Here is a 56,712-nt window from a genome sequence, read left to right on the forward strand (position 1 = left end):
TGATTGGAAACCAGCCGGAGAGTGCAAAGGCATAAGCGGGCTTGACTGCGAGACCCACAAGTCGAGCAGGGACGAAAGTCGGGCTTAGTGATCCGGCGGTCCCGTGTGGAAGGGCCGTCGCTCAACGGATAAAAGGTACGCCGGGGATAACAGGCTGATCCTGCCCAAGAGTTCACATCGACGGCGGGGTTTGGCACCTCGATGTCGGCTCATCGCATCCTGGGGCTGAAGCAGGTCCCAAGGGTTCGGCTGTTCGCCGATTAAAGCGGTACGTGAGCTGGGTTTAGAACGTCGCGAGACAGTTCGGTCCCTATCTGGTGCGGGCGGAGGACACTTGAGGAGAGCTGTCCTTAGTACGAGAGGACCAGGACGGACGGACCTCCAGTGTACCGGTTGTCGCGCCAGCGGCAGCGCCGGGTAGCTGTGTCCGGAAAGGATAACCGCTGAAAGCATCTAAGCGGGAAGCCAACTCCAAGATCAGGTGTCCCGGGCGTCATGCCCCTAAAGGCCCCTGGTAGATGACCAGGTTGATAGGCGGGAGGTGTAAGCGCGGTAACGCGTTGAGCTGACCCGTACTAATCGGCCGTGCGGCTTGACCATACTTCCTTCCCAAACGCTTGGTGTGCCAACCCAGTTGAGTTGTCCAAGTTTATGAGGTTTTTCCGGTGGCCATACCGAGGGGGAAACACCCGTTCCCATTCCGAACACGGAAGTTAAGCCCCTCAGGGCCGATGGTACTGCGCTGGAAACGGCGTGGGAGAGTAGGTCGCTGCCGGGAATTATGAAAGCCCTGGAGTCAAGTCCAGGGCTTTCGCTTTTATACTTGAGTTATTCCGCAGGTGTTCACGCGGGCAGCGACCGACTGGTTTCAGCGCAAGCTAGCTTTCCAGACAAAACGGCGTGCCCCAGGGCAAGGGCATGCGGGCTACTGGAAGCGCCCAGCCCGAAAACCTGTGGTTAGATTTTGCGTAAGAGTTCTCGATGATGGGTGCTTTGGTGCTGGTGGCGGCGGCGGTGGGGGTTCTGGACCTCACACCGGCACAGCTGCAGGAGGAGCTGCGGAAGGCCTCGGTGCCGGTGGTGGTGAACGTGTGGGCCACCTGGTGTCGGCCGTGCGTGGAGGAGTTTCCAGAAATCCTGGAGTTTGCCCGCAAAAATCAAGGTAACGTGAAGGTGATGCTGGTTTCTGCTGACTTTTCCAGCCGCCGGGAGCTGGTGGAGAAGTTCCTGCGGGAACGGGGCGTGGGGTTTGCGACCTACCTTAAGCAGGGCAGCGATGAGGCGTTTGTGGAGGTGCTTTCGCCGCAGTGGAGCGGAGCGCTCCCCGCCACCTTTGTTTTTGCGCCGGGGGGGAAGCTGGTTACCTGGTTTGAGCGGCAGATCACCAGGGCGGAGCTTGAGGACGCCGTGAAAAAGGCGAAAATGGAATCAAGAAAAGGGGGGAAGACATGAAAGCGAAGGTCTTGGCGGTGTTGTTGGTGGCCATGGCGTTGGGCCCGGCGTGGGCGCTGAAACCCGGGGATAGCCTCCCGGAATCGGTGGCCAACGTCAAGATGAAGGGCGTGGATGGCAAGGAAGTGACCCTTAAAGAGCTCATGGGTCCCAAAGGGCTCTTGGTGATCTTCTCCTGCAACCACTGCCCGTGGGTGAAAGCCTGGCAGGCGCGCATGGTGGCGCTGGGCAACGAGTACAGCCAAAAGGGCGTGGGCGTGGTGGCGGTGAACTCCAACGACGTGACGGCGTATCCCGACGACGATATGGAGCACATGATCGCGCAAGCAAAAGAGCACGGCTACCGCTTTCCCTACGTGATGGACGCCACCTCGGATGTGGCACGCGCTTTTGGCGCCACCCGGACGCCGGAGGCCTTCCTTTTCGATGCCCAGGGCAAACTCGTTTACCACGGGGCCATTGACGACAACGCCGAAAAACCCCAGGAGGTCAAGAAGACGTACCTGGCCGATGCGCTGGCGGCGGTGGTGGCGGGAAAGCCGGTGCCGGTGGCGGAAACCAAGGCTTTAGGGTGCTCCATCAAGTTCCGCCAGGCCAAATGAACCCTGACTGGGAGGAGCTTCTGCAGCTAGCCACCCAGTGGGTGGCAAAGTACCGCTCCCAGGTGGGCTCGCTCCCGGTTTTAGCGCAGGTGCAGCCCGGGTGGCTCACGGCGCAGCTGCCCGCGGCTCCGCCGGCAGAGGGGGAACCGCCGGAAGCGTGGTTTGCCGATTTAGACCGCCTTATCCTGCCGGCGGTAACCCACTGGAACCACCCGGGCTTTTTGGGTTACTTTGGCATTACGGGCTCGCCGCCGGGAGTTGCTGCTGACCTTGTTTCCTCGGCGCTCAACGTCAACGGCATGCTGTGGAAGACCTGCCCGGCGCTCACCGAGCTGGAGCAGGTGGTGCTTTCCTGGTACGCGCAAGCGCTGGGGCTGCCGGGCTCGTGGTTTGGGATGATCACCGACACCGCCTCCACCTCCACCCTGCTGGCGCTGGGTGCGGCGCGGGAGCGGGCCCTTCCCGGCACCCGGGATCGCGGTTTGCAGGGTGCGCCCAGGCTTCGCCTTTACTGCTCCCAGGAGGCCCACTCCTCGGTGGACAAGGCGGCGATGGTGCTTGGGCTTGGCCGGGACAACGTGGTCCGGGTGCCGGCAGACGCCCAGTTCCGCATGCAGCCCGAGCTCCTGGCGGCAGCGGTGCACCGGGATCGGCAGGAAGGCTACTTGCCCTTTGCCGTGGTGGCCACGGTGGGGACAACCTCCTCCACCTCGGTGGATCCGGTTCCCGAAATTGCCGAGGTTTGCCGGGAAAACAGGCTCTGGCTGCACGTGGACGCGGCTTACGCCGGCAGTGCGGCGGTGGCGCCGGAGTTTCGCTGGGCGCTTGCCGGATGCGAGCTGGCTGACTCCTTTGTGGCCAACCCCCACAAGTGGTTGTTCACGCCCATTGACTGCTCCTGCCTGTTTACCGCTCAGCCCGAGGCCTTTCGGCAAGCTTACTCGCTGGTGCCCACCTACCTCACCACCGATGTGGCCGGTGCCGTGGACCTCATGGACTACAGCTTCCAGCTGGGTCGCCGCTTTCGGGCTTTGAAGCTGTGGTTCGTGTTTCGCGCTTACGGCACCAAGGGGTTGGCGGAGATCATCCGCAAACACGTGGCGTTGGCCCAGGAGTTTGCCGGCTGGCTGGAGGCCAGCAAGGATTTTGAGCTTTTGGCCCCGGTGCCGTTTTCGGTGGTGAACTTCCGCTGGCATCCTCAGGGCTTGGACGACGAGAAAGCTTTAGCCGAGGCCAACCAGCGGCTCCTGCACGCGGTGAACGCCTCCGGCAGGGTGTTTTTGTCGCACACCACGCTGAAAGGCCGCTTTGCCTTGCACTTAGCGGTTGGCAACATGGAAACGGACCGCAAAACCGTGGAAAAAGCCTGGTGGGAGATCACCAACGCCGCGCAAACGTTGGGCTTTTCCTAAGCTACAATAGCGGGGCCCTTGGGGGCGAGGAGGGAAGAGTGGCAGAAAATCTCCAACCAGAGCCGGAGGATCCAAAGCTTTCCGATATTTTCGGGCCAGAGCACGTGCTGGACCAGCTTACCGCCAGCACCCGGGAAGAGGTCATCGCGGAAATCGTCAAGTTTGTGGCGGAAAAACGCATGGTGACCGACCCCCGCTGGCTGGAAACGGCGTTGATCCAGCGGGAACGGATGGTCCCCACCGCCATGCCCAACGGCGTGGCTTTTTTGCATGCCCGCCATCGGGCGGCGGACAAGTTCCCCCGTCAGTTTTTGGCGCTGGCCCGCTCCAAGGAGGGTGTCTCCTTTGGCTCCCCCGATGAGCGGCCCACGCACCTGTTTTTCCTCCTGGCCTTCCGCCGGGATCAGGCGCACCTGCGTTGGCTTGCCAGACTTTCGTGGATTTGCCGGCGCCGCACCACCGTTTCCAGCTTGCTGCAAGCCACCTCTGCCGAAGAAATCAGCCGGCAGTTGGCGCTGGCGGTGGAGGAGCTGCCCGGAAACTTGAAGATCCGCAGCTAGGCCGGACTGCCGGCATCGGCTAGGACGGTCGCCCCGGGCGGTAGGGCACGAAGCGCGGCTCCCACTGGGCCTGGGAGACCACCTCCTCAATTTCCTCATCCGCCAGCAGGCGACCAAGCCCCTGGTCGCGGGCTTTCTTGGCCACCGCCACGGCCACCTCCCGGGCCACCTGGCGCACCGATGTCAGCGGTGGCAAAAGCAAACCCCGTTCCTGCTCTTCTGCGGAAACCATGGCCGAAAGCGCCTCGCTGGCCGCCAGAAACATCTCGTCGGTGATCTTTGGGGCCTTGGCCACCAGGGTGCCCAAACCCACCCCGGGGAACACGTACAGGTTGTTGCACTGGGAGGTTTCCACCGTGCGGTCCTCCAGGGACACGGGAGGGAAGGGGCTGCCGGTGGCCACCAGGGCCCTCCCGCCGGTGGCGGCCAGGGCGTCCTCAGGGGTGCACTCCGATTTGCTGGTGGGGTTGGAAAGGGCCAGGATCACCGGGCGGGCTTCCTCTTTGGCCACCTGTTGCAGGAGCTTAGTGCTGAAAAGGCCGGGTTGGGCGGTGACACCCACGAGGATGGTGGGTTTGACGTTCACCACCACGTCTTCCAGGGTGATCTTTTGCGGGTCCTTGAGCTTCCATCCGGCAATTTCCTCCCGCTTGCGGGCAAAGGGGCGCTGCCAGGGCTCGAGGCTCGGGTCGTCCTGACATAAAAGCCCCTGCACATCCACCGGCCAAACTACCTTCCGGGCCTCTTCGGGGGGTAAACCCTGGCTTTGCAGGTAGGTGGCAATGGCTTTGGCGGTGCCCACCCCGGCTTGACCAAAACCCACGATGACCACCCGCTCGGCGGCCAACGGTTTTTGCTTGATGCGGCTGGCGGTGAGCAGGGCGGCGAGGGCGGTGGCGCCGGTGCCCTGGATGTCGTCGTTGAAGGAGGGGATGCGCTCGCGGTAGCGCTCCAGAAGCCTGAAGGCCTTGTGTTTGGCGAAGTCCTCCCACTGGATGAGGGCGTTGGGGAAGTTGCGCTTGACCCCTAAGACGAACCTCTCCACGAACCGGTCGTAGTCTTCGCCCTCCAACCGGCGACGGCGGAAGCCCAGGTAAAGGGGATCGGCCAGGAGGCGGTCGTTGTTGGTGCCCACATCCAGGCACACCGGCAGACAGCACGCGGGGTGGAGCCCCCCGGCTGCCACGTAAAGGCTGACCTTCCCCACGGGGATGCCCATGCCATCGGCGCCCAAATCCCCCAGGCCCAGGATGCGCTCACCGTCGGTCACCACGATGAGCTGCACCTCCGGCAACGGCACGTTGGCAAAGATGGTGTCAATGGCGGCGATGTTGTCGGGGTGGATGTACACGCCCCGCGCCCGCCGCATGATACGGGAAAGCAAAAGGCATGCTTGCCCCACGGTGGGGGTGTAAACGATGGGCAGCATCTCGATGAGGTTTTCGGTGAGCAGCTTGTAAAAGAGCGTTTCGTTGCGGTTGAGCAAGCCCAAAAGGAAGAGGTAGCGCTCCAAATCGTCGGGCTTGCGGCGGTAGCTTTCCAGCGAGCGCGCTGCTTCCTCTTCCAGCGAGGAAACCCCGTGGGGCAAAAGCCCGGTAAGCCCTAAAGAGGCGCGTTCTTCAATGGAAAAGTGGGAACCCTTGTTGAGCAACGGGTCGGTTAAAAGCTGCTGGCCGCGAAGGTAAACCTCGTAGTACTGCTCTCCGGTCAGGGGGTCCACCTTGAACGAAAACGTCTTCATCGTAAGCCTCCGGCGTCATTATGCCGTAGATTTTCGGGCGGCCGGGCTAGACTTAAGGCGTGGCGAAAAGGGGAAACCGCCTTCACGGCGACGTTGCAGAGCTTTCGGCGTTCCAGCTGGTTTACCGCCTGGTGCGCCAAATCCCCCCAGGAAGGGTCCTGACCTATGGGCAAATTTCCGCCCGGCTGGGGCACCTCCTTTCGCCGGCGGCGGTGGGATGGGCCCTGCACGTGTGTCCCGCGGACGTCCCGTGGCACCGGGTGGTCAACGCCCAGGGACGCTGTTCCACCGAGCGCCTGCCCGATTTCCCGCCGGGCCTTCAGCGCAGGCTTTTGGAAGCGGAAGGCGTGGTTTTTGATCCCCAGGGGCGCCTGGATTTGGCTTACTATGCCTGGGATGGAGGCGCGGGAGCGTCGTTTGATGACGGCAAAGAAAGGCAAGGACCCTGAAGGCTTCAACCGCTACCTGAGCCAGTACCTGGCCGAGCTCACGGTGGGGAGGGCCCTTTCGCCTTTTACTGTAGCCGCCTATTCAAGCGACCTGCTGCGCTTTGGCCAGTGGCTGCAGGACCGCGGGGTGGAGCTTTCCGCCTGTGAGCGGGCCGACGTACGGCTCTACCTTTCGCAGCTTCGGGGTACGGGGCTTTCGGCGCGCTCCACCGCCCGGGCGCTTTCCAGCTTGCGGGGCTTTTTCCGCTACCTCATGGAGCAAGGTGCCATCCAGCACGATCCCACCCTGGAGCTGGAAAACCCCAAGCTCATGCGGGCGCTCCCCCGTTATCTCACCCCCGAGGAGGTGGAGATGCTGCTTGCAGCCCCCGATCCACAAACCCCCCAGGGGCTGCGGGACAAGAGCATGCTGGAGCTTTTATACGCCACCGGCTTGCGGGTTTCCGAGCTGGTGGGCCTGAAAGTTTCCCAGGTGCGCTTGGACCCTGGGTTTGTGCGGGTGGTGGGCAAGGGGAACAAGGAACGGGTCGTCCCCATGGGCAGCGAGGCGCGCCTGTGGGTGGAGCGCTACCTCACCTTGGCCCGGGGGAAGCTGGTGCGGCAAGGCTCTCCCGAGGCGCTGTTTCTTACCGTGCGCGGGGAGGCCATGACCCGGCAGCGCTTCTGGCAAATCATCAAGGGGTACGGGAAAAAGGTGGGCATTACCTCCCAGCTTTCCCCCCATGTGCTGCGCCACTCCTTTGCCACTCACCTTTTGGCCAACGGTGCGGATTTGCGGGCGCTGCAGGTGATGCTGGGCCACGCCGACATTTCCACCACCGAAATCTACACCCACGTGACCCGGGAGCGCTTGCGCCAGCTTTACGACCGCTCCCACCCCCGGGCCTAGCATGCGTTTTTTCTTGCTTGTTTGCACGGGGCTTTTGGCTTTAGCTGCTCCCGGCTTTGCCGCGTACCTGGTGGTGTTGACCGACGGCGGTTTCTTCCAGGTGGAAAGCGCAAACCTGGCCGGTACTGACCGCCTTCGCTTGCACCTTCAGGAAGGGGCCTGGGTGGAGCTGCCGCTTGCCCGGGTGGAGAGGGTTTTGGAGGTGGCTGATTTCAACCCCCACCCGGAAAGCGAAAAACCGCAGGAGCAAGCCGCAGTTACCTGTGAACCGGTTTTTGCTTCCCAGAGCTTGCCGGCGGAGCTCCCGTACCGGGGGGAAATCGTGGCTGCCGCCCAGCGCCACAACCTGGACCCCAGGCTTTTGGCGGCGGTGGTAGCGGTGGAATCGGGGTTTAACCCCTTTGCGGTGTCCCGGGTGGGAGCCCGGGGCTTAATGCAGCTCATGCCGGGGGTGTGGCTGTCCTACGGCCTTCTGGACCCCCATCAGCCGGCGGCCAACCTGCAGGCTGGCGCGGCCCACCTGCGCAAGCTTCTGGATCGCTTTGCCCGGGTGGACTGGGCGCTGGCGGCTTACAACGCCGGGGCGGCGGTGGTGGAGGCTTACGGAGGCATCCCACCCTTTCGCGAAACCCAGAGCTACGTGAGCCGGGTCCTGGCCCGCTGGTGTCCCCAGGCGGCTGGGAAGGGCTTGTGAATGTGCGTATAATGCTCTTGGCTCTGGGAAGCTCGTCGCCCAGGTCCGGGTTCTTATTAAGGGGAGGGCGCGCAACATGAGGACACCGGATGGCAGCAGCGTGTTTTTAACCACGAAGCTGGAAAAGCTGCTGGATAAGGCCCGGGCCAACAGCCTTTGGCCTTACCCCTTTGGCACCGCCTGCTGCGGCATCGAGTTCATGTCGGTGATGATGGGGCACTACGACCTCTCCAGGTTCGGGGCGGAAGTGGTGCGTTTTTCTCCCAGGCAGTCCGATCTCTTGATCGTCGCGGGCACGATTACCGACAAGATGGCTCCTGTCCTGGTGCGGATTTACGAGCAAATGGCCGAGCCCAAGTACGTGATTTCCATGGGTGCCTGCGCCTGTACCGGTGGCTTTTACCGGGCTTATCACGTGGTGCAGGGCATTGACGAGTTCATCCCGGTGGACGTTTACGTGCCCGGGTGCCCCCCCACGCCCGAGGCGCTGTTTGCCGGGGTGGTGAAGCTGCAGGAAATGATCGAAAGGGGGGAGACGCACTATCAGCGCATGGTGGCTGCCCGGCGGGCAGCGGCGGGGGAGTGAGATGGCCACACGAGAGGCAAGGAGGGCGGCGGTTCGCCAAGCTTTCCCTGACGAAAACCTGGTGCGGGAGCTTCCCGGCGGCGACCAGCAGACCTTTGTGGTGGACCGCAAGGTGCTCTGGGACTTTGCCAAGCACCTCAAGGAGCACCCGGATTTAAGCTGCGATTTGCTCTTGGACGTGTGTGGGGTGGATTGGTGGGGCAAGCGCACGCCGCGCTTTGACGTGGTTTACCACCTCTACTCCTTGCGCCACGGGCACCGCATCCGTGTCAAGGTGCCGGTGGCCGAGGAGGACCCTGTGGTGCCCTCGGTGTATGGGTTGTGGAAGGCCGCCGATTGGTTCGAGCGGGAAGCCTACGACATGTTTGGCATCCGCTTTTCCGGCCACCCCAACCTGCGCCGCATCCTCACCCACGAGTCCTTCCAGGGTCACGCCCTGCGCAAGGACTACGATCCCGGTCAGCGCTGGCTTTTGAAAGAGGAAGAGCAGTACGTGCCCCAGTGGGCCAAAATCCCCCAGGAGGACGAGGACCACTTTGAAACGCAGGTCCTGAACCTGGGCCCGGCCCACCCGGCCACCCACGGCACCCTGCGCACGGTGGTGCGCCTGGACGGCGAAATCATCACCGAAGCGGAAACCGAAATTGGCTACCTGCACCGCTGCTTCGAGAAGATGTCCGAGCGGCACACCTGGAACCAGGTGATCCCCTACACCGATCGGCTGAACTACTGCTCGGCCATGATCAACGGCGTGGGGTACGCCTTTACCGTGGAAAACATGCTGGGCATTGAGGCCCCGCCCCGGGCCCAGGCGGTGCGGGTGATCCTCTCGGAGCTTTCCCGCATCATGGACCACATCGTGGACATCGGCGCCAACCTCACGGACCTGGGCGCCATGACGCCGTTTTTGTACCTCTACCAGGCGCGGGAGGAGATTTACTCGGTTCTGGAAGCCTGCGCCGGGGGCAGGCTCACGGTTTCCTACGTGCGCATTGGCGGTCTTGCCAACGACGTGCCCCACGACTTTGCCGATGCTGTGCGTTACCTCCTCAAGCGCATTCCGCCGCTCATTGACGACATGGAAAAGCTCATCACCGAAAACCGCATCTTCCGCGAGCGGACCGAGGGCATTGGCAAGATTTCCGCGGAAGAGGCCATCAACTGGGGCTGGACCGGGCCCTGCCTTCGTGCCTGTGGCGTGGCTTATGACGTGCGCAAGGCCCACCCTTACCTGGGCTACGACCAGTACGACTTCAAGGTGCCCATCGCCCACACCGGCGACACCTACGCCCGGTACCTGGTGCGGGTAGAGGAAATGCGGCAAAGCTTGCGTATTGTGGAGCAAGCGCTGGCCAACCTGCCGGACGGTCCCATCATCGTGGAAAACCACCACGTTGCCTTGCCCCCCAAGGCCCGGGTTTACACCGAAATGGAGTCGCTCATTTACCACTTCAAGCTGATCATGGAAGGCATGAAGGTGCCGGCGGGGGAGTACTACGGCTACGTGGAGGGCGCCAACGGCGAGCTGGGCTTTTACGCCATTTCCGACGGCGGCGGCAAGCCCTACCGCTTGAAGGTGCGGCCCCCCTGTTTTGCCATCTTCCAGGCCTACCCTCACATGCTCAAGGGGCATTTGGTCGCCGACAGCGTGGCGATCCTGGGAAGCCTTAACATCATCGCTGGGGAGCTGGACCGATGAACAACGACGTGATCGTTTGCAACCCCCGCCCGTTGCGCTTTTGGCAGCGCTTTTACCTCCTGGAGATCCTGAAGGGGCTGGGCGTTACCTTGCGGCACTTCTTGGGCAACCTGTTTTCCCGCAAGTACACGGTAACCGTGGAGTGGCCGGAGGTGAAGCGCGAGTACTCCGAAAGAATGCGGGGCCGGCACGTGCTCCTAACCCGGGAAGACGGCAGCCCCCGCTGCGTGGCGTGCTACATGTGCGAAACCGCCTGTCCCGCCGACTGCATCCACATCGAAGCGGACGAGGACCCCAACGCCCCGGTGGAGTGGGAAAAGCAACCCAAGGTTTTCACCATTGACCTTTTGCGCTGCGTGTTCTGCGGCTTTTGTGTGGACGCCTGCCCCAAGGAAGCTATCATCATGACCCGCACCCACGAAATGGCCTTCCGCACCCGGGAAGAAGCGGTGATTGGCTTGGACCAGCTCCTTTACCGTGGGCCCCTTTCGGAGCTGGATATGGGCTATCGTCCCTACTACGGCGAGCCGCGGACGCAAATCAAGCTCCCCATTCCCACGAAGAAGTAAAGACAAAACCGCACGGTTCGCCGCTGCAAAAGCCTTTGTTCTAGCGGAAAAAAAAAGCGGCGCCGAAGCGCCGCAGCAAAAGGCTTTTTTGTGCCGCTTAGATTTGCCGCACGTTCTTGGCCTGGAGCCCCTTGGGACCACGTTCCACGTCAAACTGCACGCGGGCGCCTTCCTTCAGGGTCCGGAAGCCCTCACCCACGATTGCGGAGTAGTGGACGAACACGTCCTCGCCGCTCTCCTGGGTGATGAAGCCAAAGCCCTTTGTTTCGTTAAACCACTTCACTGTACCTGTTGCCATGCTGCACTCCTCGTTTCGGTCCCGTGCTTCAGGACCATGTTCCTTGCTGGGGGCGTCCCAGCGGCCAACAGAAAAAGCCGCGAACTCGCCCTCTTTCGCGGCCGGTTTGATACTCGATTTTGGATAAATCCCAATGCACGTTACAACTCGCCCATGGGAATGCTCTCAAAGCTTTGCCGCAATGTCAACCCCCGGGGATCGCTGGCTCGAAACGCGAGGCCGCCGGCTGTTTGACGCGGGGGCACGGCCGCAACCTAGCCCTCTCCCGCGGGCGGCTTGGCCACCCGAGCTATTTGTCGCGGGGGGCTCGCGCGCAGCCCGCCCTTGCCGCCGCGCGCTCAGCCCCCCGAGCCCCCACGCGCGCGCCAGCAAAGCCGGATGCTCGCTTGTCTTGCCCACCCCCGCCGGCGCAGGAGCGCTGGCCCCACAAAGCAAACACAAAATGTGGGACCCGCGCTCCGTCGCGGGTCGCTTTTCTCTTAGCCGCCGCGGAGCGGCGGCCCCACAGAGGCGGAGCGGCGGGCCCACACGCAGGGGCAGGGGTCGCCTAGTGTGTGCTACCATAACGCCTGCCGCGAGGTTGTGCGGCCCTGTCGTCTAACGGTTAGGACACCGGTCTTTCAAGCCGGCAGCAGGGGTTCGACTCCCCTCAGGGCCGCCATTTGTCCCCTAGCCTCATGCATTTTCCCCCGAGCCCGCTTTACCACGTGCGCTGTTGCCGTTCTCTGGAAAAGGGCGTACACTTCACCTTGTGAAGCGGTTCACTTAATGGGCCGCCTCCAATGCGTCTTTGAACGCTTTAGGGGAAGGAGGAAAGAAATGGCACAACGCCGTATGATCACGGTAGATGGCAACGAAGCGGTGGCATCGGTTGCGCACCGCACCAACGAGGTCATTGCCATCTATCCGATTACACCTTCATCGCCCATGGGTGAGTTCGCAGACGAGTGGTCGGCCCAGGGGCGCAAAAACATTTGGGGAACCGTGCCCCAGGTGACAGAAATGCAGTCGGAGGCCGGAGCCATTGCTGCCGTTCACGGGGCCCTGCAAGCAGGTTCCCTGACCACCACCTTTACCGCCTCCCAGGGGCTTCTGCTCATGATCCCCAGCATGTACAAGATCGCTGGTGAGCTCACGTCTTTTGCCATGCACGTGTCGGCGCGTACGGTGGCCACCCACGCCCTGTCGATTTTTGGTGATCACTCCGACGTGATGGCCTGTCGGCAAACTGGCTTCGCTTTGCTGGCTTCGGGTTCGGTGCAGGAGGCCCACGATTTTGCTGCCATTGCCCAGGCGGCTACCCTGCGCAGCCGTGTCCCGTTCTTGCACTTTTTTGACGGCTTTCGCACTTCCCACGAAGTGGCAAAGATCGAGGAGCTCACCAACGAGGACCTTTTGGCGTTGTTGCCTGACGAGCTCATTAAAGCTCATCGCGATCGCGCTTTAAACCCCGATCGGCCGTTCATCCGCGGCACCGCCCAAAACCCCGATGTGTTTTTCCAAGCCAGGGAAGCCTGCAACCCGTTTTACCTGGCGTGCCCTCAAACTGTACAGGCCGTCATGGACCAGTTCGCCGAACTTACCGGCCGTCAGTACCACCTTTTTGATTACGTGGGCCACCCGGAAGCCGAACGGGTGATTGTCATCATGGGATCCGGTGCGGAGGTCACCCACGAGTACGTGGAGTGGGCCGTGGCTCGGGGCGAGAAGATCGGGGTGCTGAAGGTTCGTCTCTACCGGCCGTTCTCGGTAAAGGACTTCATTGCGGCCTTGCCGGCTACCACGAAAGCTATTGCGGTTTTGGACCGTACTAAGGAACCTGGAGCGCTAGGCGAGCCGCTGTACCTCGATGTCGTTTCAGCCCTGGTAGAGGACAGCACCGATGGCCGTCGTTTCTCCACCATCCCCCGGGTAGTGGGTGGCCGCTACGGGCTTTCCTCAAAAGAGTTCACCCCGGCCATGGTCAAGGCCGTCTATGACGAGCTGGCCAAACCCAACCCCAAGAACCACTTTACTGTAGGCATCGTGGACGACGTGATGCACACTTCTCTGCCGTTCGATTGGGACTTTGACATCGAGCCGGACGAGGTGAAGCGGGCGGTGTTCTTTGGCTTGGGTTCGGACGGAACGGTGGGCGCCAACAAGAACTCCATCAAGATCATTGCCGAGGAAACCGACAACTACGGCCAAGGCTACTTTGTCTACGACTCCAAGAAGGCTGGAGCAGTGACGATCTCCCACCTTCGGTTTGGCCCCAAGCCGATTCGCTCTTCATACCTCATCCGGCGCGCAAACTTCGTGGCTTGCCACCAGTTTGTTTTCGTGGATAAGTACGACATGCTGAGCTACGCGGTTCCCGGCGGCACGTTCCTGCTCAACGCGCCGTTTGGCCCTGATGAGGTGTGGGAGCACCTCCCCCGAGAAGTGCAAGAAGCAGTTTTAGACAAAAAGCTCAAGTTCTATGTGATCGACGCGTACAAGGTGGCCAAGGAAACGGGGATGGGGGTACGTATCAACACCATCATGCAGACCTGCTTTTTTGCCATTTCCGGGGTGCTCCCGCGGGAAGAAGCCATTGCCAAGATCAAAGATGCCATTAAAAAGACCTACGGCAAGAAGGGCGAGGAGGTAGTGCGCAAGAACTTCGCTGCCGTAGATACCACGTTGGCCAACCTTTTCGAGGTGAAAGTGCCCGACAAAATCACCGCCACCCGCACGCGTCCGCCGGTGGTTTCGGACAAGGCTCCCGATTTCGTCAAGCGGGTTACCGCGGTGATGATGGAAGGCAAAGGCGACTACCTGCCGGTGAGCGCCTTTCCGGTGGACGGCACGTGGCCTTCCGGCACCACCCAGTGGGAAAAGCGCAACATTGCTTTGGAAATCCCGGTGTGGGATGCTGCGTTATGTATTCAGTGCAACAAATGCGCGCTTGTGTGCCCCCACGCGGCCATCCGGGCCAAGGTTTACCCACCCGAGTACCTCAAGGATGCGCCGGCAACCTTCAAGTCCACCGATTACAAAGCACCGGAGTTCAAAGGCTGGAAGTACACCATCCAGGTGGCACCGGAGGACTGCACCGGCTGCACCCTGTGCGTGATGGTTTGCCCAGCCAAAGACAAAGCGAACCCCAAGCACAAGGCCATTGACATGCACCCGCAAATGCCCCTCCGCGAGCAGGAACGGGTCAACTACGAGTTTTTCTTGGGCCTTCCCGATCCCCCGCGGGAAGAGCTCAAGCTGGACGTGAAGGGTTCCCAGTTCCTGCAGCCGCTGTTCGAGTACTCCGGCGCCTGCGCGGGTTGCGGCGAAACACCGTACGTCAAGCTCCTCACCCAGCTCTTCGGCGACCGCGCGCTCATTGGCAACGCCACCGGTTGCTCCTCCATTTACGGCGGGAACTTGCCCACCACCCCCTACACCACCAACCGCGAAGGACGTGGACCGGCGTGGTCCAACTCGCTCTTTGAGGACGCCGCTGAGTTCGCCTTTGGCTTCCGCTTGGCGGTGGACAAACACACCGAACAGGCGCGGGAGCTGTTGGTGGAGCTTTCCGGGCAGATTGGCGACAACCTGGTGCACGAGCTTTTGACCGCCGACCAATACAGCGAGGCCGGCATTGCCGCTCAAAGGCAACGGGTACGCATCCTCCGGGAAAAACTGGCAAGCCTTTCCGATCCCCGGGCCCGCAGGTTGGAAGTGCTCGCCGATTACCTGGTACGCAAGTCCATCTGGGGCATCGGCGGCGACGGCTGGGCCTACGACATCGGCTACGGCGGTCTGGATCACGTCCTGGCCCAGGGCCGGGACATCAACCTCCTGGTGCTGGACACCGAGGTGTACTCCAACACCGGCGGCCAGCAGTCCAAAGCCACGCCCCTCGGGGCCGCCGCCAAGTTTGCTATGGCCGGTAAGGCTACGGCCAAGAAGGACTTGGGCCTACTGGCCATGACCTACGGCCACGTGTACGTGGCTAGAGTGGCCTTTGGAGCCAAGGATGCCCAAACCGTACGGGCCTTCATCGAGGCTGACTCCTACCCCGGGCCCTCGCTCATCATTGCCTACAGCCACTGCATCGCCCACGGCTACGACCTGGCCTACGGTGCCGAACAGCAACGCCTGGCGGTGGAGTCCGGTTACTGGCCGCTCCTGCGCTTCGATCCCCGTCGTGCAGCGGCCGGCGAACCGCCTCTCAAGCTGGATTCCAGTACGCCCAAAGTGCCGCTGTCCCAGTACGTGGGCAACGAAACCCGCTACCGCATGGTGCAGCAGATGGACCCCGAGCGCTTCCGGCAGCTTATGGAACGCGCCGAGCAGGTGGTGAAGGAGCGGTGGGCTATGCACGAGTGGCTCGCTCAGTTTAAGCCCCCGGTAGCGGAGAAAGCCGAACTCGAGCCGGCGGCCCAAAAGTAAAGGAGGCAACATGGATCTTTCGGTCAGCTATTTGGGTTTGAGGCTTCCCCACCCGTTCATGCCTGGGGCATCCCCCCTGGTGGATGACCTCGCCATGGTGGACAAGCTCGTGGAAGCGGGAGCGTCCGCCATCGTCATGCACTCGCTTTTCGAGGAACAGCTCACTTACGATCAGCTGCGCGCTTTCCGGGACACCGAGCTTTACGCCGAATCCTTTGCCGAGGCGGCCACCGTGCTCCCCTCCCCCCCTCAGTACGCCCTGGGTCCCGATGCCTACCTGGAGCAGATCCGCGCCATCAAGGCCCGGGTTGGCGTGCCGGTGATTGCCTCCCTCAACGGTTCGTCCCCTTCCGGCTGGCTGGAGTACGCCAAGCTCATGCAGCAAGCCGGTGCCGATGCACTGGAGCTCAACTACTACTACCTACCCATTGACTCCCGGGAAACCTCCGAGTCGGTGGAGCAGCGGCTTTTAGATGTGGTGAAGATCATCAAAGAAGAGGTCACGATTCCGGTGGCGGTGAAGCTCTCCCCGTTTTACACCTGCCTGCCTAACCTCGCCGCCAAGCTTGAAAAGGCCGGTGCTGACGGTTTGGTGCTCTTCAACCGCTTTTACCAGCCCGACATTGACGTGGAAAATCTGGAAGCCACCACCACCCTGCACCTTTCCGACTCTTCGGAGCTTTTACTCCGCTTGCGCTGGCTGGCCATTCTCTACGGGCGCTTCAGCAAGTCCCTGGCTTGCTCCGGCGGCGTGCACACCGGTTTGGACGCCCTCAAGGCCATCATGTGCGGCGCCAGCGCCGTGCAGGTGGTCTCCGCCCTGCTCATGCACGGACCCCAGCGCCTCAAGCAAATCAAGGACGAAGTGACCCTGTGGCTTGAGGAGCACGAGTACGAATCGCTGCAGCAAGCCCTGGGCTCCATGAGCTTGCGCCGCTGCCCCGACCCCGCCGCGTTTGAACGCACCAACTACATGCGCATCCTGCAATCGTTCCGGCTTTCGCCCTAGCAAGCCCCTGTCGCGGTTTTGAAGCAAAATCCAGGACCTGCGCCCCGCCGCAGGTCCTGCTTTTTTCTTTCCTGGAGGAGCGTGCACCCTTTTCAGCAATCGTGCTCTCCCCTGCTAGCATACGTGCGTTTGGCCGGCCACTGGGCCGGTGCCAGAGGGGGAGAAAATGAGGGTTCGCGGGTTACTGATGGCTTTGGCGGTTTGGTTTGGCGGTTGGCAGACGCTTTCGGCGTGCACCAACATCCTGGTGACCAAAGGGGCCAGCGCTGACGGCTCTACGTTCATTTCCTACGCCGCGGATTCCCACGAGCTTTACGGGGAGCTTTACTTCACGCCGGCAGCCAAACACCCGCCGGGAGCCTGGCGCGACATCATCGAGTGGGATACTGGCAAGTTCCTGGGCCGCATCCCGCAACCCCCGGAAACCTACCAGGTGGTGGGCAACATCAACGAGTTTCAGGTCGCCATTGGCGAAACCACCTTTGGTGGCCGCGAGGAGCTTGCGGAACCGGCGGGGATCATTGACTACGGTTCCCTCATGTACATTGCCTTGGAACGCGCCAAAACCGCCCGCGAGGCCATTCAAGTGATGACCAGCTTGGTGGCGGAGTACGGCTACGCTTCCACCGGGGAAAGCTTTTCCATTGCCGATCCCAACGAGGTGTGGCTTTTGGAAATGATTGGCAAAGGCAAGGGAGAAAAAGGAGCGGTATGGGTGGCGGTGAGATTGCCCGACGGGACGGTTTCCGCTCACGCCAACCAGGCGCGCATCCGCCGTTTTCCCCTCAACGACCCGCAAAACTGTCTCTACAGCCCCGATGTCATTGAGTTTGCCAGGAAAAAGGGGTGGTTTTCCGGCACGGATGAAGAGTTCAGCTTTGCCGATACCTACGCGCCTTACGACTTTGGTGCTGCTCGCTTTTGCGAATCGCGGGTTTGGAGCGTTTTTCGCCGGGTGGCCCCTTCCCTCAACCTGACTGTGGAGTATGTTGACGGGTACCATCTCGAAAAGCGCCTGCCGCTTTACGTCAAGCCCGATAAGAAGCTCGCAGTGGCCGACATGTTTGCCCTTATGCGTGACCATTTTGAAGGCACACCGCTGGACATGACCAGGGATGTGGGCGCCGGTCCCTTTGCCTGCCCTTACCGGTGGCGGCCTATGGAGTGGGAAGTGGACGGCAAAAAGTACGTGCACGAGCGGGCCATTTCCACCCAGCAAACTGGCTTTTCGTTCATTGCGCAAATGCGTTCCTTTTTGCCAAATCCCATCGGTGGGGTTTTGTGGTTTGGCCTGGATGACACCTACACCACCGTGTACGTCCCCATGTACTGTGGGATTCGCAGCGTTCCCAAACCCCACGCCGTGGGCACCGGGGATTTTTCCCGTTTTTCCTGGGATTCGGCCTTTTGGGTTTTCAACTTCGTGGCCAACTGGGCGTACAGCCGCTACGCCGACATGATTCAGGATATCCAGCCGGTCCAGCGGGAGCTGGAAGGCTCGTTTCTGGCCAGACAAAAGGACGTGGAAGAGGCAGCCCTAGCGCTTTACCGCCAATCCCCTGAGCTGGCCCGGGAGTTTCTCACCCGCTACAGTGTGGAAGAAGGCGAAAAGGTGGTGGCCCGCTGGAAAAAGCTTGGAGAGTTTCTGATCTGGAAGTACCTTGACGGCAACGTCCGGGACAGCCAAGGCAACGTCACCCACCCCCGCTACCCCGACGACTGGTACCGCCGCATTGTGAAGGAACGGGGGGAAAGCATAAAGGTCCCGGAAAAGCCCAAGGAGTAAGCGAATCTAAGCGCCCCGAGGCGTCGGGAACATTGAGAACTCGAGTGTTTTTACCTCCGGGCAAAATTACTCCCGAGTGAACTTGCCCGCGGGGATAACCTCCTTCGAGCGTCCAGATGGCGCCGGGGTTTTACCCCCTCCGCCAGCTGGTGAGGCCGTGGTACATTTCTGGGGTGGAACCAGAAACAAGGGAGCGTTGGCGGGAGGCGTTTTGGCAAAGCTTGGGCGCCGGTGACGACGCGGTTCGGCAGCTTTTGGCCCTTTGCACGCCTCTTCCGCCCCCCTGCGCGCCGCCTCCCCTTGCCGACGAGCCGCACGTGGCGTTTTACCGGGAGCTTCCTACCCAGGGCAGTGCCCTCGTCGCGCGCCTCGCTGAGGCTTTCCCGCAGCTTTCCTTTTCGCCAGCGGAAGGTTTGAGCCAAACGCCGGAGTGGGTGCAAGCGGTGCGCCGGGGGGAACCCCGCGAAGGTCGAAAAAACCCATCGCTTCAAGCCCCGGAAGCCCTCACCTTGCAGTTGCTCCCCACCCCTGCCGGAACTCTGCCGGTTTTAATTGCCGGTTTCCGGGAAGACTTCGTGCGGCTGGTGCAGCTCCTGGCCCATCGGGGGGAGCCGGTGCCCATTCCCGATTCCATGGGGGCCTGTTTGCTCCAGGGGCTCAACAACTGGCAGCGCTACCGGGCCTTGCGCCAGCAGTGGGAAGAAGATCCCAAAGCCTCACAATCGTGGGAGCAAATGCTGCAGCGCAAGGAGCTCTACCAGGACCGGCTTGTTCTTGCTTCCCGAGGACCTTACAGCGGGGTGCCGGTCCCGGAAAGCTCGCATAAGGAAGACAAAGCTCTGGTTATCCGCCTGAACCATGAAGCGGCCCACTACCTCACGCTTCGGGTTTTTGGCAAGTTGGGCCATACGGTGCTGGAGGAGCTGGTGGCGGATTGGTACGGATTGCAAGCCGCCTACGGCAACTACGATGCGGAGCTGGCCTTGCGGTTCCTGGGTTTGGAGGCCTTTCCCGTCATTCGCCTGAGCGGCCGCTTGAACAACTACCGGGGAATGCCCCCTCTTTCCGATGAGGCCTTTCAGTTCCTGGGATCCGCCTGCTGCCGAGCAGCCAACTTTTTAAGCAAGCTCGGCTCGCCCCAGGAGCAGGACAAAGCTTTTCTGCTCGTGTCCCTATTGCAGCTTTCTTTGGAAGAGCTGGCAGCAGGAGAATTCAAAGCGGTGCCTTCGGCGCACCAAAAGGGGGATGAACCTTGAGCCACCCACCTTGGCTTGCTCGCCTCCTCCGCGACCACCCCGATTTGGCGCCCACCGTGGCCCATTTTCGAGAGGTGGCGGCGGTGCTGCGGGCGGCAACCCGGCAAGCTTTCGTAGCACCAGCGGAACCACCCCATCCGCAGCAAGGGGAACTGCAGGAAAAGCTTTTGGCACTGGCAGAAAGAGCACAAAAGCTTTCGGAGCAACCCGATGCCCGAGCAGCCTGGGAGCTGCTTGCTGAGCTTTTCGTGCTACGTGCGGAAAGCTACTTCCTGGCCCCAACCCGGGCTACATCAGGACCGATAGCCCGGTGGGTTCTGGCGGAAAGCTTGCAGCAGTTTCGCCAGGCCTGGGCGGAGCTGGAACGGGCATGCCAGGAAGCCGGAGTTTCGGTGCCCCTGCGCTTGCTGTTGGCCAGCCACGTGGATGAAACCCTGCCCATGGAACAACTGGAGCTGGTGGGCAACGAGCTCCCCGGGGTGCCGTTAGCTTCGCTTCCTTGGGGAGAACGCTGCGCGCTCACGGGCATCTGGTTTCAAAAGGATGGGGACGGCCGTCCCCGCTTTCGCAGCGAGCAAAGCTTTTTCTCCTTGGCCCCCCAGGCCTACGACGCCTTCTCCCGCTGCCAAGAAGCGATTAGCAAGCTCCAAGCCTTCGCCCCGGAAGCTTTTGAAGCAGCGCTGGCCTCCTTCCCCGAGCTTGGCCACGCCTTTTACGAAGCACGCTCCGGGCCTACCTTTGCCGGCTTGGGCCTCACCGAGTTCCCCTCGCAAGCGGTAAGCCTCAACAACGCCTTGCTGCGCTTTTCAAATCGGACCTCGTTTGTGAAGGCTTGGGAAAAGGGAAGCCGCCTCAGCTACGGCGATGTTCGCCAAAAAGCCTTAGGCCTCGCCCATGCCCTGGAGGCGGCAGGCCTGGCCTCCGGGGACAAGGTGGCAGTGGCCTTCAAAAACCCAGGTTGGGAAAGCTACCTCGTGGACTTTGCCTGCGTTTTCGCGCACCTGTCCACCGTGGGCTTGGATCCCGCGGCTTCCCCCGAGCACTGGCAAAGCGTTGTGGCCCAAGCCGGCGTAGCGGCGGTGGTGGGCGATCGGGAAGGCCTTGAGCGCCTCACCGGTTTTTCCGGGCTCAAGCTTTGCCTCGACAGCTCCTGCCCCCCTGGGTGTGTGCCGCTCGAGCCCACCCCGCCACCTCCCGGCTGGCGCAGCCGCAGTGGGGTGAGCCTAGAAACTCCAGTGCTTTTCGATGACGAGCCTTCCTGGCAAAAGGCTAAGGAACTGGGGATTGCCGCGGATTCCCAGGAGGACCTTTACACAGTCGTGTTTACCTCCGGCTCCACTGGAAGACCTAAGCCCATCCCCATCACCCGTAATCGGATGCGGGCTGGCAGGGAGTACCGGGCGTTCCTCTACCCTCTGATTACCGCATCTTTCCAGCCCTTTGCGCTGCTTGCGGACCGCAAGGCCGTGTGGCAAACCCTGCTCAACGGCGGCACCGTGGGCTTTTGCCGCCGGGGCTTGGAGCTGTGGGAAGACCTGCAAGCTTTAGGCCCCACGTATCTCGAAGGTCCCCCCGCCCTCTTTCAGCCCCTGGTGCAGGCGTACCAACAGGCCCTGGAGCGGCAAGAACCGGTTTCGGAGCTGGCGCGGCTGCGTTTGGCCCTCCGCGCCCGTCTCGGCGGGCGTGTGGCCACCGCGGCGGTCGGCGGAGCGGCAGTGCCCGAAGGGTTCGCACAACTCCTGGAGACCATCCTCGGCGTCCCGGTCCACGAAGCTTACGGCGCCACCGAAGTGGGTACCATCGCGTACAACGGCAAGCTGCAAGCAAACGTGGCGGTGCGGCTTGTGGATCGCCCGGATTTGGGGTTTACCCAAGCCGACCGGCCCTACCCGCGAGGGGAGCTAGCCGTGAAGCTGCCACGCTACGCCTTGCCCGGCTATGAGCCTTCCCGGATCACCCAGGACGGCTATTTCCTCACCGGAGACTTGGTGGAGCTGCGGCCGGACGGCACGGTCAAGGTTTTAGGCCGGGCCAGCGCCGCCGTTAAGCTGGCCGACGGCTACTTCGTGCTGGCCGAAGAAATGGAACAAGCCCTTTTGGCCACAGGCTTCTGCCAGCAGGCGGCGGTGGTACCCTCCCCCACCGGACCGGTGGCGGTGGTAGTGGCCGGGCCTGAAGCTCCTAGGGAAAACCTGGAAGCCCGTCTAGCGAGCGCCCTGGCCCAACGCTTTCCGGGCCGGGCCTTACCTGCCATTGTGGTGGATCCGGAAAACACCCCCTGGACCCCGGAAAACCGGCTGCTGACCCCTTCCCTCAAACCCAACCGGGCGGCCATTGCCGCCTATTACCGGCACCTGCTGGTGGCTCCCAAAGCCACAACGGCCCTGCCGGAAGCCGAACCGTCCACGACCGGGAGTTTGCTGAACCTCGTAGCCCAAATCCTGCATCGTCCAGAGGAAGCTTTAGACCTCACCCTGCCCCTCGCCCAGCAAGGGCTGGACTCCCTGGCTTGCGCCGAGATCTTAAGCCTCGCCGATGCCCGGGCGGTGCCCTTAGGGGTGGAGGAGGTTCGTTTTTTGCCTCTGGGGGAGTTGCTTGAAAAGCTCCAGCAGCCTCCGGGAATAAGGTCAAGGCCTGCTTTTCCCCCTCAGGGGTCAGCAAAAGCCCCGGTAACCGCAAGCAGGGAAGACGAGGTTGCGCTCCAGGTGCTGCGCACGCCTTTGCCGCAAGCCATTCCGGAATTTTCCCCTCGTGGACTCACGGTTCTAACCGGAGCCACCGGATTCCTGGGCATCCACCTCTTGGCGGAACTCGCTGGAAGACCCCCGGGTGGGGGCCCGGTGGTGGCGCTGGTCCGCGCCCAAAGCCACGAACACGCCCGTCACCGTCTCAAGGAAGCAGCCGTCCGGGCCGCAGTCATTATCCCGGAACCCGGTTTGCCGGGCGACTCAGAAAAAAACCTTTGGGCCGTGGCCGCCGATCTTTCCCACCCGCAGCTTGGGCTGGCGAACGAGCTTTACACCCGCCTGGCCCGGGAAACCGCAGCGATCGTTCATGCCGCCGCCGCAGTGCAGCATGGAGCAAGCTTTGCCGAGCTTGTGGAGGACAACGTCACCCCCACTCGAAACCTTTTGGACTTTTCGGTCACCCAGCGCCTGAAGGCCTTTCATCTGGTTTCCAGCTTGGATGTCACCCGCCTGGCCTTGAGTTTGGGGTTAGGTGGCTCCGAGGAGGCGCCGCTGCCCCCCCGCTTGGGGGAAGCCGCAGCAAAAGCCGATGGCTACGTGCTGACCAAATGGGTGAGCGAACGAATGGTGGAGCTTTTGGCCCAGCACTGCCAGGGGCGCATGCCGGTGCTGGTGAGCCGCCCCGGGCTTTTGTCCTGGGCAACCACCAGCGGTTACGCTCCCACCAAGGAGTGGTTCCCTGCCCTTTTGGCAAGCTGCCTGCAGGTAGGAGCCCTGCCCCTTAAGCCGCCAGCGGTTTTCCCTTCAGAGCCGGTTTTAAGCGAAACCTCCGCCCGGGGCCTGGAGCTTTTACCGGTGGATTTTGCGGCCGAGCTTCTTGCCAGGCTCTCCGTGGCCTTGATGGGAGCAGCAGAAAAAGGCGAGGCGCGGTTTTCCCGGCTCAACCTGGTGAACACCAATCCGGGAACCGCCGGCTTGGCCCTCTGGCCGCAAATCTTTTGCTACCTGCAGGCAGCTTATCTGGCCGAATTTCCGCACAAAAAGCCGTTGAAAGCAGTGTCTTTGGCCGACTTTCGCGACTTGTGTTTGGCCGCCAACGCGCCCTTTGCTCCCCTGGTTCCCAGCTTCCGGGAGCTTCCAGCCGTACCCCGCACCCAAGCGGAAACCATGAAAGCATTCTGCGGCGATGAAAGTCCCCCTCCCATTAGCTGGCACCTGTTCTGCCCCTTCGTGCGACAGGTGGCGGGCAGCGCGCGCTAAGCCCGCAAAGGCGCAAGGGAGCAGCTCCCACGGCTCGACAAACGCTAGAACGATGCGGGCAACCCCCTCCCAAGCAACACAAAGGGACTAAACCTCCACTGATTTCGGCCGTAACTGCGCATGCAGGGCAAGGCCAATCGGAACGCCAATGGAAACTCATTTAAGCCCGAGCGACGTAAAAGACGTGCATTGGGTCGCCTTCCAGATGATGGGTTTGGATGTCGGAAAACCCAGCTTCTTTCAGGTATTCCCGTGCTACTTGTTCGCCCCACATGGCTCCCAAACCTTCGCCACCCTGCGCCAGTGACACCATCATGCAATGCATGACCGACGAGGCGTAAAGCCCCGGACCCAACGGGTGATCGAGGTTCTCCTCCAGGTGGCTAGAGGCCGCGATGTCCATCATGAGAAAAACGCCTCCCTGACGCAGGGCACGGTTGATGTGGGCAAGAACCGCCCTGGGCCTGGCGAGATCGTGAATGACGTCGAACGCGGTTACAAAATCGAATTCTCCGGGCAGCCCGGCCATAATGTCAGCAACCTCGAAGCGCGCGTTGGGAAGCTTCCAACGGGCCGCTTCGGCACGGGCCGCCTCAATGCCTTCGGACGAGAAATCCACGCCCAGAAAACGACTGTTGGGGAACGCCCGGGCCATTACATTGACGGCATGGCCTTGACCCGTACCCAAGTCAATCACGTCAATGCCAGAGCGCAGGCGTTCCACCACCCCGTCCGCCAAGGGCAAAATCGTCTCCACCAAGGCCGTGTCATAAAGCCTGGCACTCTCTTCGGCCTGAAGGCGTTGGAAGTCGGGGTACTTCTCATACCCAACTCCACCGCCTTCACGGAACGCCCGGATAACATCCTGCTCAACCGCACCCACACCCCGGATATACTGCGTGAAAAACGCGAGGTTGTTGGCGCCAGCGGACCGCGTGAGAAATGCGGCGTGTTCGCGCGGGAGCACGTACGTTTTGCTGGGCGGGTCGTACATGACAATCCGCGCCACCACCATGCCCCCTAGCCACTCCCGCACGTAGCGCTCCTGAAGCCCCGTGGCTTGGGCGATGGCCTCACTGGTGGCCGCTGGCATTTCCGCCATGGTATCGAAAAGGCTTGTCTGATGCCCAATGCTCACCAGGATCCCCACGAACGCGTCGTTCAGCAGCCCCATCATTCTGCTGGCGAACGCCTCAGCCTTTGCCTGATCCATCGTTTCGTTCATTTTTCACCTCCAAGAATTGGTTTTTCTCTTTGCATACCACACTTGCAACAGCCCATGCTGGCTCCGGTCGGCGGCGCTAGGGAAATGAGCGACGAAAGACTGCGCCCGGGGCCTTTGCGGCGCGGACCTTTCCAACCTGTGCCTCACCAACTCCGGGTTTTCATCGCGGCCTTCACACCGTCCTCGGGTGGCGCACCCACCGAAGGAGGCGATGGCATTTTTCTACTTGCGTAGATGCCCCGCCGGTGTTTTGGCTCTTCCGTGCTCGCCGAGAACGTTCGGAGTCGCTCACCAGCACCTCCATGAAGGTCGTCACCGCGTAGATGGTCGCACCTACCGGCCTCACCGCCACCCAGACGGCAAGCCCTACGCCCCAGCGAAACCACGGTGGGAGCGCGGTCGGGGCCCTCTCCTCGGCATGTGCAACCGACAGCCGGACCGTCCCATGTTGTTCCCTCCTTTCCGGCGAGAAATCCTCAACCCCGTAAAAGGTTCCCGCCCATTTTGGGGACAGCCCGACCTGTCGGTTTCAAAACGTTGGCCCCATTCCCTTGCCGGCATTGTCCGTAGCCGTCCCGTAGTTTTCCTATTTGTAGTATGAGTCGCAGTATGCTGTCAAGCCCCTGAAAACGCTCCGTTGTCCCTGAGGCTCCCGGAGGGCGCAAGATTGTGGAAAGACCACTCATCGCCAGCAAAAAATGGGCGACCGGCGGGCACACTCCAGGTTTTTCTTTTGTGCTGGCCCTTAGGCTACCGGCGTGCGGACCAGCAAAGACCAGCGACAAGCCTCTTACAAGCTGCTACGGGACCCACCCGGTACCTGGCAGTTCGTTGTCCTTTGCTGGAGCGGGTTGTGGGCACAGCAGCTCTTAAGTCTCTTGCTGAGGAGGAGCAAACAAGCCATGGGTTACGCCATCTGGCGTTGGGCCAGGAGGGCGAACTTGCCGCCCTTGGCCATGAGCTCCTGGAAGCTGCCCTCTTCAATGATTTTCCCGCCTTCCAGGTAGCAAATGCGGTCGGCGTTGATGATGGTGGAAAGCCGGTGGGCAATGACGATGCGTGTGGCTTGCAGTTTTTCGATGCTTTCCATGACCACCGCTTGCGAGCGGTTGTCCAGGGCCGAGGTTGCTTCGTCAAAAATCATGATCCTCGGCTTGCGCACCAAGGCCCGGGCAATGAGCACCTTTTGCCTCTGCCCGCCGGAAAACCCACCGCCGCCCTCAGAAATGTAGGTGTGCATGCCCATGGGCATTTGCGAAATATCCTCCGCAAGCCCAGCCAAGGCGGCGGCCTCCCACGCGGCCTGTACCGGCAGCCCCGAGGAGCCCACGATGTTGCGGTAGATGTCAGTGGGCAAGAGGGTGGAGTTCTGCAGTACCACGCCAATTTGCTGCCGCACTTCCCGCAAATCCAGGGTTGCCAAATCCTGCCCGTCGTAGTACACCGCGCCCCGGGTGGGTGTTTCAAAGCCCAAAAGGATGCGCATGAGCGTGGATTTCCCGCAACCCGAAGCGCCCACAAAGGCAATGAACTCGCCGGGCTTAATGTGAACCGAAAGGTCGTTGAGGATCCACGGGCCATCTTCGCTGTAGCGGAAGGAAACGTGGGACACTTGGATTTCACCGCGAAGCTTCCCTGGATAAGCCCGCGCTTCGTCCAGCTCTGGCGGCGTGGTCACAATGGGTTTCAAGCGCTCGTAAATCGGTACAATGCGCAGCATGTCCAAAGACGCATCGCCCAAACCCTGCAGCGCAGCCACAAAGGCAGAAAAGGCGGCGTTAAAGGCAATGAAATCACCGGTGGTAATAGAAGGGGGCTGGCCCTTAGCCAGGGCTGCTTCCTGAATTTTCCACAGCACGTAGAATATGCCCAATGATGAAAGCACTGGAAAGCCCGACGTCAGGACTTGAATGGCGTTTTTGATTTGGCCGATGCGGAACAAAAGCCGACGCTGCTGAGCGTACGCTTTAGCCCACGTTTTAAAAGCGTGGTTTTCGGCGCCAGCCACCCTGATTTTTGGCACACCAGTAATGAACTGCAGCACCATGCCGGTAATGGTTCCGCGCAACCCCATCTCCTGCCGTTCCTGGCGCAAGCGTAGGTAGTTGGCGGTGGTGGTGGCCGCAACGTACAAGAACGAAATGCCCATGCCGGCGGCGGCCAACAGCAAGCTGTATTTGGCCATCAAAAATACGTAAAAAATCGAGCTCAAAAAGCCCAGGATGGAGTTGATGCCGGCACCGGCCACCAGCGCACGGATCTTGTCCACCCCCTGGGCGCGATCTGCCAAGTCGCCGGCGGTGTACTGACGCAAAGCGTTGGAGGGCAAATTTAACAGGCGATCCCAAAGCGCCGCTTGGATGGAGTAATCCATCTTTCCCTGGATTCGCAAAATGGCAATGGCCTGACACACCTTAAAGGCGCTGGAAACCAACGCCCCCACCAAGAGGCCCACCACAAACTGCCACAAAAGCGCCCGGTCCGCTTGGGGAATGGCAGTGTCAAAAAGCCGGCCGGTGAAATAGGGAGGGATGGTGCCCAAGAGGCCCAGCCCCACCCCCATGGCCACCACCCATCGCACGTCCGGCTTCAAGCCCCGGAGGCCAAAGCGAATCAGGTCCCGGGCGGAAAGCGGGCCATCGGGGAAGGGACGGTAAAACACGTAGCCAAAGCCCGAAAGACGCTGAACCACAGCCTCGGTGACCAGGCCGCGCTCGCCGGTAGCCGGGTCCACGTACTCGTAAGCTTTGGCCCCCTTGGGCACCAGCGCCACCGGGCCTCCGCCCTCCTCCCACGCGCCCAAAATGGGGCCTTGGTCCCGGCGGTACCAGTCGTCCCTGAGAGCCACCTGCCGCACCTGAAAGCGGGAGGCCTTGGCCACGGCTTGTAAACGGGTGCGCAAATCGGCGCGTTTGTCCACCTCCGGGTGGTCGCGGACGCTCATCCCTAGGGCCTCGCCCACCAGCCGCACAGCGTCCAGCACCGGGTCGCGGCTGGGACCGGCCATGTGCCCCGCTTCTTCCTGCCCCTCGGCCATGACCCCGGCAATTTCCCGCTCCGCCTCTTCCCCAGCAGCGCGCGCGTGCTCGGCTTTCACCCGCAAGCGGTGCAGCTCATCCACAAGCCCCAAGCGCTTGTTGATGAACTCGCAGCGGCACACGATTTCGTGGAAGCTGGCCAGACCTGCCCAAAAAGCCGGCGTGGCTATGGCCTCAGCCGTGGCATGGACCCGCACCACCGTGGCCTGGTCGGCGGGGTTAGCGGCAATCATCCAGGTATCGGTGGCCAAAGGGAAAACCGCCCGCAATCGGCTCAGCTGCTCCAAAAGATCCCCGGCTTGGGCGCGCGCCTGCTGAAGCGGCTCCCACCCCACAAACAGCAGCTCGCCAGCTACAACTTCGAGCCAGCTCACCTCCCGCCCACCGCGCAGGCACCCACCGTTGGGCACCTCCACCGATGCCCCTGCGGTGGCCACCACCGTGGGCGGAGGTCCGCCACCAAGGGAAGCGGCAAAAGCCGAAGCAACAGTTTGAACCCATGCGTCCACCAAAGCCGCCAGCTCTTGCCGGAAGCGCTCCTGCTTGGCGAACACCTTCAGCTGGCTCAAGGCGACCTCGATAACCTTGGTCCCGCCCTTGCCCACCGCCAAGATGCCGGCTCCCAGGCCAAAGCGCTTGAAATCCATGCCGAAAATGAGGTTGCCGGGACCCAGCGTGCAAAAGTGCGCCCGCGCCCCCTGCGGTTCGCCGCGATCGTCCAAGGGCACGGTAAACAGCACCACTTGCCCCTCGCTCACGTACCAAGCGGTTGTTTCGTCGCCAATAACCCAGGGGGTGTTGCCGCTCACCTGCCGGGTTTGGCCCCATTGGGCCAGCGCTTCGCTTAAGGTCGCGGACAGCTCCACCGAAGGCTGGTACGCGGGGGGTGGGGGAGCCAGAGGAGCCGCAGAAGGCGGTGCCGGAGGCGCTGGCGCAGCCGTGGGCACCTCCAGCCTCACCGTGGCCTCCTGCTCCTCCTCGGCTCCCAAGTGAAAAACGAAAACCGTAGCCCCCAGGCGGAAGCTTTCGCCGTTCTGAAGCTGGTGTTCGGCGACCCTTCTTCCCCCCACCCAAACGCCGTTGGCCGAGCCTAAATCAGCCAAAAGCCAGGTCCCATCCACCAGCTTGAGCTCGGCGTGCCGCCGGGACATGGCTTTGTCCTGAACCGCCAATTGGCAATCCGGGGAACGCCCCAAAACGAAAGACACAGCCTCCAACGGGATGGCCTTTCCCACCAGTGCCGAATCCGGCGACTCGCTGATCTTCACGAAGGCGGGGCGGGGAGGTTTGCTGGCCATCAGTGCTTGATGAGCTCGGCGTACAAGCCGGGCTGGTCCTTAAGCTCGTCGTGGGTGCCGCGCTGAACGATCTTTCCTCGCTCCATGACGATGATTTCGTCGGCGTCGCGAATGGTGGAAAGCCGGTGAGCAATGATCACGCAGGTGCACCCCCGCCGCCGCACCGCTTCGTCCACCCACAGCTCGGTGGCCGGGTCCAAAGCTGACGTAGCCTCGTCCAAAACCAAAATCGTGGGGTCCCCGACCAGGGCCCGGGCAATTTCCAGCCGCTGCCTTTGCCCTCCGGAAAAGTTGCGGCCCCCCTCTTCCACCCGGGCGTCGTACTTGTCGTTGCGGGCTTGGATGTCGTCGTCAATGGCGGCGTCCCGACACGCTTTGGTTACCGCCGCCCGCGGTAGGGTGCTGTCCCACATGGTGACGTTTTCGTAAACCGTGCCGCCAAAAAGGAAGATGTCCTGATCCACGAAGGCCAAAGAGTTGCGCACCAGCTCCGGGGGGAGCTTTTCCACCGGCACCCCATCGAAGAGAATTTGCCCTGACCAAGGTTTGTAAAGCCCTGCCAATAGCTTCGAGATCGTGGACTTGCCGCTACCGCTGCGTCCCACGATGGCAACCCGTCTCCCTGGGCGAACTTTCAAATTGAAGTTTTCGATAAGCGGCGGGTCCAGGGGGCTGTAGCCAAAGGTGACGTCGCGAAGCTCCACCTCCCCAGCCAGCTTGGGAACTTCGGCAGCTTTCACTTCCCCCGAAGGCCGCCCAACCCGGCGGTACTGCTCGTCCTGGGGAAAGCGCAGCACGTCGTCCAGGCGGTTCATGTCGGCTTCCAGCTCCTGTACTGCCGCACCAAACCCCACCAGGGTGGATAGCGGCTTGTTAAAGGAAGCCATGAGGCTTTGGTACGCCACCAGCATGCCCACGGTCATGCCCCCGTCCATCACCTTCATGGAGCCCAAAAGGAGGATCATCGCGGTGGTGAGGTTAGAAACCAAAGGCGGAACCGCGTTCAAAAGCTGGGACAGCGTGTCCAGTTCCTGTTGGGAGCGGAGGGCCTTGGCCTGGTACCCGGCCCACCGCGCAAAAAACTCCGATTCGGCTCCTGTAGCCTTGATGGTTTCCATGAGCTGCAGGCCGTTCATGGCGGTCCCCATGAGCTTGCCGTAGTCCTGCTGCATGCGTCGAGAGGCATCCACCCGACGGCGGGCCACAAGTTTCATCCCGATTACGTTTGCAAGCCCCAAGAAAATGCAAAGCAACGTAAGGGGAACGTCGTAAAGCATCATGAGCACCGCGTAAAAAACCACCAAGATCGAATCAATGACCGTGGTGGTAAGCTTTCCCGAAATCATTTCCGCTACTTTGTCGTTAATTTGCAAACGGGAGCCGATTTCTCCAGCGTACCTTTGTGCAAAATAGGAAACCGGCAAACGCAAGATATGGTTGAAAAATCCTGTGGAGTTTGATAGGGCAATTTTGGTCTCAAGCCGCAAGAGGTAGTACTCCTGCAGGTAGGTAAGGCCCATGCGCAAAAGTGCAGTCAAAAGCATGCCGATTAAAAGCGGGGTGACGATGGACTGTCTGCCGCCTACCAGGTAGTCGTCAATAAACACTCGGGAAAACGTGGGTATCACCAAACCCGGAACCACCAAGAAAAGCCCACACAAAAGCACAAACAAAATGGCTTCTTCCGAGCCCTCCAAACGCCGGCGGAAAGCCGCTGCCATGCTGGGCTTTTCACCGGCTTCCCGAAATTCCGGTCCCTTTTCAAAGGTCAGCACCACGCCGGAAAACGAGGCGTCCAGCTCTTCCAGCGTCACCACCCGCGGTCCCGAAGCGGGATCGTTAAGGTACACCTTGCCGCCTTTGAACCCCTCCAGCACCAAGAAGTGGTTCATGTTCCAAAACAGGATCACCGGCAGCGGCAGGTCGTAAAGCTTGTCGATGTTCTCGTATTTAAAGCCCTTGGCCACCAGGCCGTACTTGCGGGCGGCGCGCAGGACGTTGGACGCTTTGGACCCATCCCGGGAAACCCCGCACTCCACCCGCAGCTCTTCCAGCGGCACGATCCGCCCGTGGTAGCCCAGGATGATGGCCAGAGCTGCCGCCCCGCACTCCACCGCCTCCATTTGCAGAACGGTGGGGGTCCTCACCCGCTTGTTGGGCGGCGGGGGCAGTGGCGCGCTTTGCGGTGTTTCCTGCGCTGCAGTAGCCATAGACAACCTACCCGGCACCGGTGGCCCGCTTGACCAGCGGGATGATGTAGGCAATGGGGCGTTTGGTTTCCACCACTACTGAGCCCTGGCACAGGGTTCCAGGGAAGACCTTCAGAGGCGGGCCCTTGCCCGAGGTCCAGCGGAAGCCGGAAGGGGCATCAGGTTGCGGGACGAGCTCCACGGTTACGCGAATAGGGGTGGCCCGACCCGCAAGCTCCTGGGCCAGCTGTTCGTTGCGGAGGATGCGCTTTAAGGCCTCGGGGGTCAGGGGAAACTCGGAAAGCTCTTCCACCTTCCCCACGATGTAGCCGTACTCCTCGGGGCGCACGGTGGAGGGGGAAACGTTGGCCGGCATCCCCGGGGCAATCTTCTTCCCTTCCGCCGCCGGCACGAAGAGCACAGCCTTCAAGGGTTGCGAGGGGTCTTCCAAAGTCACCAGCCGTGTCCCGGGCTGCACGAGATCCCCCACGTTGGTGGTCACCTCCAAAACCCGACCGTTGTAGGGGCTTTTCACCACCAGCTGGGCCAGCTGGGCTTCCAGCTCCTTGAGCCTGGCCCGCACCTGCTCAATTTGCACGCTGCGACCCGCGGAAGAGGCCCGCAAGTTGGCAATGCTTTCCTCGGTAGCGGTGAGCTCGGCTTGGGTTTGCAAAAGCTGCGAGCCAGTCAGAAGCCCCCGCTCCACCAGCTTGCGCTGGCTTTCGATTTTTTTTCGCAGCTCCGCAGCTCGCGTTTGGTAACGAGCTAACAGCTGCGATTGCGCCACCGCTTGCTCAGCTCCATGCCCGGAAATCGCGGCCAGCTCTTCCTTGGTGTTTTCGTAGCGCACCCGCAGTTCGGGCTGATCCAAACGCAGCACCACGTCCCCGGAGGCCACCATTTGCCCCGGTTCCACTTCCACCGCAAGCACGTGCCCAGCCAGCGTGGAGGTAATCTCGAAAACCGAGCCGCCGCGCATGAGGATGCCCTTGCCGTTTACCTTCACAGCAATGCTGCCGATGATGCCCCACACGATGGCCGCCACGATGGCAAACCCCAATCCCCCCAAGGCCAGCCACCCAGCCGGCGACGTGACCTGCATGAGCTCGTCCAGCCGTTCGGGAGACGAGAGCCTTTCGAGCGCTTTTTTGCGGAAGAGGTTGGAGGCCATAACCTAAAGCTCCCCCACCCGGACCTCTGTGCCTTGCACCTGGATCGGCAGGAGCTCACCCAGCTCGTACCGCAACTTCACCACGTCGGTGGCTAAGCTCAACTGGGCGTTCACCATGGCAATCTGCGCGGCAATCAGCGCTTCCTCGGTAACGATAAGGTCCACCATCCCCAGCTCACCGGCGCGGAAGAGCTCCTGCGCCGCTTCCAGGCTCTTGGCCGCCGCTTCCGCGCCCTGCACTCGTGCTAAAAACTCGGCCTTTCGCTCCCTCACCTTTGCTACCTGCTCGGTGGCCCGCAACCCAATGGTGCGCTCCAGGTCCCCCTGGCGGATGAGGGCTTGCCGTTCTAAAGCGCGAGCTGAGGCCAGACGTCCACGGGCAAAGCTGTTGGCAAAAGGCAAGGAAAAGTTTAAGGAAAGCACCGCCGAAGGTCCTGCAAAACCCTCACCAAAGGCCTTGGTAACCCCCGGCCACCAGCGGGTGGCGGCCATGGTTTTGGGGGTCTCGTGCAAACCGGTGTACCAAGCGGTGAAGGAGAGGTTCACCTCCCGGCGGAGGTCGGCCCGTGCTGCGTCTGCCAGGAAGCTAGCGGCTTTTGCGGCCAGCTTGGCGGCCGTTACTTCCGGCCGGGCTGCCGCCAGCTCTTGCCTCACAAGCTTGGCTGCCAAGGCCTCAAGCTCTTGTTCTCCCGGGGGCTCGGGGAGAGCATCGGAAAGCTCGGGAAGGTTGCTGGGGTCAAAAGCAGAAAAGCCCATCGTGGACAAAAGCTCCACCCTGGCCCGCTGGTAGGCTTCCCGCGCCTGGGCGGCTTGCGCTTGCGCCTGAGCCAGCCGTGCTTGCAGCAGCACCGTATCCGCAGGGGCTATCTCGTCAGCCTCCACCAAAGCATTGGCGAGCTCGAAAAGCTTTTCCTCGCGGGTCACCGTTTCCTGAAAGAGCCGAAGACGTTCCCGCGCCGCCACAGCGTTGTAGTAAGCCACCCAGGTACTGAGCGCGGTGCGCTGGAGGGTGGCTCCTTCGCTATAGGCGCTGGCTTCCGCCTGTGCCTGGGCTGCCCTTTCTGCACTTTGCGCGGAAATGTAACCCCCACCACGGCCGAGGGGGATGTCCAGTTGAAAGCCCATGCGGGAGGTGTAGGAAGCCAAAACCCCCTTGCCGCCAAAGGAAGGATCCAAAGGCTTGCCCCGCCAGGTGTCGCGCACAGCTTCGATCTGGACTTGTGGCGCCAACTGAATCCCGTTGCGGTACAACTTGGTAAGACCAAAGGAATACGCAAGCGTGTCGCGATCCTCAATGGTGGGGGCCACGCCCTGCTGGCGCAAGATTTGCCGGCTTACGTAAGCCACCAAGCGGGCGGTGGCGAGATAGGTTTCCAGCTGCCGGCGCCAGGCGTCCCGTACCGCTTGCACGGCCTCCGGAAGACCGGCGTCTTCATAGCCGCGGAGGAGGGCTTCCAGGTCAATAAACACCGTGTTGGGCACGCAGTGGACTTCGGTCACCGTTGTGCCAATGGTGATGGTGGTTTCAATGCACTCAGGAAGCGGCCCCAATTCTCCAGAATCCAGTTGCTGTTGGATCCCTTGCGCCAACGCTTCAAAGGCGTTGGCCACCCCCCGCAAAATCCTCCGCCGGACCAGCTCGTTCTTGTAAAGGCCGCTGGCAAGCGGTAACGTGTCCCGGGAAAAAGACCCGTCAAAGGTAAACACCTCATCAAAGGCCCCTTGCTGCAAGCGCCAGCTCCCAAGGTTGAACGCTTTAGTGGCCCGGGCTTGGGCCACTGCCGGATCGTGGGTCAAAGCCAGCGTCAGGGCTTGCTGCAATCCCAAAGACCCACCGCTGGCCGTAGGGGGCACCCAAGGTTGGCTGGAGGGAGAGGCAAAAAGCCAGGGGCTCGAAAGCCAACTCAGCATTGCAACGGCTAGGCCCAAAAAACCTGGTTGCCGCCTCATGGTCCACCTCACCGCTGGGTCCTGGGCAAAGCCCAAAGATCACCCACCACCAGGTACTCGCCTTCCGGCGTTTCTTCCACGAGGGTTCCGGTATCGAAGCGCAGCTTGGCCAGGGTCTGCGCCACCGCAAATTGCGCTTGAATCACGGTGAGATCGGCTTCCACCGCCCGCTGCTCGGTGAGGATCGTGTCAATAAGCGTGGAACGCCCGAAACGGAACTTTTCCAGTTCGTTTTCAAAAGCTTGCCGAGCTGCTTGCGCGGAAACTTTGGCTGCTTCCAGCTGCGTAAGGAGTTGTTCCAAGGTAATGCGGGTTTGCAAGACATCAAGGCGTACCCGACGCTCGGCATCGGCTGCAGAAATTTGCCTTTGCGCCCACAGGGCCTGGCGCTGTTCCAACTGTCCGCGCTGGGTGAGATTAGCCAGGGGCTTTTCATAAGCAAAACTGAGGCTCGCCGAGGGACCAGCCCAATTGCCAAAAAGCGCTCGGCCCAGGTTGTGCCCCATGTTGCCGCCAGCATCGGAAAGGCCGGCATAGGAAATCTTGAAGTCCAGGTCCTTCTTGGCAGCCAAATCAATGACCGCCGCCCGCCAAAGCACCCGCCCGGACCTCTCCAGGTCGCGGGCTGCGGCCACGTCCAAGCGGCGGCTGGCACCCATCTCGGCCAGAGCCTCTGCGGAAACCGCCGCCAGGTCAGAAGGCGAAGGCGGAGGCGGAAAGCCCTCCACGGCTTGGGGTAACGAGGAGGGCTCGGCGATGCTCACGCCCATGGCGGTGGCCAGCGCCACCTGCGCCTGAGCCAGGCTGCTCTTGGCTGCTTGCAGCTGGGAGGTGACCTCGGCTTGTCTCGCTTGCATGCGGGAGATCTCGGCACGGGGGATCTCGTCGGCTTCGGCCAACGCCTGCACCAGCTCCAAAAGACGCCCCTGGAGCTCGGAAGAACGCCCGTAGACCGCCACGGTTTCCTGGGCACGGTAGAGGTCGAGGTAGGCAAAAACCGTGGCGAGCACGCTTTGCGAGGCGGTAAACGCCAGGGTCTTGCGGCTGGCCTCCCAGTCAATCAAGCTCGATTGCTCGGCAGCTCCCGCCGATTCTACGCCCTTGCCACGCCCCAGTGGGATGTTCACGGAAAAACCCAAGGTGGCGTTGTACGTGTCCTCCCGTCCCGGACCGCCAAACTTGTCGCTCTTGGGTTTGCCCTGGTAGCGCAGGCTTTCACCGGAGAGGTTCATAAACGGCGTGAGGGTCAATCCGGTGCGGTAGTGCTTGGAAAGCTGCAGGTCAATGGTGCCCCTTTGGGTTTGCTCCACTTCCGCCACGGGCCCTAGCTGTCGCAGCTCCTGCCTTCCACCCACCGCCGTGGCCAGCTCTTCGTTTCTGGCAATGGTGAGCTCACCCAAACGCGATTCGATCCAGTTGATGATGTCCTGGCGGATTTGGGCTTGCTGGGCGGGGGAGGCATTGCGATACAGGACGAGCATCGCCTCCCACTGTGCCTGCAATTGGGGGTCCAAAAAACTTACACCAGCCGGAATCAAACCGCTCTGCAAATCCGAACGAGCTTGCAACAACTGTTGAATCATTTGATCGTATTGGGCCATTTTGGCTTCAGCCTTGGCGATCTCGTCCCGAATCTCGTCCCGCTTTTTTTTCTGATCCAGCTTTTCTGCAGCGGATAAGGGCCTCTGCGTGAACTCATAGGAAACGTTGCCAATAAGCGTAAGGTCAAAGGCTCCTGCCGCCTGCAGCGAAAGCCCTTCCTTTGCCTTCACATCTTCCCGGCTTAATGCCAAATTGGGCTCATGGGCCAAGGTTAATTTGAGAGCTTCCGAAAGCGTCAGCTCGCGTTTTTGAAGAGGGGGGAAACTCGGCGCTTCAACCCCCCGTCCCTGCGACCACGCCGTGCTCCCAAGCCCCAGAAGCCCGCAAACGGCCATAGCCACAGCTTTTCCCTTTCGCATATGACCTCCCCTTTCTCATCCAGCCCGCGTTACCCATTGCGGTTGGTGCTGCAGTTTTTTTGTGCTTCCTAAGGTCCACCGTGCCTGCTGCGCCCACGGGGCCATGTGCTTTTCTACAAACTGCACCATGGTGGGGTGGCGTACCGGAGCAACAAAGGAAGCCAGCGTAAATCCCGCTTCTACCATGCGATGGATGGACTCGGAAAAAAGCGGCAAAATTCTGCCCCGCCGCCCCCAGTCTTTGCGGATAAAGCTGCAGGTAAAACGCAACCACTGCGCATTTAATGCATGGTTAATCACCCAGCCCATAATGCCTTCCGGGGCGCGCAAGGCCACGCTGGTGCGCTCCTCGAACCCCTCCTCCACGTATCGCCAGGGAACGAGGTCGGGGGCAATCCATGGGCTTTTCTCCTGCGAGACCTTCAGGGCTTCCATTTCCTCGCGGGTTACGCTGACAAAGGGCACGATTTCGCACCCTTCCCGCACAGGAAAACGGTCCAGCCAGGGAAAACGCAGCGCCTCCTGGGCGGTGAACAACACCGAAAGGGTTCGTCGCTCGGGCGGGCCCCAGCCGAGCTCCTGGGACACCTTCGCCCACCACTGGCTCCCGCTGCCGCCCTCCGTCCACACCACCCCCAGGCTGGCAAAACTGGCGTTGGATGCCACGGTTTCCGCGGCCTGCACCAGCTTCTTGCCCCAACCCTTCCCTCGGTGCTCGCCGACCACGTATACCGAAAGCAGTTCCGCGGTTTCCCGCTCTCCTAAGGGCAGGGCTAAAAGAGCCAGGCCCACCGCTTCGCTTCCCAGGAAAGCCCCCAGGGCCACGGGCTGCACCGGCGGCGACCCCGCTTCACCTAAAAGCTTGGGGCCCACCTCAACGGTCAAGAGATGCCGATAGGCCGGGAACGTCATGGGCAGAAAGACCGGGTCAGCGGGCGGAGCAAGCAGCCTTATTTCCATGGCTTCGCTCCCTCCACTCCTCCGACCAAAACTGAACCCAACTCCCCCGGTAGCAACAGTCGAGAAAGGTGGAAAAGGAAGCCAGGCAAACCGTCGAAAAGGCCTCCTTTCGGATCCAGTTCCCGCCGCCAAAGCCCCGAGCTGAAGAGCAGCGCGGCCAGCTTCGTCGCCTCGTCCATGAGCCGCTCGTCGCCAGCGAGCTCGCCGATGATCAACGAGATTTCGCTACGACCAATGCTACCACAGCACAAGCTCAAGGGGCTGGAGAGCTTCAAGGGAACAAGTCGGGCGTAGGCCTCTGCGTTTTGGCGGGCAAGGTGTAGGGTCACCAATTCGGCAGGCACCAGCTTCCTGGCCGCCAGGGCCCCCGCCGGTCCATGGCACCAGCCGTTAAGGCCCACCGAAACGGTTTCACCGGCTGGAAGCTCGGCCTCCGCCCACCAGGTGCCCGCCCGGGGCTCCTGCTCCAAGAGCCACACCGCCTCCCGAGCCCACCGCAGGTTACCGGTCGCCTTACCTACCCGCAAAAGCGCTGCCGCCACCCCCGAAATGCCGTGGGCGAAGCCCGGCTTCCAAATGCTTTTGCCCCCGTTGGCCGCCGCCCCTGGAACTGCGACCAAGAGACTAGCCGCCCCGCTCTCTAATGCCTCATGCAACTCAGGCAGGCCCCGGACGCTTTCCGCAACCCCCAAAAGCAAGCCGGCAAGACCCGCCTCCACGTCCAGGTGTTCCGGGGGCTCGGATCTGCCCAAGGCCTCCTTTGCAAGACCACGGGCCAATTCGCAAAACGCTGGCTCTTCAAGCCAGCAACCGCAAGCAAAAAAGGCGTAAACCACGCCGCCGAAACCGGAGGCATAACCCGGAGGCCAGCTTCCCGGGATTCCACCTTGAAGCTCCCCTTGGAGCCGTTCTAGGTATTGCCGCGCCCGTTGCCTGGCCGTTGCATCGCCGCTGGCCCTAGCCCAGGCGGCCCAGGCCAGGGCCCAACCCGCCCATCCCCGGCGCAGGAAGGGCCCAACTTCCAGGCCGAGAGCGGCCTCGCCCTGGCGCAACGCGGCAGCTACCTCGCTGGCGGCTTGCCGCAACGCCGCCCTTGGGTCTTCCCTGAGGCTGTGGAGGCTCGCCGCTAAGACCGCCAGCTGGTGCTTGATGAACTTGTGATCCAACCGCCTCAGCCTGAGCAGGATTTGCTGTTGGCCGGAACGCCGCACCACGCCGCAGCGGCGGGCTGCCGGCAGCGTGAGGCGGGGAACCGCAAAGCTGTGAAGAGCCAGCGTTTCCGCACGCAGGAACGGGACGAGAGCGCGGATGTCCATACCCGCGGCCAAAGGCCCGCGCCATCGGGTTTCCGCTAACAGACTGAGCTGCCAGCACTCGCGAACTTTGGAGTTTTGCAAGGCCGAGCGAAAGAAGGAGGCATAGGCCTCGCTGGGACGGGCCACCCAGCGGACCTGGAGCCGCGAAAGCTCATTAAATGGCAAACGAAGCTGCCCACTTCGCCAGGCCCACAGCAGCTTATCCAAAGCATCGCGAGCACCCGCCACAATCTCCTCTCGGTATTGGCAGGGATCCACGGGTTGTCCGGCAAAAAGCGGTAGGGATCTCGCCCCCGGGCGGTGGCCACCGAGGAAAGCTCCATCGTCCCGCAGGCCGGAGGGACCATTCATGGGGAACGTCACCAGCCCTGAGGCCAAGATGTCGCCATCTTCTTTTGGGTCGAAGACCGTGAGCGGGCGGCACCAGGTTTCGCCGTCCACCACCACGGGTCCATCCTCTCCTGCCACCACGTTTTCCCAGTGCAAATCTGAAAGCCCCAAAAGCCAAGCCACAGCCGCCAGGTGGCCAGCCGTGAAGAACCACCGCTGCACCTGTTCGCGAGCAAGAAGGCTGGCCTGGGACACCTCTGCTACCCATCCGTATCGCGACCGAGCCACCATTTCCGGCAAGGGCGGCAGCGTAATCCCCACCGGGCGCAAGGCATCAAAAAAGACCGCCAGCACCCGCTCCGGCTCCAAAGAACGGGGCTTGTAGAAAAAGGCCAGGCCCGGGGCCGAGACCAAGCGAGCTACGGTTTCCCCCTCCTGGTGCCGGTCGGAAAGGCCGAAGGTTAGCTCGGTCACCTGCAGGCTTCGCCCGCCAAGCAGACTCTGCTCGATTTCGGACCGATCCCGCTGGAGTCTTTGGGCCAGGGTCCGACAGCTGCGCAACCATTGGCTAAAGCGGGTGGCCAGCAAGCGTGCCGAAAAGGGTCGCTCCTCAAAGGCTTCCCAGGCCCCAGCCGTTGGATTGACAGCCGCCGCTTCCAGGAGTTGCCGGCAATGGGTTTCCAGCTGCTGAGCAATAGCGGCGGGCACCCTTAGGGAAAAGAGCGGAGCCGCAAAAACTCGGCGGCACTTTGGGAGGACGACCTCCGCCAAAAGCCGCGGTACTTCACCAATAACTGCTCGCTCAGGTATTACCCGCTGCAAGAGCAAAAGCCACTGCGGTGTTTCTTCTAATAAACAGCAAAGGCCCCGCTGCAGGCGGGCCAAAGCCTCGGTTTCGGTCAGGCCCTCCGCCGTCAAGCGCCTGGAGAAAAGGTCACTGGCACCCCCGCTCACCGCCTGCCGCCAACCTTGGGCTACGGGTGTTGCTGCAGTTTCCTGAAGAGGGCGCGACCCAGTATTCTCCCCAAAAGCCAAAATCTCCTGTAGAAACGCCCCACCACGGATGAGCCTTGAGGCCATCGTCAGAAGAATCCCTCCGGAAAAGGCGGCCCACGGTCGCCCGGCGCGCAGAAGGCGACCGTGGGCCTGTTTTTCGTTTAAAAGAGGCTGGCGTTGATTTCCACCCGGGTGCCGAAGCCCAAACCTTGGACTTCGCACTTGTAGGTGTCCTTCTTGCCACCGGCCACCTGCTCCAGGTCAGCGTCGGAAAGCTCTTGGCCTTCTTTTGCCACATGGGGAATGATCACGTAAAACTCGTTGGGCTTTTCCTCGATGACCTTCACCTGCACCGAAGGCGGAATGGAAGTCCCCAGCTGCGCTCCCACCACCTCCCGGGGCTTGGCCAGGAGGGCCTTGCGGTACTCCGGGTTCTTGGTGGCAAACCCGGCGATCAGATCGTTGACTTCCCCTCTGGTTAACGTGACAGCTTCTGGCATTTTTGTTTCCTCCTTTCTCTTGCAGCTCTTTGCGCGCGCGCTTTTGCCAAGAGCAAGAGGCGTGCCAAGCTTGCCAGAAACGTAACACGTTGTACCAAAAGGACTTGTCTAGAAGCGAAAGGAACGCAAATAGAGCTATCGCTCCATTGCTGGCGTCGGGCCTCCAGGTGCCTAGGTTTCCCTTGTAAACAGCGCTAACACTTCCGAAAGGGGCTGGCGGAGTCGGAATTCCATTTCTTCCACGTCACAGAGGGCAAGGCGCCTGCGAAAACGCCAGGTTCCCACCCGAAGCGGGGGTTGGTGCGCTAGCGCCGCACGTACCGGAGCCAAAAGCTCTTCCAGACGGGCGTGCATGCGCTCCCAGCACCAGGAAAAGCCTTCGGCAAACGCCTCGCGCACAGCCGCGGATGCTTCTCGCCAGGGGAAAAACTCGTTGCGGGCTCGCACGATGGTCTTGGGGGTAATGACCTGCCGCTGGGCGAGGCTGCGGGCTTGAACCAACGTCATCCGCGCCAGCGCCCCCGAAGCCTCGCTCTGAGCCACCAGTTCCGGGGGGAGGGCAAGGTTTAAAAAACAGTGCTCAAAGTCAATGAGCGTGAGACGCTCCCGCCCTTTGACATCAACGGTCACAAACGCGTTGCGGGGACGGATGTCGGCGTTAGCGAAGGCGTAGGCAAAGGCCAGGTGGGCCCCGAGGTCAAAGGCCACCTCTGGATTGGGGGGCGAGGTGTAGGGCTTCCCCTTCACCGCTTGGGAGATGCCCAACGGCTCCCCATCCTCAACCACCCAGGCTTCGGGAACCGGTAGCTCTAGTCTTTGCGCTAGGGACCGGGCCAGGGCATCTACGTAGGCCGCCGCCGGATCCCAGAAGCGCTTGCAAAAGAAAAGCTCCTCCTCCTCGCCACAGGAGGCCACTACCGTGGCCAGCAGGTTGTACCGTCCCTCCTGGCCTTCGGCCAGCGGTTCAATGCGCTCCACTCGCCATGTTTTCAGCCCCAGGGCCAGCCTTTGCCCTTCAGCCAGCAGCGGGGCAAATCCGGTGTCTTCCCAGGAAAGCCAGCCCAAACGGAAAAACCGTGGTAAACGCTGCGAGCCTACCAGCAAAACCGGAAACCCCAGCCGTCGGGCCGCCCCATCGGAGGCCTCCGAGTCTCCCACAACCAGGATTTGCGAAGGGGGCAGACCTAGCTCCTGGGATAAGCGCGAGAAAACCTCGGGGGATGGCTTGGTGATCCCCAAGTTGCACGATAAAAGCTGCGCATCAAACAACTCCCGCAAGCCCAAATCCTCAAGCACCCGGGCATGAGCTGAGGAGAGGTTAGAGACCAAGGCCAGCTTGAGCCCTCGCCGGCGTAGAAAGCGCAACACCGATAAGGCCCCCGCAGTCAGCTGCGCCTGTGCCACTTGCTCCCGCAGCGCTTGCACCAAGAGCTCCTGTCCTGGGCTTTGCGACGCCCCCGCTTGCTCCGCCAGTGCACTGACGAGCTCCTCCACTGCGGAAAAGGACTGCCGAAGCCCAACCTGACGCACGGCGGAAAGCCACGCCCGCGCTGGCACCCCCAAAAGCTTGGGCGCCAGGCGCCGAAACCAGGGATCCGGCAGGTGCAACAGGGTGCCAAACAAATCGCAGGCCACCGCGCGGATTTGCGTCATTGCGGTTTTAACTGATGGTGCCGGAGGAAATCCATGAAGCGCTGGTAGTCCGCCTCCCGCAGATGAAACAGCTGCAAAAGCCGCTTGTAGGAGTTGCCACTGTGAGCCAGCCCCCAGCGGATGATGTGCTGTACCTGCGTGCGGTTGAGGTCGCGGTTTAAAAACGCGTCGTGAACCAGATGCCAAAAGTCGCCCTTTTCCACCAGTTGGCGCACCAGCTCGTCTTCCAACCTTCTCCGGGGCGCTGGGTCCTCGCCCAAAAGCTCGATGAAGTGCTCAGGCTCGATGGTCCGCCCCTCGGCCATGGCGTAGCCCATGGTGACCACGCTGATGAGCTCACGAACGTTGCCCGGCCAACGATGCCGCGACAGCACATCCATGGCTTGGGGAGAAAACACCTTCTCCACCCCGTGCTTGGTGGCCAGACAGTGCAAGGTAAACGCCACCAGGTCCAGCCAGTCATCCCCCCGCTCGCGCAGGGGCGGAACCTGCAAGCGAAAGTAACGCAACCGGAAGTAAAGGTCCTCCCGAAAGCGATCCCCCAGCCGCAGGCTTTCCAGCGGCCTGTTGGTGGCGGCCACCACCCGCACGTCAGACCGACGTACCTTGGAATCCCCCAGCGCCTGAAACTCGCCGCTGGCCAGGGTCCGCAGCAGCATCACCTGCGCGGAAAGGTGCAAATCCGCCACTTCGTCCAGGAAAATGACCCCGCCGGTGGCTAGCTCAAAGGCTCCCTTGCGATCGGCAATGGCACCGGTGAAGCTGCCCTTCTTATGGCCAAAGAGCTCGCTCACCGTGAGGTTAGCATCTTCAAACTGCGGGCAATTCACCGGAATAAACGGCCCACTTCGCCGTGGTGATAACAGATACAGGGCCTTTGCTAGAAGCTCCTTGCCGGTCCCCGATTCGCCCAGGAGCAGCACCGGCTCGGAAAACGGGGCAACCTTGGCGATTTTTTCCAGGAGATGCGTGAGCGCTGGCGAGCGCCCCACCAGGCACACCGCTTGGTGGTCCCCCCACACCCGGCGCGAAAGCCGGCATACGGTCCTCGCCAGCGGCACCATCCATTGCTCAGGGCGCGACGACACAATCGGCATAGGCAGGGTAAGGCGATCGCCGCTCACGGCACCCCCTCCGCTTGACGCCGCGCCAGGGCAGGCGTAGCTTTGAATGGAAGGAAGCTAATGTTCGGGAGGAAGCTACAGTGAGTACACCTGGCGCCCCGGTGTTGGAAGATCTGCAGGTCACCTACCCGGCTGGAACCTACGTTTTCCGCCAGGGGGAAGCCGGCAGCGAGATGTTCATCATCCAGGAAGGCAGGGTGGAGATCCTCGCCCAAAAAGGGCGAAAGGAAGTCCCGCTGGCGGTGCTGGAGGAAGGGGACTTTTTTGGGGAAATGGCAGTGCTGGAAGACCTGCCTCGGACCGCTTCGGCCCGCACGCTTACCCCGTGCCAGCTGCTGCGCATTGACCGCCAAACGTTTGACCAGCTCATCCGCCACAACCCGGAAATTGCCGTGCGCATGCTGCGTAAGCTCTGCCATCGCTTGCGCACCGCCCAACCCCAACCGCTGGAGGCGCCAGCTACCGTTCCCGAACCGCCCGCACCGGCGGAAACTCTGAGCGCCTCTGCCGCCGCGCTTGTCCATGTGGCTTCCGATACCCGCTTCGTGTTGTCCACCGAAACTGAAAACAGCGTGGGGCGAAAGGACCCGGTAACTGGCCTGGCCCCTACCGTGGATCTTTCCGCCGTTGACCCCCAGAAAACCACGAGCCGCCGCCATGCCACGCTTTTCTTGCGGGATGGGAAGTGGTTCGTCCGGGAGGAGGTGGGTGTGCGCAACGGCACCTTTGTGAACGGCCAGCGCCTCACCCCCGGCGAGGAGCGAACCGTCTCCCACGGTGACCGCCTGCGCTTTGGCCTGGTGGAGCTGGAGTTCCATAGCCTCTAAACCCCTTCCCGGGCTTCCGCCCGGGCAAGCAGCGCCAGCACCGCTTGCGCCAAAAGCTCCACGCGGTCGTCACCCTTCACGGCCGCCAGGGCCTCTGCCACTGAGGGAAGCACGCGACAGAGCCTCGCCACCCCGGAAAGCTCGAGGAACCGCTGAACATCCGGGTTAGGTGCCGCCAGTGCAAAACCTCCCCCTTGCGTTTCAAGCCGGCGGGCAGCAACCAAAAAGAGCCGTAGCACCTCGCTGGTAACTTGGGGACAGGCCGCAAGATCAATGATGACGCGGGATCTTGGGGTGGTCATCAAAGGTGTCAACACCTCCTCGAGCGAAGAAAGCCCCTCGGCGTCCAGTTCACGATTGAGTCTAAGAATCTTAGTCCCCGTCTCTTCGCGGAGCTCCCAATCACGGCCCATAGCGCTCGGAACCCCCTTCCACCGCCTGGCCGGCGGCTAAAAGCGGATGGCTAGGCCCGCGGTGAACCAGGTTTGGGTGAACCAGTCCTTGTAGGCAAAGGTGTAGGAGCAGGGGGCACGGCAGTCAGGATTGGCAAAGGTGTACGTGGATCGCAGCGACTCATCGGTATTGGCGGCAAAATAGCGGCCCTCCAGGCGGAAACCCAAATGCTCGGAAAGCTCCCACTGGAGACCGCCGCCCACGCTGTAGGACATCACGGTGTCCGAGGGGATGGGCAGGAGGAAGTTAAAGTGGGTCACACCCAAACCGGCAACCAAATGCCAGCGTGTGGGTCCGTGCTTGGCGACCCAGAGAAGACCGGCCTGAGCCGTGGTCAGCTCCACGTCCAGGATGTGTTTGCTGTCAGGCTCGATGAAGCCACCGGGAACCTCACCGAATAGCGCTTGGTTATCTTTGAGCTGCGTGTCCTGCCTCAAAACCAAAAGCTCGCCCGCAAGGGAGGCACCCAGCGGCACATCCAGCACCAGCCCGTAACTCCCGCCGGAGGAAACGTCCACGTCCAAGTCCTTGAACTGAAAGGCCCTCTCTTCCACACGGATTTGACCGCCCCAACCGTAGCCAATGCTGGGTACCAGCTCCACCCGCGGCGTTTGCGCTGCCAAGGTAGAAGCCAACGTGAGAGTACTCACCAAAACCAAACGAAAACGCATAATGCCCCCTTTCTTGCGCGCCTGAAACGTTCTAGCGGCAATATAGCGCCGCCATCGAGAAGGGTCAAGCAACCCGCCAGCTACAGACCAAACAGCCCGCGCTTGCGCCGCACCTCCAGGGGGCGATCGGGGCTTGCCAAAAGCCCCTGATGGCCGGAGTGATCTTCGGCCAACACGTAAAACTCCAGGTCCTCATTACCGTGAGTGGCCGGCACGATTTCGCCCACGTAGGTTCCGGCTGAGGTCTTGCTCATGGGCAAAGAGCGGTAGCTCTTCTCCCCCTTCTTGCGGAAAAACAGCGTCACCCGGGCCACTCCATGGTCGTCCGAGGCCTTCACCTCCACTTTGGCCACCTGCCCTTTCGGGTACTCCCACTTGTACCCCGGCGCCGGCGGGGTAACCGCAGGCGCTCCGGAGTCCAAGGCTGAAAGCTGTGCGGCCAGTTTTTCCTTGAGCTTGGCCACCTCGGCGGCCATCCCCCCGTTGGCGGCCACTTCGGCAAGCAACGCCAAGCCTTGTTCGGGCTTACCCTCGTTGCCCAACTGAGCCGCCCGGTCCAAAACCTTTCGGAGCTGCTCCTGTCGCCCTTGAGCCTCCCGCAGGCGCGCGATTTTTTCCGCAAGCCCCGGCCTTGCCGGCAAGTAGCGCTCAACGGTCTGCAGAAAATGAAGCGCTTGCGGGTAGTTCCCCTGGCTTTCCGCGACTTTGGCCTGCTGCTCCAAAGCTTGTGCCGCCCGCTCCTGAGCTGCTGCCGCCTCACGGGTGCCCGGGAGCAAGCGCTCCAGATTTTGGACCTCGGAAAGCACCTGCTCCCACCGCTGTGCCTTCTCCTCCTGGGCCAAGCGAGTCATGACCTGGTTGATGCTCCGGGCCTGGCTTACGAGATGGCGGTCCTCAGCGGAAAGCGCATCTTCCTGGCCTTTAACGGATTCAAAATCGCGGAGCGCCCTGCGCAAACCGGAAACATCCCCAGCCTTCAGCGAGCGGCGGAGGCCTTCCAAAGCCCGCCTTTGCTCAAAAGCCGCAAGGCGTGTCCGCAACGCCTCGTACTTGCTTCTTTCCTCCGGTGTAAGGCCCGCCTCCTGCACCCCGGCAAGGAGCTCGCGGAGCTCTTCCCATTGTTCCCCCTCGGCCAGCAGCTCCCCTCGCGCCAGGAGCGAGCTCGCTTCTGAGGGTTGTTGGGCCGTTGTCGGCACCGGCGTTGGGCGGGTGGGAACCGGTACCGGCGTGGGGGCAGGAGCCGAAACCGAACCCCCACGGGAGAAGAGCCACAAGCCCAGCCCCGCCAGCAGCCCCAACCCCACCACCGCTCCTACCACCCATGGCAGCTTGCTCCGGGACGGCGCCGCCTGGGGCTTGGCGGCCGGTTGGGGTGGCGGGGGCGCAGGGACCTGAGGCTCCGGCGGCGCAGGGGCAGGAGAGGGCTCGGGGGAAGGCGCAGGAGCTCCCTCCTCACCAGTTGGAGCTGCAAGCACAGTAGGCTGCTCGCTCGCCGGCGTTGGCTCGGGTTCGGGGGGAGCTGCCTCGTCCGAAGGCCCAGCTTCGGGAAGGCCTTCCGCCGGGAGGATCACCGTGGCAGCCTCCTCGCCGGCCTCTTGAAGCGGAACGCCCCCCTCTTCTTCCGGCAGCAGTCGAACCGTGCCCTCCTCCTCGGCGGTCCCCGGCAAAACCGCAGCTGCCAGCGCCTGTCGCAGCTCACCCACTGAGGCCGGACGCTCGAAGGGGTCCTCATGCAAGCAGCGGGCAAGGCAGGCTTCCAGCTCCTGCCAGTTTTGCAGTTTTTCCCGCACCGGTTGCGGCAGGGTCACCCGAGCCTCTTCGTCCTCGTAAACCACCTGGGCGCCAAACAGCTCAACAGCAATTTGCGCAAGCGAAAACACGTCGCAGCGTTGGGGTTCGGCCAAATCTACGGCCTTTCGCAGCTCGGGGGCGGCAAAGGGTGCCCCGGAGCCGGGTATCCGCAAAAAGCCCCAACCCAGCCCCGTGAGGTAAACCCTGTCCGCCGAAACCACCAGGATGTTGTCGGGGGCAAGGTTCAAATGGGCCACCGCGGCCTGGTGCAAGCTGCCCACGCTGGCGGCGGCCAGTTCCAATATGTGCGCAGCTTGCGACGGGGTAAGCCCGGTGAGTTGGGTGAGGCGGGTTCCAGGGACCGGGACGAACAGCAGCACCGCCGCTTCCGGGCCCCACGCCGCGTCCTTTAGTGGAGGAACCCCCGCCGGCGCGTTTTTGATGAGGGCGCTTACCGCCTTCAAAAACCGCAGGCGGTGCACCTCCCCCACACCGGTTCCGGAAAGGCGAAGGACCTTGGCCACCACCGGATCTCCCGAGGCCCGAGCCCTGCCCCGAAAGACAACAGTGGCTTCGCCCGCTTGGATGACCCCTTCCAGGTCGTAGCTTTCAGCGAGTCTGTCGTCGGGAAGCTTTTCCATGCCCGCCCCTCTTTCGCTCCTGGTTCGTCATGGCAGTTTACCACTTCAAATACCAGCAGAGCACGGCCCACCTTTGGCCCACACCCCCACCGTGCCACGGCTTATCCCTTGACCTTGCACCGGGCCGTGCTAGCATGAGACAAATGTTGGGTTCACTTTGCATCAAGCGTCTTTTGGTGCCTGGCATTGCCCAAAGGAGGAAGCTATGCTCAAGGAGCTGGAAGCCATAGACACATCACCCATTGAGCAGCTGCAGAGCCTGAAGGCCGAGCAGCTCACGCTCAAGGAAAGGTTGGACCGCATGGTGGCCATGAAGGACCGGGTTTCGCCGGAGGTGTACACCCGCGTGCGCAAGGACTACGAAGCGCGCTTTGCCGCCTTGGAAAGCCAAGCCCGTCCCCTTTTGGACAAGGCTCGTCGCGAGTACGCCCGGCTCAAGGCGGTGGTCACCGAGTTGGAGCGCAAGCTCAACGCCGCCCGCTTGGCCAAGGAAGAAGTGGAGTTCCGCAACGCCCTGGGCGAATACACACAGTCCCAGTTCGCAGAGCTTTTGGCACAAGCGGAAGGAGAGGTGGCCGAGGTGGAAGGGCATTTGGCGGAAGCCGGAGCGCTCCGCCAGCGGTTTTTGGAAGCTGTGCTTTCCGAAAGCGAGCTGGAGGGCGGCGCCGCCCCGCCACCACCACCCTCCCACGCCAAAGCCGAAGAGGCGGCTGCACCTCCGCCCTCGGTGGAGGCCACCGAAGCCATGGCACTGGCCACCCCACCCCCCGAAGAAGCCGGGGCCACCATTGCCCTCGCCATGCCCAGGCTTTTGGTGCAAACCCCCGAAGGGGTCAGCCAGGAGTTCCAGCTGAAAGCGCAAGTCACCACCATTGGCCGCTCCCCCCGCAACGACATCTGCATTGCCGAGGCTTCGGTGTCCCGCCAGCACGCGGAGATCTTTCTTTCCGCGCGCGGCTACAGCATCCGCGATTTGGGCTCCAACAACGGCGTGTTCGTTAACGGTCAAAAGGTGGTGGAGCACCTGTTGGCCTCCGGGGACGTCATTGAGCTGGGCGCTCCCGGCTGGAAGCTCACGTTCCTGGCCCCCGAATAGCCTGCCCGGAGCCCACCAACCCTCTGTGCTAGCCTTCCCGGCGGAGGGGGCATGGAGGTTCGCTACGTCCTGGGGACCTATCACGAGATCATCCTCAAGGGGCAAAACCGCGGTTTTTTCGAGCGCAAGCTGCTGGCCAACATCAAGCGGGCTTTGGCGGGACTTCCGGTGGCGTCCGTTACCATCCCTTCCCGGGTAGTAATTGCTTTCAGCGAGGATGTGCCCTGGGCCCAGGTACAGGCGCGCCTGGCCACGGTTTTTGGGCTTGCCGGCCTCATTCCGGCGCTGTGGGCGGGTAGAACTTACGAAGAGCTGGAGCGTGCGGTGGAATCGCGCCTGCATACCCTCGGAGGGGAAAGCTTTGCCGTGCGCTGCAAGCGGTCGGACAAGCGTTTTCCCCTCACCTCGGAAGACATCCAAAAAAAGCTCGGCGCCTTCATCAAGGCCCGAACCGGTAAGCAGGTCAACCTCACCAACCCCGACACCGTGGTGCGGGTGTACGTGCAGAGCGACGGCCTTTACCTTTCCCTGGGAGAAGTGCCCGGCCCGGGCGGTTTGCCGGTGGGGACTTCGGGCAAGGTGCTGGTGTTACTTTCCGGCGGCATTGACTCCCCGGTGGCCGCGCTTTTGACGCTCAAGCGCGGGGCAAAGGTGGAGTTCGTGCACTTCCACTCGGCCCCTTACACCAGCGAGGCGTCCATCCGCAAGGTGGAAGAGCTTGTTCGGGTTTTGGCCCGCTACCAGGGGCAAGCCCGCCTCACCCTGGTGCCCTTTGGCGAGTTTCAGCAGGAGGTGGCGCGGCTCGCACCCGAGCGCCTGCGGGTGATCCTCTACCGCCGCATGATGCTGCGGGTGGCCGAGCGCATCGCCCGGCGCCACCGCTGCCTGGCACTGGCCACCGGCGAATCGCTCAACCAGGTTTCCTCGCAAACGCTGGAAAACCTGGCGGCCATCGATCGCGTGGCGCACATGCCGGTGCTGCGCCCGCTGGTGGGGCTGGACAAACAGGAAATCATTGATATCGCCACCAAAGCTGGGACCTTTGAGCTTTCGATTCTCCCGCACCAGGACTGCTGCTCGTTCCTGCAGCCCCTCCACCCCGCCACCCGCACCACCCCAAAGGCCTGCGAGGAAGCGGAAAAACCCCTGGATGTGGAGGATTGGGCCCGGCGGCTGCAGCACCAGGCCCAAAGCCAGGTGCTGGCCCCCCTCCCCTGGGACAGCTAAGCCTTTTCGTGGTACAACTGGCAAGGGCGCCGGTAGCGCAACGGATAGAGCACCTGACTTCGGATCAGGCGGTTGGGGGTTCGAATCCCTCCCGGCGCGCCAGCTAAAACCCTTCCAGCACCGAAACCACCACCGCCCGGGCAAACTCCCGGGACAGCCGCTCGATGGCTTCCAGCTCGCGGTCAAAGTAGTCCACCGCCGAGGCGTCCACCTCGTAGGTGACGGTGCGGGAAAGCCGCGGCTCGTGCCAGAGCTCCTTGGGCTTTTCGCCGGTGCGGTCCACCAGCTTCATGTCAGCCACCACCAGAAGCTGGTACTGGGTGGCGCGCCCCTGGGCGTCAAACTGCACCGGGGTGACGTTCACCGCCACCAGCGTCCCGGAAAGCACGGCATCCGCCTCCTCGGCGGAACCCACCAGCTGGAACCGTCCCCGCCGTAGCCACTCCTGGGAGAGCTCCTCGGAAAGCCGCTGGTCCAGCTCGGCCCTGCCGGTCTGGTTCACCAGCGGGGCCACGTAAAGTTTGGCCAGGTGTGAAGGGAGGTTCCCGGCGCCGGTACCCACCAGGTGGTAGCCACAACCGGAAGGGCCACCCAGGCTCAAGCTCGCCAAAACCGCTAAAAGCCGGGCTTTCATCCCTTCACCACAAAGGAAACCAGCTTGTCGGGAACGTGAACGACCTTGACGATTTCCTTACCTTCCAGCCAGCGGCCGGCGGCCCTTGCTGCCAGCTCCCGGGCCCGTTCGGCATCCAGTCCGGGATCCGCCTCCACCGTGGCCCGCAGCTTGCCGTTGACCTGAACGGCCAGCGTGACCTTTTGCTTGGCCAGCAAAGCCTCATCGAAGCTCGGCCAACCGGCGCGCAAAAGCGAGCTGTCGTGACCCAAAAGACGCCAGAGCTCCTCGGTGATGTGCGGGGCAATGGGGTGCAAGAGCTTCAGGAGCGTTTCGTATGCGTGGCGCATGGCCGCGGCACCCACCAGCCCACGGGCCTCCTGAATGGCGTTGGCCAGCTCCATCATGGCAGCAATGGCGGTGTTGGGGTGGAAGCGCTGCAGGTCTTCGGTGACCTTTTTGACGGTGCGATGGACGGCCACCGCCAGTCTTTCTGCTGCCGCCGCATCCCGGTCCGCCTCCCCCGCTTCAAAAACCGCATCCTGAAGCGCCCAAACCCGCTGCAAAAACCGGTGGGCGCCGGCCACCCCCTCATCGGTCCACTCCGCTTCCTTTTCGGGAGGACCCATGAACAGCGTGTAAACCCTTTCGGTGTCGGCGCCGTAGCGGGCGATGAGCTCGTCGGGGGCCACCACGTTGCCCTTGGACTTGGACATCTTTTCCAGCTTCCCGGAAATGCTGGACTTGGCCACGATCATGCCCTGGTTGAAAAGCAGCGCAAAGGGCTCGTCGTTGGGCACCAGGCCGAAATCGTAAAGGACTTTGTAAATGAACCGCGAGTACATGAGGTGCAGGATGGCGTGCTCGATACCGCCGATGTAAATGTCCACCGGCATCCAACGCCTGGCCCGCTCCACGTCGAACATGCGGTCGTGCACGTGGGGGTTGATGAAGCGCAGGTAGTACCAGGAGGAGTCCACAAAGGTGTCCATGGTGTCGGTTTCCCGCCGGGCTTTTTTGCCGCAGCGAGGGCAGGTGGTTTGGGTGAAGCTGGGGCTCTTCTCCAAGGGGTTGCCCTCGATGCCCCCAAAGGCAATATCGGTGGGCAAAAGCACCGGCAAGTCCGCTTCCGGCACCGGCACGATGCCGCAGTCCCCACAGTAAATGGCGGGAATGGGCGTGCCCCAATAGCGCTGGCGGGAGATCAGCCAGTCCCGCAGCCGGTACCGCACCTTCTTTTCCCCAAAGCCGTTGGCCTCGGCAAAGGAAGCCATGGCTTCCTGAGCTTGCTGCCAATCCATACCGGAAAACTGGCCGGAGTTCACCAGCTTTCCGGGGCCGGTGTAGGCGTCGGAAAGCTCGGCGTTCTCGTCCATGCCCGGGCCCAAAACCACCACGCGGACGGGAAGCCCGTACTTGCGGGCGAAGGCAAAATCCCGCTCGTCGTGGGCGGGCACCGACATGATGGCGCCGGTGCCGTAGTCCATGAGCACGAAGTTGGCCACCCAAATGGGCAGTTTTTGCCCGTTGAAGGGGTTTTCGGCATAAAGGCCGGTGAAACGCCCCTCCTTTTCGCCCCCTTCCGCTTCCCGTTGCAGCCGGGTTTGGTTTTTGAGGCGCACCACAAAATCCCAGTAATCGGCATCGGGAGCGGTGGCTTTGGCCTTTTCCGCCAGCGGGTGCTCGGGGGCAATGGCCACAAAGGTAGCCCCAAAGATGGTGTCCACCCGGGTGGTAAAGATCGTGAGTTTTTCCCCAAGCCCATCCACCGTGAACTGGACGTCGCACCCCACCGACCGCCCAATCCAGTTCCGCTGCATGACCTTGACCTTTTCCGGCCAGTTGGGGAGACGGTCAAGCCCTTCCAGCAAGCGATCGGCGTAGGCGGTGATGCGCAAGAACCACTGCTCCAGCTCCTTTTGCACCACTTCGGTGCCGCACCGCTCGCAACCCCCACCCACCACCTGCTCGTTGGCCAACACCGTGCGGCAGGAGGGGCACCAGTTCACCGGCGCAGTGCCGCGGTAAGCCAGGCCCTTTTCCCACATCTTCAAGAACAACCACTGGTTCCAGCGGTAGTACTCGGGCTCGCAGGAAGCAATTTCCTTGTCCCAATCGTAGAGGATGCCCCAACGGCGGAACTGCCGCTTCATGCGGGCAATGTTGGCAATCGTCCACTCCCGGGGGTGAATGTTGCGCTTGATGGCTGCGTTTTCTGCGGGCAGGCCAAAGGCGTCCCAGCCCATGGGGTTGAGAACCCGGCGCCCGTTCATGAGAAAGTAGCGGAACAGGCAGTCGCCCAGGATGTAGTTGCGCCCGTGACCCACGTGCAAATCGCCTGAGGGGTACGGGAACATGTTGAGCATGTAAAGCTCCTTGTCTTGCGCCGTGTCCACGTAAGCGATGCGCTGCGAATCCCAAAATTCTTGCCACTTGGGCTCGATGGCTTGCGGATCGTAGGGTTCGCGCATGTTTCCCCTCCGGCTGCGCATTATAAGCGCCAAAACACAAAGCTTTTGGAGGCTTAAGGCATCAACCCTTGTTGCCGGAGCGAGACAAACCCCCCGGCGGCCACCACCACGTGGTCCACCACGGCGATGCGCAACACCTTGCCCGCTTCCACCAGGGTGCGGGTTAAGGCCACGTCGTCGGGGCTGGGACGGGGATCACCGGAGGGGTGGGTGTGCCAGAGGACGACCCCATGGGCGTTGTCCAGAATGGCGTGATAGAAAACCTCGGAAGGCTCCACGCTGGCACCGTCCCGCACCCCGCGGTGGAGGACGTGTTCGCGGATCAGCCGGTGGCGCACATCCAGGCTCAAAAAACCAAAAACCTCCGTGCGCTCCCGCAGGTAAGCCGGGGCCAAAAGGCGAAAAACCGCCTCCGGGGAATCCAAAACCGCCCCCAGTCGCAGCTCCTCGGCCGCCAACCGGCGGGAAAGCTCCAGGGCCGCCAGGAGGGTTGCCGCTTTGGCCTTCCCCACACCCTTGCGCTTGAGGATGGTTTCCGGTGAAAGCCGAGAAAGCCCCGGAAGTCCCCCCACTTCGGCCAGCCAATTTTGGGCCAGCTCCAGCACCCCATGTTGTCTGGTTCCCGTGCGCAATAGCACCGCCAAAAGCTCTGCGGTGGAACAGGCCGCCGGGCCCCAGGCGAGCAGCTTTTCCCGCGGCCTTTCTTCCCGCGAAAGCTCACGCACGCGCACCTTGCACCTCCAAAAGCCTGGCCGTCAAAGCCGGCAAAGCCTCCCCTGCCTTCGCTGGGATCTGCACGGTGGCCAGGTAGGCCAACGCCGAAGGCTCGGGGTTGACCTCGATGACCGCAGCCCCCCAGGCCGCCGCCACCTCCACCAAACCGGCAGCCGGCCACACCACCCCGGACGTACCCACCACCAGCATGGCGTCGGCTTGGCTGGAAACCCGCTCGGCTTCGGCCAACACAGCTTCGGGGAGCGGTTCCCCAAACCAAACCACGCCGGGCCGCTCCAGGCCACCGCAAACCCCGCAGCGGGGAGGAAGCTGAGGCAGCGGCACCTGGTGGTCCTCGCGGGTTCGCCCGCACTTTGCGCAAAAAAGGCGCCAGAGCGAGCCGTGCAGCTCCAAGACCCGGGTGGAGCCCGCCCGCTGGTGCAGCCCGTCCACGTTTTGGGTCACCACCACCAGCGAGGGGAAAAGCTCCTCCAGCTTGGCGATGGCTTTATGGGCTGGGTTAGGCTGGGCTTTTTTGGCGTTTTCCCGGCGCATGGCGTAAAAACGCCAAACCAACAGCGGATCCCGGCCAAAGGCCTCAGGTGTGGCGACATCTTCCACCCGATGTCCCTCCCACAAGCCCCCGGCCCCGCGGAAGGTGGCCAGGCCGCTTTCCGCCGAAACCCCGGCACCGGTAAAAACCACCACGTTTTTGGCCCGGGAAAGCAGCAACGCCGCACGCATCACTGGTTCCATAGCGAAAGTGTACGAAACGAGGTGGCTCCGCCAAAAGCTGCCCACCTGTTTCCTTTCCTGGCTTGCGCCGTGCTAGCATGGGCGGGCGATGCACGGAGGAGACGCCATGGAAGAGCTCGTACGGGTGGAAACGCACGGAAGCTTGGCCCTGGTGGCGTTGAACCGGCCCGAAAAGCGCAACGCTCTAAACCCACTCATGCTGCAGCAGCTCCACCAGCACCTTCTCCAGCTGTCCCAGGACCCCACGGTTCACGTGATCATCCTCTACGGTGAAGGGGCGGGCTTTTGCGCCGGTGCTGACCTTGCGCTTTTAGAACAGGCCCGCAAGGAGAACAACTTTCAGGCCTTTAGCGAAGCCGAAGAGCTGCTGCAGGAGTGCGTGAAGCTCCTGGCCACCTGCCCCAAGATCACCATGGCGGCCATGCACGGCTTTGTGTTGGGGTCAGGCCTGGACCTGGCCCTGGCCTGCGACTTACGGGTAGCCGCAGCAGGCACGCAAATAGCAGCCAACAACGTGCGCCTGGGGTTGGTGCCCGACGGTGGCGCCACCTGGGCGCTCCCCCGTCTCATCGGCTTGGGTCCGGCCATGGCCATGCTGCTTTCCGGGGATCCCGTGGAAGCCGAGGGGGCGTACCGCTTAGGGCTCATCCACAAGCGGGTCCACGCCGGGCGTCACCTAGAGGAAGCGGCGGCCTGGGGTGGCGAGCTAGCCCGCTGCTGCTGGGGAGCCCACGCCGCCATCAAGCGCCTGGCGCGGGTGGATCCCCGTCTGACGTTGGAAGCGGCCCTCAAGGAAGAGCGGGAAGCGCAAAAGAGGCTCTTTGAGGACGGGCTGCCCTCCCGCTCGGCCGGTCGCACCCCCAGCTAGCCGGGGGAAGCAACCCCGCACACCATCCCCCAAAGGACAAAGGCAGGAAAAGCCAGCGCCGTGGTCACGAGCACCGCAGCGCCCGCCAGCCGGGAGTCCCCACCCATCTCCACCGCCACCGGGTACGAGGCCACCGCAGTGGGGGAAGCCAGCAGCAGCACCCCGACCTGAACGTCAAGGCTGGGAAGAGAAAGCGCCCGCAGCAGGAAAAACCCCGCCCCGGGGAGCAGTACCAGCTTAGAAAGTGAAGCTAGCAGCAGAGGCCCCCGCACGTCCCGCAGCTTTTCCACCTCCAGTTGTGCCCCCAGGGCCAAAAGTGCTGCCGGCAAAGCAAAATCAGCCACGATCTTCAGCGTGTGGTGGAGCCAGCCCCAGGGCTGCCAGGATAGAGCTGAAAGGAAAAGCCCCAGGTTGGCACCCAACACCAGCGGGTTGGTTATCACCGCCCAGGCCAGCTTTCCCCACCCCCGGCCCCCGCCGCGGGCCAGCTGCAGCACCACCACCGCTAAAAAGTTCATGACCGGGATCAGCACGGCCGAGGTGAGCGCTGCCCGCCGCAAGCCCTCTTCCCCCAGGCTGGCCAGGATCACCGGAAAGGCCATGTAGGCCAGGTTGCCGCGAAAGGCCGCCTGGGAAAACACCCCCCGTTGGGGGCGGGGAAGGCCCAAAAGGTAAGCGAGCAAAAAAGCCAGCACCGCCATGACCACCACCAAGAGCGTGGTCATCGCTGCCAGCGGCGCGGAAAAGCCGGTAGCCAAGGGAGACGTGCCAATGGTGAGGAGCAAAAGCGCGGGAAGGGCCACGTTAGCGGTGAGGCGATTAAGTCCAGCCGCGCTTTCGGCGGTTAAAAGCCCCCAGCGCCGCAAAAGCGCCCCCAGCCCCAAAACCAAAAACGCAGGAAGCACGTTTGCCAGCACGACGCGAGTATAGCGTTGCCCCGCTGCTGTCGTAGACTTAAGGCTGATGCGGGTGCGGGAAGAGGTGCCGCTTTTTTGCGAAGAGCTGCGGCTTTTGGCTCCCCTGCGGTGGGCGGGGGGGCTTGCGGTCACGGGCCTGCTGGCCACCGGCATCTGGAGCGGCGGCTGGGGTGGCAGTGCCCTGCAGTGGCTTTCCGGCCTTTGCCTGACCCTGGGCAGCGTGGGGGCGGTGGGGCTTTGGCGGCTTTCCCGTTTCGAAACCGCCGTGGGCCGCTACGGGGTTCGCGCCGGCTGCTGGGAGCTGACGTTTACCTTTGCCCGCGCCGATGTGCTGGCGGCAGAACGGCAAAAGGCCCGTTCCTGGCGGGCGTTTTTTGCCAAGGAGGAGGTGCTCCTGAAGCTTTCCGGCCCCGCCGGAGGCCGGCACATCGCCATCCCCTCCCGGGAGCCCCAGGAGCTCATGGAAGCGCTGCAGGAAAACCCTTAAGGTGTGCGGCGTTGCTTTTCCGGAGGCCCCAGGTAGCGCAGCGGCTTGTCGCTCACGGTGAGAACCACCCCTGGATAACCCACAAAGTGGTAGAGATTGGCGGGCGCCGT

At 62.3% G+C, this 56,712-nt stretch carries 41 protein-coding genes, 2 tRNA genes and 2 rRNA genes (1 of these 45 only partly in view); 24 read left to right on the top strand and 21 right to left on the bottom strand.

Annotated elements, in window-relative coordinates; all coding sequences use genetic code 11:
• The 6 genes from EG19_RS07740 to EG19_RS07765 form a co-directional block, all read left to right on the top strand.
• A 23S ribosomal RNA gene (locus tag EG19_RS07740) occupies nucleotides 1-600 on the top strand (it extends 2,419 nt beyond the left edge of the window).
• Between the two features lie 61 nt (nucleotides 601-661).
• Nucleotides 662-778, top strand: a 5S ribosomal RNA gene (gene rrf / locus EG19_RS07745).
• Between the two features lie 203 nt (nucleotides 779-981).
• Complete coding sequence (locus tag EG19_RS07750; RefSeq protein WP_053335075.1) at nucleotides 982-1,452, top strand: TlpA family protein disulfide reductase; 471 nt, start codon at nucleotides 982-984, stop codon at nucleotides 1,450-1,452.
• On the top strand, nucleotides 1,449-2,054 hold the full coding sequence (locus EG19_RS07755; protein WP_038049347.1) for a thioredoxin family protein: 606 nt from the start codon (nucleotides 1,449-1,451) through the stop codon (nucleotides 2,052-2,054). The genes EG19_RS07750 and EG19_RS07755 overlap by 4 nt, the downstream gene beginning before the upstream one ends.
• The gene (locus EG19_RS07760; RefSeq protein ID WP_038049349.1) at nucleotides 2,051-3,466 is read left to right on the top strand and encodes a pyridoxal phosphate-dependent decarboxylase family protein; all 1,416 of its coding nucleotides are present in this window, start codon (nucleotides 2,051-2,053) and stop codon (nucleotides 3,464-3,466) included. The genes EG19_RS07755 and EG19_RS07760 overlap by 4 nt, the downstream gene beginning before the upstream one ends.
• 38 nt (nucleotides 3,467-3,504) lie before the next feature.
• Nucleotides 3,505-4,026 carry a PTS sugar transporter subunit IIA gene (locus tag EG19_RS07765; protein WP_038049351.1) on the top strand — a complete coding sequence of 174 codons (522 nt, stop codon included), beginning with the start codon at nucleotides 3,505-3,507 and terminating at the stop codon, nucleotides 4,024-4,026.
• 19 nt (nucleotides 4,027-4,045) lie between these two features.
• On the opposite strand, the gene EG19_RS07770 is transcribed toward EG19_RS07765, so the two are convergent.
• The gene (locus tag EG19_RS07770) at nucleotides 4,046-5,767 is read right to left on the bottom strand and encodes an NAD-dependent malic enzyme (protein WP_038049354.1); all 1,722 of its coding nucleotides are present in this window, start codon (nucleotides 5,765-5,767) and stop codon (nucleotides 4,046-4,048) included.
• A 59-nt stretch (nucleotides 5,768-5,826) separates the two neighbouring features.
• Here EG19_RS07770 and EG19_RS07775 point away from each other — a divergent pair, with 59 nt between their 5' ends.
• From EG19_RS07775 to EG19_RS07800, 6 genes are all read left to right on the top strand, one after another.
• Nucleotides 5,827-6,216, top strand: coding sequence for an MGMT family protein (locus EG19_RS07775; protein WP_053335076.1), 390 nt, complete (start codon nucleotides 5,827-5,829; stop codon nucleotides 6,214-6,216).
• Entirely contained in the window at nucleotides 6,188-7,105 is a 918-nt protein-coding gene (gene xerD / locus EG19_RS07780) for a site-specific tyrosine recombinase XerD (RefSeq protein ID WP_053335077.1), read from the top strand. Before EG19_RS07775 ends, xerD begins: the two co-directional genes overlap by 29 nt.
• Nucleotide 7,106: 1 nt before the next feature.
• Complete coding sequence (locus EG19_RS12680; RefSeq protein ID WP_053335078.1) at nucleotides 7,107-7,799, top strand: lytic transglycosylase domain-containing protein; 693 nt, start codon at nucleotides 7,107-7,109, stop codon at nucleotides 7,797-7,799.
• A gap of 76 nt (nucleotides 7,800-7,875) precedes the next feature.
• Entirely contained in the window at nucleotides 7,876-8,385 is a 510-nt protein-coding gene (locus EG19_RS07790; protein ID WP_053335079.1) for an NADH-quinone oxidoreductase subunit B, read from the top strand.
• Between the two features lies 1 nt (nucleotide 8,386).
• Nucleotides 8,387-10,084: an NADH dehydrogenase (quinone) subunit D gene (gene nuoD / locus EG19_RS14345; protein WP_053335080.1), complete on the top strand. Its 1,698-nt coding sequence runs from the start codon at nucleotides 8,387-8,389 to the stop codon at nucleotides 10,082-10,084.
• Nucleotides 10,081-10,653 carry a NuoI/complex I 23 kDa subunit family protein gene (locus tag EG19_RS07800; protein WP_081800033.1) on the top strand — a complete coding sequence of 191 codons (573 nt, stop codon included), beginning with the start codon at nucleotides 10,081-10,083 and terminating at the stop codon, nucleotides 10,651-10,653. The genes nuoD and EG19_RS07800 overlap by 4 nt, the downstream gene beginning before the upstream one ends.
• A 97-nt stretch (nucleotides 10,654-10,750) precedes the next feature.
• On the opposite strand, the gene EG19_RS07805 is transcribed toward EG19_RS07800, so the two are convergent.
• Nucleotides 10,751-10,951: a cold-shock protein gene (locus EG19_RS07805; protein WP_038049357.1), complete on the bottom strand. Its 201-nt coding sequence runs from the start codon at nucleotides 10,949-10,951 to the stop codon at nucleotides 10,751-10,753.
• 586 nt (nucleotides 10,952-11,537) lie between these two features.
• On the opposite strand from EG19_RS07805, the gene EG19_RS07810 reads away from it, so the two are divergent.
• The 6 genes from EG19_RS07810 to EG19_RS07835 all read left to right on the top strand — a co-directional run bounded on the left by EG19_RS07810 (nucleotide 11,538) and on the right by EG19_RS07835 (nucleotide 23,359).
• Nucleotides 11,538-11,612, top strand: a tRNA-Glu gene (locus EG19_RS07810).
• A 158-nt stretch (nucleotides 11,613-11,770) separates the two neighbouring features.
• Complete coding sequence (gene nifJ, locus EG19_RS07815; RefSeq protein ID WP_038049359.1) at nucleotides 11,771-15,361, top strand: pyruvate:ferredoxin (flavodoxin) oxidoreductase; 3,591 nt, start codon at nucleotides 11,771-11,773, stop codon at nucleotides 15,359-15,361.
• A 10-nt stretch (nucleotides 15,362-15,371) separates the two neighbouring features.
• The gene (locus tag EG19_RS07820) at nucleotides 15,372-16,370 is read left to right on the top strand and encodes a dihydroorotate dehydrogenase-like protein (RefSeq protein WP_038049361.1); all 999 of its coding nucleotides are present in this window, start codon (nucleotides 15,372-15,374) and stop codon (nucleotides 16,368-16,370) included.
• Between the two features lie 187 nt (nucleotides 16,371-16,557).
• Entirely contained in the window at nucleotides 16,558-18,156 is a 1,599-nt protein-coding gene (locus EG19_RS07825; RefSeq protein WP_053335081.1) for a dipeptidase, read from the top strand.
• Nucleotides 18,157-18,329: 173 nt separating this feature from the next.
• Nucleotides 18,330-19,412, top strand: coding sequence for a DUF7005 family protein (locus tag EG19_RS07830; protein ID WP_152543983.1), 1,083 nt, complete (start codon nucleotides 18,330-18,332; stop codon nucleotides 19,410-19,412).
• Nucleotides 19,409-23,359 carry an SDR family oxidoreductase gene (locus EG19_RS07835; RefSeq protein ID WP_038049363.1) on the top strand — a complete coding sequence of 1,317 codons (3,951 nt, stop codon included), beginning with the start codon at nucleotides 19,409-19,411 and terminating at the stop codon, nucleotides 23,357-23,359. The genes EG19_RS07830 and EG19_RS07835 overlap by 4 nt, the downstream gene beginning before the upstream one ends.
• Nucleotides 23,360-23,519: 160 nt before the next feature.
• Here EG19_RS07835 and EG19_RS07840 read toward each other — a convergent pair whose 3' ends face one another.
• The 11 genes from EG19_RS07840 to EG19_RS07890 all read right to left on the bottom strand — a co-directional run bounded on the left by EG19_RS07840 (nucleotide 23,520) and on the right by EG19_RS07890 (nucleotide 43,070).
• Entirely contained in the window at nucleotides 23,520-24,584 is a 1,065-nt protein-coding gene (locus tag EG19_RS07840; protein ID WP_038049365.1) for a class I SAM-dependent methyltransferase, read from the bottom strand.
• A 907-nt stretch (nucleotides 24,585-25,491) separates the two neighbouring features.
• Nucleotides 25,492-28,920, bottom strand: a complete 3,429-nt coding sequence (locus EG19_RS07845) for an NHLP bacteriocin export ABC transporter permease/ATPase subunit (RefSeq protein ID WP_053335083.1) — start codon at nucleotides 28,918-28,920, stop codon at nucleotides 25,492-25,494.
• Nucleotides 28,920-31,130, bottom strand: a complete 2,211-nt coding sequence (locus EG19_RS07850) for an NHLP family bacteriocin export ABC transporter peptidase/permease/ATPase subunit (RefSeq protein WP_053335084.1) — start codon at nucleotides 31,128-31,130, stop codon at nucleotides 28,920-28,922. Before EG19_RS07850 ends, EG19_RS07845 begins: the two co-directional genes overlap by 1 nt.
• Before the next feature lie 7 nt (nucleotides 31,131-31,137).
• Nucleotides 31,138-32,280: an NHLP bacteriocin system secretion protein gene (locus EG19_RS07855; RefSeq protein WP_038049367.1), complete on the bottom strand. Its 1,143-nt coding sequence runs from the start codon at nucleotides 32,278-32,280 to the stop codon at nucleotides 31,138-31,140.
• 3 nt (nucleotides 32,281-32,283) lie between these two features.
• The gene (locus tag EG19_RS07860) at nucleotides 32,284-34,230 is read right to left on the bottom strand and encodes a TolC family protein (RefSeq protein WP_152543984.1); all 1,947 of its coding nucleotides are present in this window, start codon (nucleotides 34,228-34,230) and stop codon (nucleotides 32,284-32,286) included.
• 8 nt (nucleotides 34,231-34,238) lie between these two features.
• Nucleotides 34,239-36,191 carry a TolC family protein gene (locus tag EG19_RS07865; protein ID WP_038049371.1) on the bottom strand — a complete coding sequence of 651 codons (1,953 nt, stop codon included), beginning with the start codon at nucleotides 36,189-36,191 and terminating at the stop codon, nucleotides 34,239-34,241.
• Nucleotides 36,192-36,206: 15 nt separating this feature from the next.
• Nucleotides 36,207-37,151, bottom strand: a complete 945-nt coding sequence (locus tag EG19_RS07870) for a GNAT family N-acetyltransferase (protein WP_038049373.1) — start codon at nucleotides 37,149-37,151, stop codon at nucleotides 36,207-36,209.
• A complete protein-coding gene (locus EG19_RS07875; RefSeq protein WP_161685499.1) occupies nucleotides 37,142-39,505 on the bottom strand; it encodes a DUF4135 domain-containing protein in 2,364 nt (787 codons plus the stop codon). The genes EG19_RS07870 and EG19_RS07875 overlap by 10 nt, the downstream gene beginning before the upstream one ends.
• Before the next feature lie 449 nt (nucleotides 39,506-39,954).
• The gene (locus EG19_RS07880; protein WP_038049377.1) at nucleotides 39,955-40,293 is read right to left on the bottom strand and encodes an NHLP leader peptide family RiPP precursor; all 339 of its coding nucleotides are present in this window, start codon (nucleotides 40,291-40,293) and stop codon (nucleotides 39,955-39,957) included.
• A gap of 171 nt (nucleotides 40,294-40,464) precedes the next feature.
• The gene (locus tag EG19_RS12685) at nucleotides 40,465-41,946 is read right to left on the bottom strand and encodes an HAD family hydrolase (protein WP_053335085.1); all 1,482 of its coding nucleotides are present in this window, start codon (nucleotides 41,944-41,946) and stop codon (nucleotides 40,465-40,467) included.
• Nucleotides 41,943-43,070, bottom strand: a complete 1,128-nt coding sequence (locus EG19_RS07890) for a sigma 54-interacting transcriptional regulator (protein WP_152543985.1) — start codon at nucleotides 43,068-43,070, stop codon at nucleotides 41,943-41,945. The genes EG19_RS12685 and EG19_RS07890 overlap by 4 nt, the downstream gene beginning before the upstream one ends.
• Before the next feature lie 80 nt (nucleotides 43,071-43,150).
• On the opposite strand from EG19_RS07890, the gene EG19_RS12690 reads away from it, so the two are divergent.
• A complete protein-coding gene (locus EG19_RS12690) occupies nucleotides 43,151-43,897 on the top strand; it encodes a cyclic nucleotide-binding domain-containing protein (protein WP_161685501.1) in 747 nt (248 codons plus the stop codon).
• Here the strand turns inward: EG19_RS12690 and EG19_RS07900 are convergent.
• From EG19_RS07900 to EG19_RS12695, 3 genes are all read right to left on the bottom strand, one after another.
• On the bottom strand, nucleotides 43,894-44,310 hold the full coding sequence (locus EG19_RS07900; protein ID WP_081800038.1) for an STAS domain-containing protein: 417 nt from the start codon (nucleotides 44,308-44,310) through the stop codon (nucleotides 43,894-43,896). The two genes, EG19_RS12690 and EG19_RS07900, sit on opposite strands and share 4 nt — an antisense overlap.
• A gap of 36 nt (nucleotides 44,311-44,346) precedes the next feature.
• Nucleotides 44,347-45,021 (bottom strand): outer membrane protein, encoded by a 675-nt coding sequence (locus EG19_RS07905; RefSeq protein WP_038049381.1) that lies wholly within the window; start codon nucleotides 45,019-45,021, stop codon nucleotides 44,347-44,349.
• An 80-nt stretch (nucleotides 45,022-45,101) separates the two neighbouring features.
• On the bottom strand, nucleotides 45,102-47,453 hold the full coding sequence (locus EG19_RS12695; protein WP_053335088.1) for a serine/threonine-protein kinase: 2,352 nt from the start codon (nucleotides 47,451-47,453) through the stop codon (nucleotides 45,102-45,104).
• Nucleotides 47,454-47,658: 205 nt separating this feature from the next.
• Between EG19_RS12695 and EG19_RS12700 the strand changes: the two genes are divergently transcribed.
• From EG19_RS12700 to EG19_RS07925, 3 genes are all read left to right on the top strand, one after another.
• On the top strand, nucleotides 47,659-48,549 hold the full coding sequence (locus tag EG19_RS12700; protein ID WP_053335089.1) for an FHA domain-containing protein: 891 nt from the start codon (nucleotides 47,659-47,661) through the stop codon (nucleotides 48,547-48,549).
• Nucleotides 48,550-48,600: 51 nt separating this feature from the next.
• A complete protein-coding gene (thiI, locus tag EG19_RS07920; RefSeq protein ID WP_038049383.1) occupies nucleotides 48,601-49,776 on the top strand; it encodes a tRNA uracil 4-sulfurtransferase ThiI in 1,176 nt (391 codons plus the stop codon).
• A gap of 26 nt (nucleotides 49,777-49,802) precedes the next feature.
• Nucleotides 49,803-49,878: transfer RNA gene (locus tag EG19_RS07925), tRNA-Arg, on the top strand.
• Between the two features lies 1 nt (nucleotide 49,879).
• On the opposite strand, the gene lptE is transcribed toward EG19_RS07925, so the two are convergent.
• From lptE to EG19_RS07945, 4 genes are read right to left on the bottom strand one after another with little or no spacing between them, the layout of a single operon-like run.
• Complete coding sequence (gene lptE, locus EG19_RS07930; RefSeq protein WP_038049385.1) at nucleotides 49,880-50,410, bottom strand: LPS assembly lipoprotein LptE; 531 nt, start codon at nucleotides 50,408-50,410, stop codon at nucleotides 49,880-49,882.
• On the bottom strand, nucleotides 50,407-52,860 hold the full coding sequence (gene leuS / locus EG19_RS07935) for a leucine--tRNA ligase (RefSeq protein WP_038049387.1): 2,454 nt from the start codon (nucleotides 52,858-52,860) through the stop codon (nucleotides 50,407-50,409). The genes lptE and leuS overlap by 4 nt, the downstream gene beginning before the upstream one ends.
• Nucleotides 52,861-52,913: 53 nt before the next feature.
• Nucleotides 52,914-53,591, bottom strand: a complete 678-nt coding sequence (radC, locus tag EG19_RS07940; protein ID WP_038049389.1) for a RadC family protein — start codon at nucleotides 53,589-53,591, stop codon at nucleotides 52,914-52,916.
• Complete coding sequence (locus tag EG19_RS07945) at nucleotides 53,578-54,330, bottom strand: SIR2 family NAD-dependent protein deacylase (RefSeq protein WP_053335127.1); 753 nt, start codon at nucleotides 54,328-54,330, stop codon at nucleotides 53,578-53,580. Before EG19_RS07945 ends, radC begins: the two co-directional genes overlap by 14 nt.
• Nucleotides 54,331-54,436: 106 nt before the next feature.
• On the opposite strand from EG19_RS07945, the gene EG19_RS07950 reads away from it, so the two are divergent.
• Nucleotides 54,437-55,198, top strand: coding sequence for an enoyl-CoA hydratase/isomerase family protein (locus EG19_RS07950; RefSeq protein WP_053335090.1), 762 nt, complete (start codon nucleotides 54,437-54,439; stop codon nucleotides 55,196-55,198).
• Here the strand turns inward: EG19_RS07950 and EG19_RS12705 are convergent.
• Complete coding sequence (locus tag EG19_RS12705) at nucleotides 55,195-56,115, bottom strand: AEC family transporter (protein WP_161685505.1); 921 nt, start codon at nucleotides 56,113-56,115, stop codon at nucleotides 55,195-55,197. The two genes, EG19_RS07950 and EG19_RS12705, sit on opposite strands and share 4 nt — an antisense overlap.
• Nucleotides 56,116-56,161: 46 nt before the next feature.
• On the opposite strand from EG19_RS12705, the gene EG19_RS07960 reads away from it, so the two are divergent.
• Complete coding sequence (locus tag EG19_RS07960; protein ID WP_038049393.1) at nucleotides 56,162-56,602, top strand: hypothetical protein; 441 nt, start codon at nucleotides 56,162-56,164, stop codon at nucleotides 56,600-56,602.
• The last annotated feature ends 110 nt before the right edge of the window (nucleotides 56,603-56,712 follow it).

This window comes from Thermoanaerobaculum aquaticum, assembly GCF_000687145.1.
Taxonomy (GTDB): Bacteria; Acidobacteriota; Thermoanaerobaculia; order Thermoanaerobaculales; family Thermoanaerobaculaceae; genus Thermoanaerobaculum; species Thermoanaerobaculum aquaticum.

Bases quoted from the DNA above. Each gene is read 5' to 3' on its own strand.
- EG19_RS12685 (WP_053335085.1), bottom strand. From the start codon at position 41,946: ATGACGCAAATCCGCGCGGTGGCCTGCGATTTGTTTGGCACCCTGTTG.
- EG19_RS07800 (WP_081800033.1), top strand. From the start codon at position 10,081: ATGAACAACGACGTGATCGTTTGCAACCCCCGCCCGTTGCGCTTTTGG.
- EG19_RS07860 (WP_152543984.1), bottom strand. From the start codon at position 34,230: ATGAGGCGGCAACCAGGTTTTTTGGGCCTAGCCGTTGCAATGCTGAGT.
- EG19_RS07840 (WP_038049365.1), bottom strand. From the start codon at position 24,584: ATGAACGAAACGATGGATCAGGCAAAGGCTGAGGCGTTCGCCAGCAGA.
- EG19_RS07900 (WP_081800038.1), bottom strand. From the start codon at position 44,310: ATGGGCCGTGATTGGGAGCTCCGCGAAGAGACGGGGACTAAGATTCTT.
- EG19_RS07870 (WP_038049373.1), bottom strand. From the start codon at position 37,151: ATGGAAATAAGGCTGCTTGCTCCGCCCGCTGACCCGGTCTTTCTGCCC.
- EG19_RS07950 (WP_053335090.1), top strand. From the start codon at position 54,437: ATGGAAGAGCTCGTACGGGTGGAAACGCACGGAAGCTTGGCCCTGGTG.
- lptE (WP_038049385.1), bottom strand. From the start codon at position 50,410: ATGAAAGCCCGGCTTTTAGCGGTTTTGGCGAGCTTGAGCCTGGGTGGC.
- EG19_RS07750 (WP_053335075.1), top strand. From the start codon at position 982: ATGATGGGTGCTTTGGTGCTGGTGGCGGCGGCGGTGGGGGTTCTGGAC.
- EG19_RS07770 (WP_038049354.1), bottom strand. From the start codon at position 5,767: ATGAAGACGTTTTCGTTCAAGGTGGACCCCCTGACCGGAGAGCAGTAC.
- EG19_RS07945 (WP_053335127.1), bottom strand. From the start codon at position 54,330: ATGGAACCAGTGATGCGTGCGGCGTTGCTGCTTTCCCGGGCCAAAAAC.
- nifJ (WP_038049359.1), top strand. From the start codon at position 11,771: ATGGCACAACGCCGTATGATCACGGTAGATGGCAACGAAGCGGTGGCA.
- nuoD (WP_053335080.1), top strand. From the start codon at position 8,387: ATGGCCACACGAGAGGCAAGGAGGGCGGCGGTTCGCCAAGCTTTCCCT.
- EG19_RS07825 (WP_053335081.1), top strand. From the start codon at position 16,558: ATGGCTTTGGCGGTTTGGTTTGGCGGTTGGCAGACGCTTTCGGCGTGC.
- EG19_RS07820 (WP_038049361.1), top strand. From the start codon at position 15,372: ATGGATCTTTCGGTCAGCTATTTGGGTTTGAGGCTTCCCCACCCGTTC.
- EG19_RS07865 (WP_038049371.1), bottom strand. From the start codon at position 36,191: ATGCGAAAGGGAAAAGCTGTGGCTATGGCCGTTTGCGGGCTTCTGGGG.
- leuS (WP_038049387.1), bottom strand. From the start codon at position 52,860: ATGCGCGAACCCTACGATCCGCAAGCCATCGAGCCCAAGTGGCAAGAA.
- EG19_RS07760 (WP_038049349.1), top strand. From the start codon at position 2,051: ATGAACCCTGACTGGGAGGAGCTTCTGCAGCTAGCCACCCAGTGGGTG.
- EG19_RS07905 (WP_038049381.1), bottom strand. From the start codon at position 45,021: ATGCGTTTTCGTTTGGTTTTGGTGAGTACTCTCACGTTGGCTTCTACC.
- xerD (WP_053335077.1), top strand. From the start codon at position 6,188: ATGACGGCAAAGAAAGGCAAGGACCCTGAAGGCTTCAACCGCTACCTG.
- EG19_RS07845 (WP_053335083.1), bottom strand. From the start codon at position 28,920: ATGGCCAGCAAACCTCCCCGCCCCGCCTTCGTGAAGATCAGCGAGTCG.
- EG19_RS12700 (WP_053335089.1), top strand. From the start codon at position 47,659: ATGCTCAAGGAGCTGGAAGCCATAGACACATCACCCATTGAGCAGCTG.
- EG19_RS07755 (WP_038049347.1), top strand. From the start codon at position 1,449: ATGAAAGCGAAGGTCTTGGCGGTGTTGTTGGTGGCCATGGCGTTGGGC.
- EG19_RS07855 (WP_038049367.1), bottom strand. From the start codon at position 32,280: ATGGCCTCCAACCTCTTCCGCAAAAAAGCGCTCGAAAGGCTCTCGTCT.
- EG19_RS07790 (WP_053335079.1), top strand. From the start codon at position 7,876: ATGAGGACACCGGATGGCAGCAGCGTGTTTTTAACCACGAAGCTGGAA.
- EG19_RS12695 (WP_053335088.1), bottom strand. From the start codon at position 47,453: ATGGAAAAGCTTCCCGACGACAGACTCGCTGAAAGCTACGACCTGGAA.
- thiI (WP_038049383.1), top strand. From the start codon at position 48,601: ATGGAGGTTCGCTACGTCCTGGGGACCTATCACGAGATCATCCTCAAG.
- EG19_RS07850 (WP_053335084.1), bottom strand. From the start codon at position 31,130: ATGGCTACTGCAGCGCAGGAAACACCGCAAAGCGCGCCACTGCCCCCG.
- EG19_RS12680 (WP_053335078.1), top strand. From the start codon at position 7,107: ATGCGTTTTTTCTTGCTTGTTTGCACGGGGCTTTTGGCTTTAGCTGCT.
- EG19_RS07880 (WP_038049377.1), bottom strand. From the start codon at position 40,293: ATGCCAGAAGCTGTCACGTTAACCAGAGGGGAAGTCAACGATCTGATC.
- EG19_RS07805 (WP_038049357.1), bottom strand. From the start codon at position 10,951: ATGGCAACAGGTACAGTGAAGTGGTTTAACGAAACAAAGGGCTTTGGC.
- EG19_RS07960 (WP_038049393.1), top strand. From the start codon at position 56,162: ATGCGGGTGCGGGAAGAGGTGCCGCTTTTTTGCGAAGAGCTGCGGCTT.